This window comes from Paenibacillus sp. GCM10028914 (assembly GCF_042666275.1).
Lineage (GTDB): Bacteria > Bacillota > Bacilli > Paenibacillales > Paenibacillaceae > Paenibacillus_AQ.
Genome location: NZ_JBHTFO010000019.1, coordinates 1 through 57,671, shown reverse-complemented (window position 1 = coordinate 57,671; position 57,671 = coordinate 1). Strand labels below are relative to the sequence as shown.

Annotated in this window: 56 protein-coding genes, 1 tRNA gene, 1 other RNA gene and 2 riboswitches (1 of these 60 running past the window's edge); of the genes, 41 read left to right on the top strand and 17 right to left on the bottom strand. The window is 44.6% G+C overall.

Going from position 1 to position 57,671, the window contains the following annotated elements:
* From pdxT to ACFQV5_RS25185, 6 genes are all read left to right on the top strand, one after another.
* Positions 1-425, top strand: the 3' portion of a protein-coding gene (gene pdxT, locus ACFQV5_RS25210; protein ID WP_379251281.1) for a pyridoxal 5'-phosphate synthase glutaminase subunit PdxT. 163 nt of this gene lie to the left of the window's left edge; 425 of the gene's 588 nt are visible here — the last part of the coding sequence; the start codon falls outside the window, past its left edge; it ends in the stop codon at positions 423-425.
* A 134-nt stretch (positions 426-559) separates the two neighbouring features.
* Positions 560-1,840, top strand: a complete 1,281-nt coding sequence (gene serS / locus ACFQV5_RS25205) for a serine--tRNA ligase (RefSeq protein WP_379251279.1) — start codon at positions 560-562, stop codon at positions 1,838-1,840.
* A gap of 69 nt (positions 1,841-1,909) precedes the next feature.
* Positions 1,910-1,998, top strand: a tRNA-Ser gene (locus tag ACFQV5_RS25200).
* A gap of 148 nt (positions 1,999-2,146) precedes the next feature.
* Positions 2,147-2,488, top strand: coding sequence for a hypothetical protein (locus ACFQV5_RS25195; RefSeq protein ID WP_379251278.1), 342 nt, complete (start codon positions 2,147-2,149; stop codon positions 2,486-2,488).
* A gap of 81 nt (positions 2,489-2,569) precedes the next feature.
* Positions 2,570-2,722, top strand: coding sequence for a small acid-soluble spore protein P (locus ACFQV5_RS25190; protein WP_379251276.1), 153 nt, complete (start codon positions 2,570-2,572; stop codon positions 2,720-2,722).
* 331 nt (positions 2,723-3,053) lie between these two features.
* Positions 3,054-4,142 carry a DUF6612 family protein gene (locus ACFQV5_RS25185; RefSeq protein ID WP_379251274.1) on the top strand — a complete coding sequence of 363 codons (1,089 nt, stop codon included), beginning with the start codon at positions 3,054-3,056 and terminating at the stop codon, positions 4,140-4,142.
* Between the two features lie 107 nt (positions 4,143-4,249).
* On the opposite strand, the gene tadA is transcribed toward ACFQV5_RS25185, so the two are convergent.
* Entirely contained in the window at positions 4,250-4,735 is a 486-nt protein-coding gene (gene tadA / locus ACFQV5_RS25180) for a tRNA adenosine(34) deaminase TadA (protein ID WP_379251294.1), read from the bottom strand.
* Between the two features lie 364 nt (positions 4,736-5,099).
* Here tadA and ACFQV5_RS25175 point away from each other — a divergent pair, with 364 nt between their 5' ends.
* Positions 5,100-7,388, top strand: coding sequence for an ATP-binding protein (locus ACFQV5_RS25175; protein WP_379251272.1), 2,289 nt, complete (start codon positions 5,100-5,102; stop codon positions 7,386-7,388).
* A 46-nt stretch (positions 7,389-7,434) separates the two neighbouring features.
* Entirely contained in the window at positions 7,435-8,139 is a 705-nt protein-coding gene (gene rluF, locus ACFQV5_RS25170) for a 23S rRNA pseudouridine(2604) synthase RluF (protein ID WP_379251270.1), read from the top strand.
* Between the two features lie 60 nt (positions 8,140-8,199).
* Here rluF and motB read toward each other — a convergent pair whose 3' ends face one another.
* Positions 8,200-9,018 (bottom strand): flagellar motor protein MotB, encoded by an 819-nt coding sequence (gene motB / locus ACFQV5_RS25165; RefSeq protein WP_379251268.1) that lies wholly within the window; start codon positions 9,016-9,018, stop codon positions 8,200-8,202.
* Positions 9,002-9,802: a flagellar motor stator protein MotA gene (motA, locus tag ACFQV5_RS25160; protein ID WP_379251266.1), complete on the bottom strand. Its 801-nt coding sequence runs from the start codon at positions 9,800-9,802 to the stop codon at positions 9,002-9,004. Before motA ends, motB begins: the two co-directional genes overlap by 17 nt.
* A 191-nt stretch (positions 9,803-9,993) precedes the next feature.
* Here motA and ACFQV5_RS25155 point away from each other — a divergent pair, with 191 nt between their 5' ends.
* Both ACFQV5_RS25155 and ACFQV5_RS25150 read left to right on the top strand, forming a co-directional pair.
* Entirely contained in the window at positions 9,994-10,287 is a 294-nt protein-coding gene (locus ACFQV5_RS25155; RefSeq protein ID WP_379251264.1) for a hypothetical protein, read from the top strand.
* Positions 10,288-10,368: 81 nt separating this feature from the next.
* On the top strand, positions 10,369-10,677 hold the full coding sequence (locus tag ACFQV5_RS25150; RefSeq protein WP_379251262.1) for a 4a-hydroxytetrahydrobiopterin dehydratase: 309 nt from the start codon (positions 10,369-10,371) through the stop codon (positions 10,675-10,677).
* A 73-nt stretch (positions 10,678-10,750) separates the two neighbouring features.
* Here the strand turns inward: ACFQV5_RS25150 and ACFQV5_RS25145 are convergent, their stop codons facing one another.
* From ACFQV5_RS25145 to ACFQV5_RS25135, 3 genes are all read right to left on the bottom strand, one after another.
* A complete protein-coding gene (locus ACFQV5_RS25145) occupies positions 10,751-11,110 on the bottom strand; it encodes a c-type cytochrome (RefSeq protein ID WP_379251292.1) in 360 nt (119 codons plus the stop codon).
* A 159-nt stretch (positions 11,111-11,269) separates the two neighbouring features.
* A complete protein-coding gene (locus ACFQV5_RS25140) occupies positions 11,270-11,773 on the bottom strand; it encodes a GNAT family N-acetyltransferase (protein ID WP_379251260.1) in 504 nt (167 codons plus the stop codon).
* 34 nt (positions 11,774-11,807) lie between these two features.
* Entirely contained in the window at positions 11,808-13,388 is a 1,581-nt protein-coding gene (locus tag ACFQV5_RS25135) for a bifunctional metallophosphatase/5'-nucleotidase (protein ID WP_379251258.1), read from the bottom strand.
* A gap of 175 nt (positions 13,389-13,563) precedes the next feature.
* Between ACFQV5_RS25135 and ACFQV5_RS25130 the strand changes: the two genes are divergently transcribed.
* The 4 genes from ACFQV5_RS25130 (at position 13,564) to phnE (ACFQV5_RS25115) (ending at position 17,050) form a co-directional block, all read left to right on the top strand.
* Positions 13,564-14,538 (top strand): phosphate/phosphite/phosphonate ABC transporter substrate-binding protein, encoded by a 975-nt coding sequence (locus ACFQV5_RS25130; RefSeq protein WP_379251256.1) that lies wholly within the window; start codon positions 13,564-13,566, stop codon positions 14,536-14,538.
* A 120-nt stretch (positions 14,539-14,658) separates the two neighbouring features.
* On the top strand, positions 14,659-15,447 hold the full coding sequence (gene phnC / locus ACFQV5_RS25125) for a phosphonate ABC transporter ATP-binding protein (RefSeq protein WP_379251254.1): 789 nt from the start codon (positions 14,659-14,661) through the stop codon (positions 15,445-15,447).
* Complete coding sequence (phnE, locus tag ACFQV5_RS25120; protein WP_379251252.1) at positions 15,444-16,247, top strand: phosphonate ABC transporter, permease protein PhnE; 804 nt, start codon at positions 15,444-15,446, stop codon at positions 16,245-16,247. The genes phnC and phnE (ACFQV5_RS25120) overlap by 4 nt, the downstream gene beginning before the upstream one ends.
* Positions 16,244-17,050 (top strand): phosphonate ABC transporter, permease protein PhnE, encoded by an 807-nt coding sequence (gene phnE, locus ACFQV5_RS25115; RefSeq protein WP_379251250.1) that lies wholly within the window; start codon positions 16,244-16,246, stop codon positions 17,048-17,050. The genes phnE (ACFQV5_RS25120) and phnE (ACFQV5_RS25115) overlap by 4 nt, the downstream gene beginning before the upstream one ends.
* Before the next feature lie 98 nt (positions 17,051-17,148).
* On the opposite strand, the gene ACFQV5_RS25110 is transcribed toward phnE (ACFQV5_RS25115), so the two are convergent.
* The 4 genes from ACFQV5_RS25110 to ACFQV5_RS25095 form a co-directional block, all read right to left on the bottom strand.
* Positions 17,149-17,619 carry a C40 family peptidase gene (locus ACFQV5_RS25110; RefSeq protein WP_379251248.1) on the bottom strand — a complete coding sequence of 157 codons (471 nt, stop codon included), beginning with the start codon at positions 17,617-17,619 and terminating at the stop codon, positions 17,149-17,151.
* Position 17,620: 1 nt separating this feature from the next.
* Positions 17,621-17,758, bottom strand: a riboswitch (cyclic di-AMP (ydaO/yuaA leader).
* A 338-nt stretch (positions 17,759-18,096) separates the two neighbouring features.
* Positions 18,097-18,570 (bottom strand): C40 family peptidase, encoded by a 474-nt coding sequence (locus tag ACFQV5_RS25105; RefSeq protein WP_379251246.1) that lies wholly within the window; start codon positions 18,568-18,570, stop codon positions 18,097-18,099.
* A 3-nt stretch (positions 18,571-18,573) separates the two neighbouring features.
* Positions 18,574-18,711, bottom strand: a riboswitch (cyclic di-AMP (ydaO/yuaA leader).
* Positions 18,712-18,947: 236 nt separating this feature from the next.
* On the bottom strand, positions 18,948-19,772 hold the full coding sequence (locus tag ACFQV5_RS25100; RefSeq protein WP_379251245.1) for a hypothetical protein: 825 nt from the start codon (positions 19,770-19,772) through the stop codon (positions 18,948-18,950).
* A gap of 11 nt (positions 19,773-19,783) precedes the next feature.
* Entirely contained in the window at positions 19,784-21,772 is a 1,989-nt protein-coding gene (locus ACFQV5_RS25095; protein ID WP_379251243.1) for a M1 family metallopeptidase, read from the bottom strand.
* 148 nt (positions 21,773-21,920) lie between these two features.
* Between ACFQV5_RS25095 and ACFQV5_RS25090 the strand changes: the two genes are divergently transcribed.
* Entirely contained in the window at positions 21,921-22,430 is a 510-nt protein-coding gene (locus tag ACFQV5_RS25090; RefSeq protein ID WP_379251241.1) for a YwhD family protein, read from the top strand.
* A gap of 105 nt (positions 22,431-22,535) precedes the next feature.
* Here ACFQV5_RS25090 and ACFQV5_RS25085 read toward each other — a convergent pair whose 3' ends face one another.
* Positions 22,536-23,720 carry a stalk domain-containing protein gene (locus ACFQV5_RS25085; protein ID WP_379251239.1) on the bottom strand — a complete coding sequence of 395 codons (1,185 nt, stop codon included), beginning with the start codon at positions 23,718-23,720 and terminating at the stop codon, positions 22,536-22,538.
* 246 nt (positions 23,721-23,966) lie between these two features.
* Between ACFQV5_RS25085 and ACFQV5_RS25080 the strand changes: the two genes are divergently transcribed.
* The gene (locus tag ACFQV5_RS25080; protein ID WP_379251237.1) at positions 23,967-24,629 is read left to right on the top strand and encodes a SurA N-terminal domain-containing protein; all 663 of its coding nucleotides are present in this window, start codon (positions 23,967-23,969) and stop codon (positions 24,627-24,629) included.
* A gap of 89 nt (positions 24,630-24,718) precedes the next feature.
* Positions 24,719-25,456: an endonuclease/exonuclease/phosphatase family protein gene (locus ACFQV5_RS25075; protein ID WP_379251235.1), complete on the top strand. Its 738-nt coding sequence runs from the start codon at positions 24,719-24,721 to the stop codon at positions 25,454-25,456.
* 56 nt (positions 25,457-25,512) lie between these two features.
* Here the strand turns inward: ACFQV5_RS25075 and ACFQV5_RS25070 are convergent, their stop codons facing one another.
* The 3 genes from ACFQV5_RS25070 to ACFQV5_RS25060 form a co-directional block, all read right to left on the bottom strand.
* Positions 25,513-27,669, bottom strand: coding sequence for a heavy metal translocating P-type ATPase (locus ACFQV5_RS25070; RefSeq protein WP_379251291.1), 2,157 nt, complete (start codon positions 27,667-27,669; stop codon positions 25,513-25,515).
* A 104-nt stretch (positions 27,670-27,773) separates the two neighbouring features.
* Positions 27,774-28,169, bottom strand: a complete 396-nt coding sequence (locus ACFQV5_RS25065) for an ArsR/SmtB family transcription factor (RefSeq protein ID WP_379251233.1) — start codon at positions 28,167-28,169, stop codon at positions 27,774-27,776.
* A 194-nt stretch (positions 28,170-28,363) separates the two neighbouring features.
* Positions 28,364-29,038 (bottom strand): DNA-3-methyladenine glycosylase, encoded by a 675-nt coding sequence (locus ACFQV5_RS25060; RefSeq protein ID WP_379251231.1) that lies wholly within the window; start codon positions 29,036-29,038, stop codon positions 28,364-28,366.
* Between the two features lie 285 nt (positions 29,039-29,323).
* Between ACFQV5_RS25060 and ACFQV5_RS25055 the strand changes: the two genes are divergently transcribed.
* Positions 29,324-30,232 (top strand): hypothetical protein, encoded by a 909-nt coding sequence (locus ACFQV5_RS25055; protein ID WP_379251229.1) that lies wholly within the window; start codon positions 29,324-29,326, stop codon positions 30,230-30,232.
* Between the two features lie 45 nt (positions 30,233-30,277).
* A complete protein-coding gene (locus ACFQV5_RS25050; protein ID WP_379251227.1) occupies positions 30,278-31,936 on the top strand; it encodes a zinc ribbon domain-containing protein in 1,659 nt (552 codons plus the stop codon).
* 81 nt (positions 31,937-32,017) lie between these two features.
* Here ACFQV5_RS25050 and ACFQV5_RS25045 read toward each other — a convergent pair whose 3' ends face one another.
* Positions 32,018-34,072, bottom strand: a complete 2,055-nt coding sequence (locus ACFQV5_RS25045; RefSeq protein WP_379251225.1) for a transglycosylase domain-containing protein — start codon at positions 34,070-34,072, stop codon at positions 32,018-32,020.
* Between the two features lie 254 nt (positions 34,073-34,326).
* Between ACFQV5_RS25045 and speE the strand changes: the two genes are divergently transcribed.
* Both speE and speB read left to right on the top strand, forming a co-directional pair.
* Positions 34,327-35,154, top strand: a complete 828-nt coding sequence (gene speE, locus ACFQV5_RS25040; RefSeq protein ID WP_054955406.1) for a polyamine aminopropyltransferase — start codon at positions 34,327-34,329, stop codon at positions 35,152-35,154.
* Between the two features lie 16 nt (positions 35,155-35,170).
* Entirely contained in the window at positions 35,171-36,043 is an 873-nt protein-coding gene (gene speB / locus ACFQV5_RS25035; RefSeq protein ID WP_379251223.1) for an agmatinase, read from the top strand.
* Between the two features lie 425 nt (positions 36,044-36,468).
* Here the strand turns inward: speB and ACFQV5_RS25030 are convergent, their stop codons facing one another.
* The gene (locus tag ACFQV5_RS25030; RefSeq protein ID WP_379251221.1) at positions 36,469-36,945 is read right to left on the bottom strand and encodes a YiaA/YiaB family inner membrane protein; all 477 of its coding nucleotides are present in this window, start codon (positions 36,943-36,945) and stop codon (positions 36,469-36,471) included.
* Positions 36,946-37,204: 259 nt separating this feature from the next.
* Between ACFQV5_RS25030 and ACFQV5_RS25025 the strand changes: the two genes are divergently transcribed.
* The 6 genes from ACFQV5_RS25025 (at position 37,205) to argS (ending at position 42,453) form a co-directional block, all read left to right on the top strand.
* Positions 37,205-38,062 (top strand): carbon-nitrogen hydrolase family protein, encoded by an 858-nt coding sequence (locus ACFQV5_RS25025; RefSeq protein ID WP_379251219.1) that lies wholly within the window; start codon positions 37,205-37,207, stop codon positions 38,060-38,062.
* A gap of 47 nt (positions 38,063-38,109) precedes the next feature.
* Positions 38,110-38,781 carry a GNAT family N-acetyltransferase gene (locus ACFQV5_RS25020; RefSeq protein ID WP_379251217.1) on the top strand — a complete coding sequence of 224 codons (672 nt, stop codon included), beginning with the start codon at positions 38,110-38,112 and terminating at the stop codon, positions 38,779-38,781.
* A gap of 38 nt (positions 38,782-38,819) precedes the next feature.
* On the top strand, positions 38,820-39,491 hold the full coding sequence (locus ACFQV5_RS25015) for a GNAT family N-acetyltransferase (RefSeq protein WP_379251215.1): 672 nt from the start codon (positions 38,820-38,822) through the stop codon (positions 39,489-39,491).
* A gap of 152 nt (positions 39,492-39,643) precedes the next feature.
* Complete coding sequence (locus tag ACFQV5_RS25010) at positions 39,644-40,177, top strand: hypothetical protein (protein ID WP_379251213.1); 534 nt, start codon at positions 39,644-39,646, stop codon at positions 40,175-40,177.
* Between the two features lie 174 nt (positions 40,178-40,351).
* Positions 40,352-40,777 carry a YwiB family protein gene (locus tag ACFQV5_RS25005; RefSeq protein WP_379251211.1) on the top strand — a complete coding sequence of 142 codons (426 nt, stop codon included), beginning with the start codon at positions 40,352-40,354 and terminating at the stop codon, positions 40,775-40,777.
* Positions 40,774-42,453 carry an arginine--tRNA ligase gene (gene argS, locus ACFQV5_RS25000; protein ID WP_379251209.1) on the top strand — a complete coding sequence of 560 codons (1,680 nt, stop codon included), beginning with the start codon at positions 40,774-40,776 and terminating at the stop codon, positions 42,451-42,453. The genes ACFQV5_RS25005 and argS overlap by 4 nt, the downstream gene beginning before the upstream one ends.
* 187 nt (positions 42,454-42,640) lie before the next feature.
* Here argS and ACFQV5_RS24995 read toward each other — a convergent pair whose 3' ends face one another.
* Entirely contained in the window at positions 42,641-43,789 is a 1,149-nt protein-coding gene (locus tag ACFQV5_RS24995) for a S8 family peptidase (RefSeq protein WP_379251207.1), read from the bottom strand.
* Positions 43,790-44,153: 364 nt separating this feature from the next.
* On the opposite strand from ACFQV5_RS24995, the gene rpoE reads away from it, so the two are divergent.
* The 14 genes from rpoE to ACFQV5_RS24925 all read left to right on the top strand — a co-directional run bounded on the left by rpoE (position 44,154) and on the right by ACFQV5_RS24925 (position 57,412).
* A complete protein-coding gene (rpoE, locus tag ACFQV5_RS24990; protein ID WP_379251205.1) occupies positions 44,154-44,714 on the top strand; it encodes a DNA-directed RNA polymerase subunit delta in 561 nt (186 codons plus the stop codon).
* A 458-nt stretch (positions 44,715-45,172) separates the two neighbouring features.
* Positions 45,173-46,774 carry a CTP synthase gene (locus ACFQV5_RS24985; protein WP_379251203.1) on the top strand — a complete coding sequence of 534 codons (1,602 nt, stop codon included), beginning with the start codon at positions 45,173-45,175 and terminating at the stop codon, positions 46,772-46,774.
* 275 nt (positions 46,775-47,049) lie between these two features.
* Positions 47,050-47,433 carry a response regulator gene (locus ACFQV5_RS24980; RefSeq protein ID WP_379251201.1) on the top strand — a complete coding sequence of 128 codons (384 nt, stop codon included), beginning with the start codon at positions 47,050-47,052 and terminating at the stop codon, positions 47,431-47,433.
* Between the two features lie 167 nt (positions 47,434-47,600).
* Positions 47,601-48,455 (top strand): class II fructose-1,6-bisphosphate aldolase, encoded by an 855-nt coding sequence (gene fba / locus ACFQV5_RS24975; protein ID WP_379251199.1) that lies wholly within the window; start codon positions 47,601-47,603, stop codon positions 48,453-48,455.
* A 294-nt stretch (positions 48,456-48,749) separates the two neighbouring features.
* Complete coding sequence (locus ACFQV5_RS24970; RefSeq protein ID WP_379251197.1) at positions 48,750-50,009, top strand: UDP-N-acetylglucosamine 1-carboxyvinyltransferase; 1,260 nt, start codon at positions 48,750-48,752, stop codon at positions 50,007-50,009.
* A gap of 175 nt (positions 50,010-50,184) precedes the next feature.
* Positions 50,185-51,504: a transcription termination factor Rho gene (gene rho / locus ACFQV5_RS24965; protein ID WP_379251195.1), complete on the top strand. Its 1,320-nt coding sequence runs from the start codon at positions 50,185-50,187 to the stop codon at positions 51,502-51,504.
* Between the two features lie 39 nt (positions 51,505-51,543).
* Positions 51,544-52,821 carry a radical SAM family protein gene (locus tag ACFQV5_RS24960; RefSeq protein WP_379251193.1) on the top strand — a complete coding sequence of 426 codons (1,278 nt, stop codon included), beginning with the start codon at positions 51,544-51,546 and terminating at the stop codon, positions 52,819-52,821.
* 207 nt (positions 52,822-53,028) lie between these two features.
* Positions 53,029-53,226 (top strand): 50S ribosomal protein L31, encoded by a 198-nt coding sequence (gene rpmE / locus ACFQV5_RS24955; RefSeq protein ID WP_054957827.1) that lies wholly within the window; start codon positions 53,029-53,031, stop codon positions 53,224-53,226.
* Between the two features lie 128 nt (positions 53,227-53,354).
* Positions 53,355-53,621, top strand: an RNA gene (ffs, locus tag ACFQV5_RS24950) — signal recognition particle sRNA large type.
* A gap of 357 nt (positions 53,622-53,978) precedes the next feature.
* On the top strand, positions 53,979-55,694 hold the full coding sequence (dnaX, locus tag ACFQV5_RS24945; protein ID WP_379251191.1) for a DNA polymerase III subunit gamma/tau: 1,716 nt from the start codon (positions 53,979-53,981) through the stop codon (positions 55,692-55,694).
* Positions 55,695-55,732: 38 nt separating this feature from the next.
* On the top strand, positions 55,733-56,044 hold the full coding sequence (locus ACFQV5_RS24940) for a YbaB/EbfC family nucleoid-associated protein (protein ID WP_379251189.1): 312 nt from the start codon (positions 55,733-55,735) through the stop codon (positions 56,042-56,044).
* Between the two features lie 27 nt (positions 56,045-56,071).
* Positions 56,072-56,668, top strand: coding sequence for a recombination mediator RecR (gene recR, locus ACFQV5_RS24935; RefSeq protein WP_379251187.1), 597 nt, complete (start codon positions 56,072-56,074; stop codon positions 56,666-56,668).
* 147 nt (positions 56,669-56,815) lie between these two features.
* Positions 56,816-57,100, top strand: a complete 285-nt coding sequence (locus ACFQV5_RS24930; RefSeq protein WP_379251289.1) for a DUF2508 family protein — start codon at positions 56,816-56,818, stop codon at positions 57,098-57,100.
* 48 nt (positions 57,101-57,148) lie between these two features.
* Complete coding sequence (locus ACFQV5_RS24925) at positions 57,149-57,412, top strand: pro-sigmaK processing inhibitor BofA family protein (RefSeq protein WP_379251185.1); 264 nt, start codon at positions 57,149-57,151, stop codon at positions 57,410-57,412.
* Positions 57,413-57,671: the final 259 nt, after the last annotated feature.

The window sequence follows — 57,671 nt, the reverse complement described above, 5'->3', positions numbered from 1 at the left end:
TGCGCAAGTATGGCTTTATTGATGCTATTCGTGAATTCGCAGCGAGCGGCAAACCTTTATTCGGTACATGCGCCGGTCTCATCGTTATGGCGAAAGAAATAAATACCGGGGAAGAAGCACACTTGGGGCTGATGGATATCAGGGTTGCACGTAACGCCTTTGGACGTCAGCGTGAGAGCTTCGAGACCGAGCTTAGGGTTAAGGGCATTGAGGAGCCGATTAGAGCAGTATTTATCCGGGCTCCGCTGATCTTGGAAGTCGGTGAAGGTGTAGACGTTCTATCGACTTATAATGAAGAGATCGTAACTGCACGGCAGGGGAACTTGCTTGCTGCATCATATCATCCAGAGCTGACCGATGATTACCAGCTTCATCAGTATTTTGTTGAGATGGTGAAAGAAGCAGCTTTGGCGAGAAAACTGTAAATTCAGTTTGAGAAAAAGCATCTTGACTCTTTTTTAAGGGTCAAGTTTGTTTTTTTCTCGATTTTTCAATAAAATATAAAGAATGAAGATGGATCTAGTCACACCGATGGATGTTTTACTTAGGAGGGTTTCCTGTGTTAGACGTAAAAATATTGCGCAGTGAGTACGGTCGTGTTGAAGAAGCATTGAAAAACCGTGGAAAATCGCTTGATTTAATTGCGGACTTTCCCAAGCTTGATGCACGTCGGCGTGAGCTGCTGCAGGAGAGCGAAAGCCTAAAGAACCGACGCAATACAGTGTCGGCCGAAGTGGCTAAGCTGAAAAAAAATCGTGAGAATGCCGATGATCTGATCTTGGAAATGAGAGAAGTTTCAGACAAGATTAAAGGTATGGATGAAGAAGTGAGAGAGCTGGAGAGTCAGATTTCCGAGCTCACTTTGGCGATTCCGAATATTCCTCACGAGAGTGTACCCGTTGGGGCTTCAGAAGAAGAAAACGTGGAGCTTCGCCGCTGGTCAGAACCAAGAAAGTTTGATTTCGAGCCAAAAGCACACTGGGATATTGCACAATCTCTCGATATTCTAGATTTTGAAGCTGGTGCTAAAGTAACGGGATCACGGTTTACTTTCTATAAAGGGCTTGGTGCTCGTCTTGAGCGTGCGCTGATTAACTTTATGATGGATCTTCACAGTGAGCACGGTTATGAGGAAATGCTGCCTCCTTACATCGTTAACCGGGACAGCCTGTATGGTACAGGTCAGCTTCCTAAGTTTGAAGAGGACCTCTTTAAACTGAGCGATTCTGATTATTATCTGATCCCTACAGCAGAGGTTCCAGTGACGAACTATCACCGGGAGGAAATTTTGAATTCAGAGGATCTTCCGAAGAACTATGTAGCTTACAGCTCATGCTTCCGTTCAGAGGCTGGTGCTGCAGGACGCGACACACGTGGTCTTATTCGTCAGCATCAGTTCAATAAGGTAGAAATGGTGAAGATTGTTCACCCAGACTCCTCGTTTGATGAATTGGAGAAAATGACTGCTGATGCTGAGCGCGTACTTCAGCTCTTAAATCTCCCTTATCGTGTTCTTGTGCTGTGCACAGGTGATATGGGCTTTGGTTCCACGAAAACATACGATCTGGAAGTTTGGCTTCCTGAGAGCGGTGTATATCGTGAAATATCCTCATGTTCAAATATAGGTGATTTCCAAGCTCGCCGCGCTAATATCCGCTATCGTCCTGAACCGAAAGCGAAGCCAGAGTTTGTTCACACCTTGAATGGTTCTGGGCTTGCTGTAGGCAGAACTGTAGCAGCGATTCTGGAGAACTATCAGCAGGCTGATGGCAGTGTTATCATTCCTGAAGTACTCCGCCCTTACATGAGAAATGTAAGTGTAATCGAACCTAAAAAATAACTTGCTAATACAGTTTGTCTTGTGGTACAATAACTAATGCACGCGATGATTGTTATTGTTTTACCACCTGGAGAGGTACCGAAGCGGTCATAACGGGGCGGTCTTGAAAACCGTTAGGGGGCAACTCCACATGGGTTCGAATCCCATCCTCTCCGCCATACATAAACACACAAACCGTTTTCCGATAAGGAAGACGGTTTTTTTGTTGTAGTAATGCTCGTTTTTTTATGCGATTTCAATGCATTTATTGTAAAGAATAAAAAGAAACACATCTCCACATTTTAAAGACAAGGGGAGGTGTGATACATGAACTCAGAGCTAAATATTGACCAGGAAACGCTGGTTAACGCGTGGCAGGAGCGTTTACCGGAAGTGCTTAAACCTGGTGATCATGCCGAAGTAGCTGCTGATATGGCAAATCCTCAAGCGGTTCGAATCCACATCGATGCTGCAGGAAGACAGGAATATTCCTTCGACTTTCAATGTCGTTACGTGGATTCAAGGGAAGTTGAGGTAAAGCTTGTAGACGTGGAACGAGCAGGTGTTGTTATTGATGAACGCAATGAGAATATACAAGGTATGGCTGGGGACTATACCCGCCATATTCATGAATGTGCTCAGGCGCTTCAGCAAATAACGAATCCTTAGTCTATCCTGTGGATTGACCCAAGTACTTCTAGTACTGAGCGTAGGGTGATGATTGGATGATGAAATGGAGGGGTGGAAGTTATGAGTAAGCCAAAATCGATTCCGGTCCCAGAGGCTCAAGAACCGCAAAGAAGGCGAAAAAATAACGGAAACGGCGGAGTGCAAGAGCCAATGACCGGCTCGCACCGTGCGAAGATTCATAAGCAATCGGGGAATTATAACCCTGAGGGATAGTGGTCTTATTTGTACAGAGGTTTATTTTGATGATAGGCTTCCCGACTTTATGCTCGGGAGCCTTTTTGCTGTTTTTTGAGAGGGTTTATAGACTGTTTGCAAATAAATGAAACATAAGCTTCATGATTGGCGTATTAAAGAACCATAAAACGCTTAAAGGGCCCTAGCGTTTTATGTTCAATAACTAATCATATACGAGCTTTGAAAAGAAAAGGAAAATAAAGAAAAAAATATTGAAAATATTCCAAAAAGTGTTTCTCATTTGGTGGAAATGGTATATGATTAGGAGGTCTTGTTATTTTTTATGGTAATTGAGGGGAGAGAAATTGTAATGAACAAGAAGTTTGCGGCTGTCATGCTTTCACTGATGTTGGTGTTGACAGTAGTATTATCAGGATGCGCAAAGAAGCAAGAACCTAAAGAGGCTATGAGCACTGCTGCTAAGAACGCTATGACTATGTCATCTTATGAAATGAAGAGCAGCATCGTAATTGAAGATCTCCAGGTTAAAATGGCAGCTGCTGAGGGCGATCCTACCGTTGATCAAGCGCTCACGATGTTAAAAAACGCTGAGTTTACCGTGACTGGTATCCACCAAGCAGAGCCAGAGCAGCAAACAGAAATGCAAATGGGTATCAATCTGAAGGGCGACATGGCAATGACCCTCAATATTGATATGGTCATGACTAAAGAGAAAATTTATGTGAAGATTCCAAGTATCCCAATGTTCCCATTGCCTGACAACATTGTAGGTAAGTATCTGGTGTTGGATATGAAAGAACTGGCTGAACAAGCTGGCGAAACATTCAATCCAGAAAGCCTTGATACTGAGAAATCTCAAAAGTTCGTAACTGAAGTAACGGATGCTTTGCTTGCTGAGTATGATCAAGCGAAATACTTCAAGCAAGTTGAAACCAAGGATGCTAAGCTTCCTGAAGGTGTAGATGCGAAACAAGTGGTACAATTTTATGTAACTAATGATACTCTTAAAGAAGCATTAGAGATTTTGGTAAATAAAGTAGCTCCGAAAATCGTCGATATCGCAGGTAAGGATGAATACCGTGATATGCTCGGTCTGACGAAAGAAGATATTGAAGAAGCTAAGAGTATGATGAGCAGCCAAGATCAAGAAGAATTTAAGGCAGATCTGGATGAAGTTCAGAAGAACCTGAAGATTAACACATTCAACATTAACACTGCAATCAATAAAAATGATTTCCCGGTTTACCAGGATGTCGTTATGAATCTTGACTTTAACTATCCAGAGACACAGGAATCCGTAAAACTTGCTGTAAAAGGAAGCACTCAGTACAGCAAAATTAATGAGAAGCAAACATTTAAAATTGGAATTCCTAGCGATGCTGACGTGATTACATTGGAGGAAGCTGGCGAAGCTTTCGGTCAAATGGGCATTGAGTAATCCAATTTAATAGGTAATAACAATAAACCCAGCCATATTTCTTGGCTGGGTTTATTGTTATTGCAGTGAAGTTAACATTCGTTTGCTATGAAGTTGCGTCGGAATCATTATTTTCCACGTAGCCGCCGAAAGAACTGAGTTAGTAGAGCTGCGCACTCTTCCTGGAGAATACCTTCGACGACATCCGTGCGATGGTTAAAACGGGATTCCTGTAGGAGATTCATGAGTGTCCCTGCGCAGCCTGCCTTGGGGTCTAACGTGCCGTAAATGAGCTGAGGCACTCTCGATTGGACAATGGCTCCTGCACACATAGGGCACGGCTCCAGGGTCACATACAGACGGCAGTCCAATAGGCGCCATGCACCAAGGTGACGACTAGCCTCACGGATCGCGACCATCTCAGCATGTGCGGTAGCATCAAAGGTTGTTTCACGTAGATTATGGCCTCTGCCGATAATTTCATTATTGTGGACAACGACAGCACCAATGGGAACTTCTCCGAGCTCCTCAGCTTTTTGTGCCTCAGCAATAGCTTCGCGCATCCAATATTCATGTTCGCGATTATGATTATCCACAACTTGCGGTTCGTTCATATCCAAACTCAAACCATAATCTCCTTTCAAATGGGACTAAAGTAGCGGTTATACAACGAACGTCCATTCGTTTGTTAACATGATGTGTACATTTATGTGGATAAATAAAAAGTTATACACAGACTTATGCACATAATCCACAGAAAACATGTGTATTTGTTAGCAAGCTGTGGACATTTCTGTGAAAAACGGACTACTTTTTCTTTTATTGTAGAGAAAGAACGGATCAATATCAACGATCGTACTCGTATAAGTGTCCTGGTTAAAAGAAAGAGTCAAGTACCTTTTCAATTCATCTGCCGCACGTTATCATAAAATATGACAGGCTATGCCAAATTGTTGCCTGAAGTGTCGAAAGGTGTAGATGCCTTTGTCTATAAAAACAAAATTATCATTGATCATGTCCATATCGGTACTCTTTATCTTACTTCTGAATATTGCACTTAACTTTTATACAACGCAGGAAAACTTAAGGCAGGATAGTGAGACCAAGATGACCGTGGCTGCAACTCAGATTGCAATTACCGTAGAGCAAACGGAATACAGTTTTAAATATGTGGATACGATTTTCAGTGATTTATTGTGGGTTGCTGCGGTAAATGCCGCTAAATCCCTTGATTCAGATTATAGAAATATCACCAATGAAGAACTTGTGGGGCTCAGCCAAGAGCTTGGCGTTGACCATATATCTTTGTTAATTGAGTTGGATGATGATATTGTTGTTGCTCGCTCTACAGAGGCTGAGGAAATTGGTTTATCTACACGAACTTGGGGATATTGGTATACGGCTTTTCAGGAACTGTTCAAATATAAAGAGGTTCGTTCGGTTCGTGAAGGGCAGAGAGAGGAGAATTTTTGGTCAGGACCCTTCGATTCCTCTACGGCTAGGCCGGAGTTTATTGATAAATGGGGATATTATTATGACGGTAAACGAAATTATATTATTGATCCCTATATTCGTAGTACTAGCATCAAGGATTTTGTTAAAATTACGAGTCCCGATGTCGTTGTCGAAAAGACCATTCAATCGAATCCTCACATTTTAGAAGTTACAGGCATTAATCCCGTCACATTCGGCAACATTTATATGAGACAGGATGGATCGGATCTCATTCATAGTAAATTGGGGAATCGACCCATTAGATTCGGTTCTTATAACTATGGAAGCTTGAAAGAAGATAAGCAGGCAGTCCAAAAGTCGATTTCTACAGGTGAGAATGTAGTTTTTGTTAGTACGATCAATGGAAAAAAAGTAATGAAAAGTTTTATACCTATTGTCATTGAAAATAAGCCTCCTTATGCCATCAGTGTTGTTATGGATTATGAGGGTGTATCTTCTGTATTGCGCGAGCAGATGATTAGCTTAGTGGCTATTTCACTTGTATTGTTGGAAATTGTCATATTAGGTAGTTATATTGTTGCAGGCTATTTTACTAGGCCAATTCAGGCTATACTGAGAACGGTAAATGATGTAGCTGATGGAAACTTCCAACCCCGGTTGGAAATAACGAGCCGTGATGAACTGGGACAATTGTCTGGCAGGATTAATGCAATGACTCGGAACTTGGGGCATTATACAAGTCAACTGAAACAAATGGTGGATGAAAATCAGTCCGTCAAAGAGTATCTGGAATCTATTATTAATCAGACAGCAGATGCTATTCATACAACGGATATGGATGGTACCGTTACTAGTGTGAACAAGGCGTTTGAACAGTTATACGGATGGAAAAGTCACGAGGTATTGGGGCGAAAGCTTGATATGATCCCTCTTGAGATTCAGCAAGAAGAGAATGAAAGACGTAAACGCCTATTGGCAGGAGAGCGGCTTGCATCTGTTGAGACGATCCGGCTATGTAAAGATGGCAATTTGATTGAGGTTAGTATTAGCACCTCTCCGATTCTAGATGAGGAGGGTAACATTACCTCAATGGTGAGTGTTTCCCGTGATGTGACGGAACGAAATCGGATGGAAGAACTGCTGCGGCGATCGGAGAAGCTAACGACGGTTGGGCAGCTCGCTGCTGGAGTAGCTCATGAGATTCGTAATCCCTTAACCACACTTAGAGGTTTTCTGCAGCTACAGCAACAGACTCACAAAGTGAAACCGGACCATATCAGCTTGATGCTGTCGGAACTGGATCGGATTAACCTTATTGTGAGTGAATTTCTCATCTTAGCCAAGCCACAGGCTGTACAATTTCTGAATAGGGATCTGCGACTCATTATGAATGATGTCATCTCACTGCTGGATAGCCAGGCGCATTTATATGGTATCGAGTTCAGGTTGTATGATAAAACAGAGAATAAGGCATGGGTTCATTGTGAAGAAAACCAGCTGAAACAGGTATTTATCAATGTACTTAAAAATGCGGTGGAGGCGATGCCGGATGGCGGATATGTTACGATTGAGATTAGTAGGCCGCAACCGGATCAGATTGCTGTAAAAATTATTGATAAGGGAAAAGGAATTCCTGAAGAGTTAATGGCGCATGTTGGAGAACCTTTTATTACGAATAAAGAAGCAGGAACAGGGTTAGGATTAATGGTCAGTCAGCGTATTATACAAGGTCATCAAGGCATATTTGAGATTGAAAGTGAAGAGGGCAAAGGCACGACAGTGACTATTTTGCTGCCATCAGCTGAAAAGTAGTCGAGTATAAAACCTAAATATGAGTATAAATGGAGAGGATGTCATCTTGAGAATTAATAAGTTCATCAGTGAGACAGGCTTTTGTTCCCGTAGGGAGGCTGACAAGCTTGTAGAGAGCGGCCAAGTAACGATTAATGGGGTAAAAGCTGTTCTGGGAAGTCAAGCAGAAGAAGGTGATGACGTTCGTGTAAATGGACGTCAGCTCGGCGAGAAGAAGAGCAAGCATGTATATATCGCTCTGAACAAACCAGTCGGGATCACTAGCACAACCGAAAGCCATATCAAGGGAAACATTGTAGATTTTGTTGGTCATCAAGAGCGTATTTTCCCCATTGGGCGATTGGATAAAGACTCCGAAGGATTGATTTTGCTCACGAATGATGGGGATATTGTCAATAAAATACTCCGTTCTGAGGGCAGACATGAAAAAGAGTATATTGTTACAGTAGATCGACCGATTACAGAAGCTTTTATTAGAGGCATGTCTAGTGGAGTGAAGATACTTGGTGAAATGACACTTCCGTGTACAATCACACGGATGTCGGAGCGGGTGTTCCGTATTATACTAACAGAGGGGAAAAATCGCCAGATCCGGCGTATGTGCAGTGCCTTTGGCTATGAGGTGCGTAAACTGCAGCGCATTAGAATTATGAACATACGCTTAGGGAGCCAGAAAATTGGAGCCTGGCGAGACCTTACAGATCAGGAGAAGCAGGAATTAGGCAAGCTATTAAATTACACATTGACCTAAAATGATAAACAACCGGATCTCAGGATGTTTGCCTGAGGGCCGGTTGTTTTTGAGTGAGCATTATTCATCATTTTTACTATTGGTTACACTAGTATACGTATTACTATCCTGATATTTGCGAATAATAGATACTTCAACACGTCTGTTCTTGGCTTTACCGGCTGTTGTATCGTTGGTTGCAATCGGGCGATACTCTCCATAGCCGGTTGACATAAACCGTTTGGGATCAAGCGATTCATTAAGCAGAAGAATTTTCATGAACTGGAGCGCTCGATCTGAGCTTAGATCCCAGTTGGAAGGGTACTTAGTGCTGTTCATCGGAACATCATCTGTATGACCGGATACAATAACATCGTAGTCTGGAAATTGATGAAGCAGATTCGATATTTCTTTGGCCAGCATGCGTGCTTCTGGCTTCACAACAGCCTCACCTGGTGCAAACAAGGCGTTATCTCGAATTGTAATCATGAGCTGGGAATGATTGAGTTTGGTGCTTAATTCCGTGGTTAAGCCGTTCTTTTTAATATAAGTGTCCAGCTGTTTTTTTAGTTTTTCTAAATCTTCTTGTTCCTGTTTCATAAGCTGTTCGCGCTTCTTATCGGCTTTCGGAGCAGGAATGCTGTTGGGGGCTTTGTTATCCCCTTTATCAGCCGGATCATCACTCGGTTCAGTCTTGCTGTAATCAAGAACTCCGACTCCGCCGTTTAAGACAACGTTAAAAGCTTCGCTCATCTCTTGAAATTTCTTAGCATCCGTGGCGCTCATCGCGTAGAGAACCAGGAATAATGCTAGCAAAAGCGTAAGTAGATCTGCGTATGGAAGGAGCCAAGATTCGTCAGCATGCTCCTCATGGGGCTCGTGTCTAGTCTTTTTGCTCACTAGAACCAGCCTCCCTCTCGTTCATTTTGAGACGCTCAGATGGAGTTAGGAAAACGGATAACTTCTGGCTGATGGCGATCGTTGAAACACCGGATTGAATGGACAGAAGCCCTTCAACCATCATCAGACGAATCTCCATTTCACGTTTAGACAAACGTTTAAGCTTATTAGCAATCGGGTGACAGATAACATAACCAGTAAAAATACCAAGCAGCGTTGCAATAAAGGCTGCACCTATGGCATGAGCAAGTACTGTCATGTCCGACATATCAGCCAAGGCTGCAATCAAACCGATAACCGCGCCTAATACCCCTAGAGAAGGTGCATACATACCGGCTTGGGCAAAGATAAGGGCACCGCCGCGATGACGTTCTTCTGTAGCATTAATGTCTTCCATTAGCACATCGCTCACAAATTCCTGCTCATTACCGTCAATGATCATACGCATTCCGTTGCGTAGAAAGGCATCATCGATTTCCTCGACTTTTGACTCGAGTGCTAACAATCCTTCACGGCGGGTTATGGAAGCATACTCCATGAAGAGGGTGATCAGATCGGTTTTATCCAATAACTTTTGCTTCACGAAGATCATCTTGACGAGTTTGGGAATCTTTTTAAGTTCCGCCATTGGAAACCCAATAAACAGTGTAGCTGTGGTGCCGCCGAGTATAATAAGATAAGCAGCGGGATTAACTAAAGCAGTAATGGACGCACCCTTTAAAACCATTCCGACCAGTACTGACACAAGACCGAGCACTAAACCTATAATCGTTGAAATTTCCATAATACACCTCATCCATGAGAAATAATAACGAATCCATTCGTTTTGCCGCCCCTTTGGAAGGTAAGCATTGTGCAAATGAGCGCATTAACCTATTTATCGTCAGGTTAACCTTTTTTTTTTAGCTGTAATTTCCGGTATAATAAGAGTAAGCGAATCAAGAAGGTATGAAGTAACAGAAAGGAGTGAGATCGATGGGTGTGAAGCACGGGCGTGATTACGGGGATATTTTGAATGATTTAACGAAGGCGGTCGGACGAATTCCGGACAGTTATGTTTTTTTTGAGATGGATTCTGAAGATTGGATTAACCTTAACGACAAGGATAAAAATGAGGTTCACGAGGCTTTGGCAGAAGATTTATTCTACGCGCTGGGGACCGAACCTGTCATTTCGGTAGGTAGTGGCGTTGTCATGCATGATCATGCCAATTATCGAATACATATTCTTATTGGAGAAGAAGAGCTGGCATTTGTAGCTCTCGTTTAGGTCTGTTATGAGCCCGAGTTAAGAATAGATGAATAATAAGACCCGCATTAGTGTGGGCAGTTTGCTGGGGAGGAAGATAAGATGCTGTATACGCAGCAGGAAGTTGAAACACATCTTGAACAGCTTGAGGGTTGGGAACTGGAACAAGGACGCTGGATTATACGGAAGTATACTTTTCCTGCATTTATGAAAGGTATTGCTTTCGTTGATGAAGTAGCGGCAATATCGGAAGCGTTTGGACACCATCCTTATATCACGATTGATTACAAAACCGTGACACTGCGCCTGACTTCTTGGGATGATGGCGGGATTACGGCTGTTGATATTAAAGAAGCCCAGCAGTTTAACGAGGTATACGAGAAGAGTCGTTCCAAGGACAACCAAGAGTAATAATTGTATAAAAAAGACGCTTGGACAGGATCGGCCTGTTCAAGCGTCTTTTGGTTGAGGGTTATAAAGATTATTATTTCTTCTCAGCTAAGTAAAGAGCAAGGTTTGCAATTTCTTCGGGCTTTAATTGATCTTTAAAAGCAGGCATACCGCCGCTACGACCCTTCGTGATTACGCTAAATAATCCTTCTGCGTCCATATGGTCGCCTACTTGATTGAGAGCTGGCCCTGCTCCGCCTTGGAGCTGGTCACCGTGACAAGTAATACAGCTGGCTTTCAAAGTAGCTTCAGCCGCCGCAGCGTCTAATGTAACTTCAGGCATCGTTGGTTTAGCTTCTTCTGCTACTTGTTCTTTGCCTGGAAGCGTAAACATTAGCACGAGGGCCAACGTACATGCGACGAAGAACAATCCGCTCATAATCCATTTTTGCATCGTCATATCGTCCCTTCTTATGTATACTGCTATTGCTACTATTATAAACGAACATATAAGCACATCATAGCAGTTGTGACAAAAAAAGCAACAAAACTACCGATTTAATATGGAAAATTACACAAAATTGTGCTATTTTTCATAGTCGAATTCTTGTTGTTAGATGATTATTTGATCCGTTGCAGGTGTATAGACCATACAGTGAAATAAAGCCATCCCCTCCGGCGTCATCCGTTCATACGTATCTGTAATGTGGAATCCGGCTCGTTGATAGGTGCGGATAGCCCGTTCATTCCAGGTTAAGACCTCTAGGTCGATCTCATCCATTGGCCGTCTAAGCCTTGCCTCATCAACTATACATTTTACGAACCGTTTACCCATTCCAAGTCCGCACCAATCCGGACGCATGCCAAGACCAATCCTCGTAACGCCCTCGATCGGAAACAGCTGGGCAAAGCCCCACATTCGCTGCTCTTCATCTAATATAGATATATATTGCTGCTCGCGAATCTCTGGATCGCCAAATTCGATACCTAGGCCCTTCATCTGCTCCCAAGGCAGCCAGCCATAAATATTATATGGGGCTGGGTAGTTCCAGGTACAAATGTCTGCTGCCTGATCTACTGTCAGGGGAGCAGCGTATAAACGTTCTGGTTGATTCATATTTAATCTCCTTCTTAATTCGGATAAAGCGGGATTATACAACTCTCCAATTATGATCACAAGTAGCTTCAATTACGCTGCGCTGATCAATATACTCGGTTACGATGTCAGCCATGTCGATATTAATCTGCTTCACAACAGGCTTACCCTTGTACATCTCATAATCGCCTCCACCACTGGCACGGTAATTATTCATCACAACATCATATTCCTGATTATCCTCTATAGGCTGGCCGTGATAAGAAAGATGGCGGACTCTGTCACCTGCGGGTCTAGCGATATGAAGCTCGTATTGTATGCCCTCCCACATATCGTAATTATAATGCTGTGGTTTGGGCTTAATGTAGGCTGGATTTACGACTAACTCCCCATCTGTATCATATTGAAAGTAGTTGGAAGTTTGTTCTAGCGCTTGTCGAATATCTTGTCCTGTCAGCCTTAGGACCGTTAATGTATTAGGATAAATGAAGCTCGAAAGAATATCTCTGCGTGTGATCACAGATCCGAAACCTGTACATTCATTGCTAAGCAATGCTGCTGTTGAGATATCTACCCCAGCTGCTGCCATCTGCACTTTATTCATGAATTCTATAAAGGGGTGATCAGCCTTGCGGCATTCAGCCGCGCTTGCGATCGATAAGTCTCCGTTTGTCGTTCCTACGGGTTCGTCCAGCCAAGCCTGTGTCTCTGATTCGATGGTGCTGCTTAACTCGATTATTTTTGCATCATTAGCTATTTCTTTGTGAGTTGAAATTAGCTCGGCTTCCTTTCTATGAATCCTCCAACGTTCATTTTCTTTTTTGAATGTAATGGTTAGTTTGCCAAGTGCTTGGCCATTACAACCGGGTTGAATAATTGTAACGCCGTTTAACTCGCCAGTTATGGAGCGATGCTGGTGTCCGGTAATCAGCACATCTAGACCCTCCACCTCAGTGCACATGGCATAGGCCTGATTTTCCCCCGTTAATCTCTCTACAGCTTCACCGCTTATCAGATCGCGCTCGAACCCGCCGTGATAACTAACAACAAGCAGATCGGGCTGCTCTTCAGCCTGTATATAGCTGCACCAATTCTTCACAGACTCCAGTGCATCAATAAATTCAAGCCCTTGAATATGGGCGGGATTTTCCCAGTGGGGAATATAGTGTGTTGTCACACCTAGAATAGCAATTTTAATCTCATTTTGAATCCATTTTATAATATAGGGCTTACCAAAGGCAGGTTTTTTTAACGTACTATCCATGATCCCAGCAGATAGCCAGGGAAAATTTGAATCCTTGATAGCATTCATTAGGAATTCCCGACCGAAGTTAAACTCATGATTCCCGATTACTGCAGCGTCGTATTTCAATTCATTCAGTGCAGCAATACCCGGATTGATATGATGACGATGATGGGCAGCAGCGTAATAGGCCAGAGGTGTGCCTTGAATTAAATCACCATTATCGATAAGAAGCAGATCAGGAGAATGCTGTCTTTCCTGTTTAATAAGGCTGGCAATTGCAGCTAAACTTTCGTGCTTGGCTTCACCCGTACGGTAATCAACCGGGTTGAGATGACCATGCAGATCACTTGTCGTTAAAATGCTGCAGGTGATTATATCGTTATGATTCATAGTTAAACCCCTCCTGAAAGATACGCTCGGATTTCATTCTATCAAATAAATTGGAATATATTAGACGAAAGTAAAAATTTTACACATGGTTGACGATTCCATAACATTCCATTAATAAAAGAAAATTATAGTTTAGAAGTATCAAAAATAGATAATCAAAGTGGAGGTCTTTAGGGTGGGGAAAATGAGTAGATTTATATTTCCGTTATTGATGACAATTACATTGCTGAGTGGCTGTGGTTCGAGTAACGCTAACAGTGCAGATCCGGGATCGACGGATACTCCAAAGGAACCGAAGGAAACATCTGCTCCCGTAGCAGAGGGTTATGTGCCAGAGAAGTTGACTGTTCAATTTGTACCTTCCCAAAATGCAGATACGCTCGAAGCCAAAGCAAAGCCGCTTGAAAAATTGCTAGGTGATAAATTAGGCATCCCTGTAGAAGTAAGTGTCTCCACTGATTACAATACCGTGATTGAGGCTATGGCATCCAAAAAAGTAGATATAGGCTTTCTTCCTCCAACTGCTTATGTGCTAGCAAAAGAAAAGGGAGCGGCCGAAGTTATTCTCCAAGCTCAGCGTTTTGGAGTGGATGATGAAACGGGTGCACCGACAGATGAACTAGCTGATTTTTATAAATCTTTGATCATTGTCAAGAAAGACGCGGACATCAAAACCGTTGCAGATTTGAAAGGGAAAAGAATTGCTTATCAGAACGTAACGTCCTCTGCAGGCTTTGTATGGCCGGCGGCAACACTGATGGCTGAGGGGCTTGATCCACTGAAGGATGTTCAGGCCATCACAGTTAAAGGGCATGATCAAGGCGTGCTCGCAGTATTGAATGGGGATGTCGATGCAGCAGCAATTTTCCAAGATGCACGTAATACGGTAATCAAGGATTATCCGAAGGTATTTGAGGAGACTCGTGTGCTGGCATTCACAGATAAAATTCCTAACGATACGATCGCAGCCCGCTCTGACATGAATAAGGAGTGGACAGAGAAAATTCAACAAGCGTTCATTGATATTGCTGCGGATGCAGAAGGACATGAAATTATTAAAGATATTTACTCCCATGAAGGTTATGTGAAATCGCAGGATAGTAACTTTGATGTTGTTCGTGAATATAACGAGACTGTAAAAACGGAGTAGTTTGGGCCGCCTTCAGGATGCAGCCTTTAATGATGTAAAGAAGGTTTGAGGATAGCCAGCTTCGGGCCCGCCCCGGACTGGCTTTCTCTTTTATACGAAAACACATAAAGGAATGATTTCATGATAGAGATTCATGGTGTATCCAAAATGTATGCGAATGGGACAAAAGGGTTGAATGGTATCAATCTAACGATTCCTGCTGGAGAATTTGTAGCTATCGTTGGACTATCCGGAGCTGGGAAATCGACTTTGCTCCGTTCGATCAACCGTCTTCATGATATTTCAGAGGGAGATATCCTTATTGGTGGGCAGTCGATTACAAAAGCTAAGGGAAGGAATCTGCGGATGATCCGAAGGGATATCGGGATGATCTTTCAGAGCTTTAATCTGGTCAAGCGAACAACGGTGCTTCGGAATGTCCTTGCTGGGAGGGTTGGTTATCATTCTACACTGCGGACGATGATGGGACGATTCCCTCAAAGGGACATCGAGTTAGCTTTCGAATCACTAGACCGGGTTAATATTGTCGAGAAAGCATACACGCGTGCGGATCAATTATCAGGAGGACAGCAGCAGCGGGTGGCTATTGCCCGTGTACTTGCACAGGAGGCACGGGTCATTCTTGCAGATGAACCTGTTGCTTCACTCGATCCGTTAACGACTAAGCAGGTGATGGATGATTTGAAGAAGATCAATGTGGATCTCGGCATAACAACTATTGTAAATTTGCATTTTATCGATCTGGCTCGGGAGTATGCAACACGAATTATTGGGCTTCGGGCTGGTGAAGTTGTATTTGATGGCCCTGTATCAGAAGCAACGGATGAGAAATTCGCAGAAATTTACGGGAGGCCCATTCATCAAGATGAGCTGCTCGGTGATCCTGTTTCCGGAGAGCTATCCGTATGAATATCAATGTGAATGTGAATGCAGAGAAGGCCTATCCGAAACCACCGAAGAAGATAAAGCACTATTTTACAGTGTTGATTGTAGGCGTACTATTGTGGCGAAGTGCTGTAATAACGGATTCGTCCTTAGGAGAATTGTTCTCAGGTATGCCCAATATGGTGGACTTGCTTAAAGAAATGGTTCCTCCGAACTGGAGCTATGTAGACAATATTATGGATGCCATGCTGGAGACGATCCGGATGGCCCTTGTTGGTACAACTTTAGGGGCGATTCTTGCAGTGCCGGTTGCGCTACTGTGTGCCAATAATATTACGCAAAGCCGATGGCTGCACTATCCTGTCCGGATGGTCTTAAACTTGATTCGAACGATTCCTGATCTGTTGCTTGCTTCAATATTTGTAGCAATCTTTGGTCTCGGGGCGCTTCCTGGTATTTTTGCGTTAACTGTATTTTCACTTGGGCTCATAGCCAAGCTTACCTATGAGTCGGTGGAGACTATAGAGAAGGGGCCGCTCGAAGCAATGACCTCGGTTGGTGCGAGTAAAGTTCAGAGGATTTTTTTTGGAGTGGTTCCGCAGGTGCAATCTCACTTCATGTCATATGTGCTGTATGCGTTTGAAATTAATGTTCGTGCAGCGGCAGTGCTGGGGCTCGTAGGTGCGGGCGGGATAGGCCATTATTATGAAGTGACGCTTGGTTTTCTGGAATATGATAAGACTTGTACGATTATTTTGTTCACATTAGTTGTGGTGTTGATTATTGATTATGTGAGCACTAAGCTTCGGGAGAAATTAATATGATTAGATCATCATGGAGTACGATTGTTCCTAAGCCAAGGAAAAACCCTTTTAGATGGCTGATTTATGCGGCGCTCGTAGTGCTCTACATTTGGGCATTCTCAGGAGTACCATTCAACGGATTCAAAGAAACTGCAGGAATTATTACGAAAGCGATCTTTGCCGGAATTTTCTCTCCTGATTGGGACTTTGTATATTTACCGGAGGGGGAAGATTTACTGCGGGGGCTGCTAGAAACATTAGCGATTTCGATCTTGGGTACGTTTATCTCGACCTTTCTCTGTATTCCCTTTGCTTTCTGGGCTGCGGTTAACATGAGCAAGGGAACAATCACCTCTGGTTCAGGCAAGCTGATACTCAGTTTTATTCGGACTTTTCCTGAAATCATTATGGCGCTACTATTCATCAAAGCTGTGGGACCAGGCTCTTTTGCAGGAGTGTTAGCGCTTGGACTGCATTCTGTGGGTATGCTCGGTAAATTGTTTGCTGATGAGATTGAGAGTATCGACAAGGGCCCACTTGAAGCTCTTGTTTCTTCAGGGGCTAGCCGGATGCAGGTATTATGGTTTGCTGTATTGCCTCAAGTGTTGCCAGGCTTTCTATCTTACACCTTGTACAGGTTCGAAATAAATGTCCGGTCGGCAACGATCTTGGGGGTTATCGGTGCGGGAGGTATTGGTACACCACTCATCTTTGCCTTAACATCACGGAACTGGGATCGCGTAGGCATTATATTACTTGGCATCATTGTTATGATTACCATTATAGATCTCATTTCAAGTACAATACGTAAAAAGCTGGTTTAATTCAAAAAGCGCCCCATAGAATGACACTGGATTTGCCCTGAGCTCATCCAGTGTTTATTCTATGGGGCGCTTATATTTTACAGATATATTATAGGCTATTATTCATCTGCCGCATGTGTTTCGTAAGCGGAGTCGCTCATAATTCGTTTGGCACCAACATAACGTTCGGCATAATAGCTGTCACTCAGGCGATTAGTAACGACACCTCGGGAAGTGGAAGAGTGAGCAAATTTTCCATCACCAATGTAGATGCCTACATGAGATACACCACGACCAGAAGTATTAAAAAAGACGAGATCCCCCGAACGAAGGTTATCGCGGGTTACGACAGTTCCCATCTCAAATTGAGATCCTGATTGATGGGGGAGCTTAATTCCTAAAGCGGAGAATACATACATGGTAAATCCAGAGCAATCGAAGCCGCTCGTTGTTGTTCCACCATAGCTGTACTTCGTCCCGAGAACCTGATCAATCTCCTGATCCAGTTTACTGTCAGCAAAAACACTGCCCAGACCTGCTGTTAGGAAGATTGTAAGTCCTAAAAAGGATGTACTTAACTTCTTTAGCATTAATAACTCCTTCCATTGCCTGCGAGGTTAGCTTTAGGGTTCGGTTGAAGGCTCCCTATGATCCTTAAGTGCAAGATCAATTCACCCATAAAATTGGTTCCCCCGCTTCCTATTGATCGGAATTCGGCACATATTCTATGTATAAAAGCCCTTACAAAAATGACAAAGTGATTACACTGATTATTCTATCAGAGGGCTTGTCCCGTTGGCAATTGTTTCTTGCTGTCTTTTGTACAACTTTGGTGGTTATCTTTGTCGATGTGGTGTCGGTAACTTAAATAAAATTCATATAGGTGTTTAACCGTTCAAAAAAAGGGGTAATTTACCAGTAGGAGTGGTTTTAAATTAAATAAATAAAATTTTTTTTATAAACTTAAGAACTTTTTCAACGCTTCATACGTTATAGAAGTATAAAGAAAAAGCCGCGATGGAGATGTGGTGATCTCAATCGGGCTTTATATAGACGTAATAATATGATTAGTTATAGTTCACAGCGACAGCTTTGTATTTGCTAGAGCTCATGACTCGCTTAGCACCTACATAACGCTTGGCGAAGTAGCTGGAATTAAGCGCAGTGATGGTAACACCACGGGATGTCGAAGAGTGTGCAAACTTACCTCCGCCTATATAAATTCCTACATGAGAGACGCCTCTACCGGACGTATTAAAGAATACAAGATCGCCTGCCTTTAATTTACTCTTGGCTACAGCGGTTCCTACTTTATACTGGGAAGTTGATGTACGAGGCAAAGTAAGCCCGATCTTCTTAAACACATAGCTTGTGAATCCAGAGCAATCGAATCCTTTGGTCGTGGTTCCACCCATTTTATAAGAGACACCAATGACTGGTTTGATTGCGTTATTAAGCTTGGAATCCGCGAAAGCGCTTCCGGCACTTAATGTAAGAGCGAGAGTTAGGCCGATTGAAATGGCAGTTAACTTTTTTTTCAAGAGATGAGCTCCTTCCAATGCCTGCGAGGTTAGCTTAAGGGTTCAGCTGAAGGTTAGCCTATGACCACTCTGTTGCGAGATCAATGCACCCAAGACGGATCCCCCGCTTCCCGTTAACCGGGAATTCGGCTTCTTTTGGTGTTACAAATTATAAATAATAATGTTCGATTGTTAATCCATATGAAAAAGTTACAGTAAAGATGACAAAGTTGTTACTATCACATTCGTTATTTTAGCAGAGTATTAACAATTTGGCAAACGAGGAAATAAAATTTATGAACAAAAAATCCCATTCCTAGTTAAGGAGCGGGATTTTTTGTGGGAAGAATGGGGAAAGCACACTATATATGCCGATTTCATCGATATGTGAACATTTTTCAACGGTTCTCTCTATGTGTATGCCATACGTGAAATTGAGAGGTAACAGACCATAGCTGGAACAAACTGTTTACGAAATAGCTTGCTTGCTGTATGACTAGTCCAGCCAGACCAGACCAGAAGAAAGATAAACCACTGAACAGTAGAAGCAGTGCCATTGCTATTCCACCAATTGTTATCGAGATTAGTACAGCTTTGCGGATATGACGCAGACAGACCATTATAGCAGGTACCATACCTGTGCCAGATGTTTTGCCAAACTGTATATAGAGAAGGAATAGATGAATTAGATACGCGTATATGAGCCAGCCAACGATGTAGGGAGCTAGCTTAAGCAAGGTAGAAGGGTCCCGAATGACGGCCGGCAGAGCTGGAAGCATTTTGGGTACCAGCCAGTACGCCGGTGCAAAGGTTAGAAAGGTCTCTATGACATAAAATAAGGTTACAGGTTTCCATAACTGACGCATGCCCTGGAAGAAGAAAAGTCCGCGCTCACCTCTTGCCTCTTGATGGAGATTATAAAATATACCTGCATGAATGAGGGGAGTCAGTATCATCCGAATAAGAAGCATGCCGATGAGAATCCAGGCATAGGTATGAACGTCATTGCTCTGTGATAATGCCATTTCCCCTTCATAAAAATAAAGCAGTTTACTAAGCTCACTGGGAGCAGGGTCCGGATATCGCATTAGAAGTGGGACAACGGCTGATTTCACAATCCGGTAAAGGCAATATCCCCACAGCAGTCTGTACAGAAATAGAAGAATAATAACATAGAATTGATCTTTAACACTGACCCAGCCTTTGCCTGTATAGCTTTTCATGTTCTCCCCCCTTACCATGACAGGCTGCCGAACAGTGTCTCTACCAGCTTGGTGATGCTCAGGTTCCAGCGCGTGACAGCTTTCGGTTCCATTCCCGCCTTCATATAGTTATTGATATGTTTGTTCTCCAGCACGATCGTGTATTTCGGATCTACCATGGCCCAGAGTAGCGGGGAGCGGTGCTCGATTTTATACTCCGTTTTACCGTTCTTGCCATCCCAAACCTTATCTACGGTTTTACCGTCCTCAAATGCGAAGGAGATCGGAATGTTAGTGACGAAACCACCCTTGCTCACGATCGTTACTATGGTTTCATATGCAGGATCGTCTTGTGTGCCTGTATTTTTGGTCTTGATTTGCTCTATTGCGACATCAGCCATTTTGTTTCCGTATACGTATTCGTCAAAGTATGGCTTCCATGATTGTTTAGTCAATTGCTCCACAACTTGTTGAAAATCTTGGGTGGTTGGGTGTTTGAAATGGTATTTTTTTGCATAGGTCATCATGATTTTGTCCATGGTCTGCGAGCCGACAAGACGTTCAATATCCTGTAGCACGAGCTTGCCGCGGGTGTAGACATTTAAAGCATATTTCTCGTGAGAACCATATTTCCAAGATTCTAGTTGAAGTGATTCCGGCGAAGTAATGGCTGCTGCTTGGGCCGCGGTGTTGGAGGTTACTCCATACTCCTGCTCCATAACCCGTTCCTCTGCATAGGAGGTAAATGCTTCGTCAAGCCAGGCCTCCTCAAACTCATTACTCGCAATCATGCCGTAAAAATATTGATGACCGATTTCATGGATAACGGTGCGCTCCAGTTCATACCCTGGTGAATCGTCTTTGGCCCCAAAAGCCGTTACAAGCGTAGGATACTCCATACCGCCGGCGCCGTTCCCGGCATGAGGGGGCACGACGATGGATAATGTCGAATACGGATAAGATCCATACCATTTACTATAGGAGGATAAGGCTGCCTTCGCGGCGTCAAAATACCGATCCTTCAAATCCTTATGTACCGGGTCTAGATAAAGCTTGATTCGGACGCCAGGTACACCTGGAGCAGAGAAAGCTTCCTCAGCTACGACAAAATCTGGTGAGGCTGACCAGGCGAAGTCATGTACATCATCTGCGTAGAATTGATACATCTTTTCACCATTTGCTTTAACAGCTGGCTTCGTTGGAAAACCAGTCGCGGCAACAATATAATTGTCCGGTACTCGAATGCGGACACTGTAAATGCCGAAATCCGAATAAAATTCTGAGTTTCCGTGGTATTGGTGAAGGTTCCAGCCTTCATCCTGACGTCCTCGTACCCCTGCAGGCTCGTATACACTGATCTTGGGAAACCATTGTCCCGCCATCACAAAGTCACCCGCCGTACCCATACGAGCGAAGATTTTAGGCATTTCTACTTCAAACTCCATGGTCAGCGTAATTTTTTCGCCACCTTTAACTGGCTTGGGCAGACGCAGTTTCACTAAACTTCGGTCTTTGGTGTTACCATCGTCAGGCTGCACATATTGAAGCCGGTGAAGCAATGACAATCCCTCCGCCGTCTTGATTCCAGAAATCTTCATCGAGCCAAATCCATCCTCAGGCATGGGGTCTGTTCGGAGTCTGCCACCCGATTCTTTCATAAAGGTTGTCTCTTTGGAGGCAAAAGCGTTGGGATAAAGATGAAAGTACAGCTCGGTTACGGCTTTTTTTCCGGGGTGAGTCCAGGTAAGGGTTTGTTTGCCCTTTAATTTGTTCTCGTCTGGTTCTAACCTGACATCCATGTGGTATTCAACCAGTCTGTTGCTTAATGCTGGAGCAGGCATATCGTACTGAGCTTTAGGTGGAGAGAGGGGGGCCTTCTCCGTTGCTACAGGCTTGCCCGATTCCGGGGCGAAAATAGGTGCAGAAACACGAGTACCCTGCAGGAATAAAATCATGGATCCGCCTAGGAGACCGAGGGCGAGCAGGGATGAAAGAAAGACTTTAGCACGTGGTGGGACCATATCGAACAACCTCCCGTTGACAAGCATCTACAGCATGTATATGTTTGCTTTTGGAGGATTATTAGTTAAAATAAAATATATTGGACTGGTTATCTAAATCAGCGAAACGGAGGGTCTCTTCCGTTCATATATTAGGAGGCGTGCCTTAATGGAGAATCAGGAACAGAACGGGAAGAAGCAAATTGCCCTTAACATTATAAACAGCAAAAGCAAGCATAAAGGGTTCGGAGCGGGCTCTATTGATCTGAATAGTGTATCTCCGGTCATTATTGATCGTGGGGAAGCCAAGATTGAAATTGGAGCAATGCACGCGAAGAGCAAAGTTGAACGTGGTATTAAATTCTCGACCAACCGCGAGGATGTGCCTAATGGCCGCCAAGTATGGATCGTGTGGGTTGCAGTAGACCGTACAGCTGAAGGTCAACACTACGGCGGTATGACTGCTTGCGAAATGTGGATTGATGAGGAAGCGAAGCGGGGCTGGAAGATCCTTGCGGACCATGTAAACAAGCTCGATGCAGCACTTAAGCGTAAAATCATTCTTGATGGTTTGGGAGATGTGGAGAAAAAGGCACTGAAAGATCTACTAATCTCCAAGAACGAGGAATGGTGGAATGACTCCCCAGAGGAGTTTAAGCAGGCTTTGGCAACGGAATAATATAGATGGAGAAAGCCCGGTGCGGATAAGATCCGACCGGGCTTTTTGTATTGTGCACATTTGAAGGGCGAAAACAGGGGATGACAATATGAGATCATCCACTGGTTAAAAGGGAAGTTTGTACGTGAACGTCGAATTGCTGCTAAGGATAGGGTGATTGAATGTAAAAGTCAGCTCTTGATTTTTATATCCTGCGTAGGACAAGGCGTCGCCAACATATCCCATCTCGTTAGGAGGATATTCCTCAATTAACTTCTTGGCGTTCTCATCCAGCAGCTCTGGGTAGATCAGAACGGACTTCTTAGCTGTCGGATGAACGATGAATAATGTGGATTTTATATAAGGACGGACCAACAGAAAGTCATTTTCGATGGCTTCCACAACGAAATCGTCTTCCACGCCAGTAATAGCTTCAAGATCATAGGTCTTAACAACTTTACCAGTCGGGTGAACAAGCTGCAGAGTGCTGCCATCCATAATCGCAACGTTTCCTTTAAAGCCGTTTACATTTGAATTGGTACGTATGCCGGAAAAATTCGAGAAATGAGTAGTTCCCTGTTTTACGATTTTACCTTTGTTCAGAAGTACGCGGACATCCGTTTCATGGATATGCGGCTCACCATGCGAATTCCAGATATCTACGACATAGCTTGATGCATTAATTTTACGAGGTTTCATGCCAATCCAGTCGATATTCTCGATCTCAACCTTCCCGGTACTTCTCGGTACACTACCTGCTTGCCCTGTAAGTAATGTGGCGTTATCACGGTTTAACCAGAAAACCATGCCATTAATAGAGCTGGAAACGTATTGTTTGCTTCCTTGGAGAGAAATCGTCTTCTTTCCATTCCACTTTATTGGGATTCCAAAGCTCTTAGTGAGCAGTGAGGCCGGGACATATGTGACCCCCTTTTTCACAACTGGGGCTGCTCCTAAAGAAATGGTTGTTCCTTGGGCATTGACTGCTTTGGACTGACCAGGGGCAATACGGACAGACTCCAGGGGACTGTTAATATAAACATATTTCTTGTTAGATGTTAGTGTGATGTGAAGATCCAGATACTCCGATAACTCTTTGACTGGAACGAATAGGACTCCGTTTTTCTTGAAAGGGGCGTTTTGCAATTCCAGATCCCAGGATGTTTTTGTGTTATCTTTCTGGGATTCAGCCGCAAAAGCTGATGGAGTCGATCCAGGAAAAAGACCAGATATAGGTGTTAGACCAAGCGTTAGAGCGAGTGCCGCAGCTCCGGCGATTTTATATGATTTCAGTGATTTCAACTTCTCCACCTCCATAAGGGATATTTATTAGACGTTTATAAAATGGAAAAAGTTTCATGATTGTTGCAAAAATAAATGATCCTTAGTGTATAAGTTGCCTATCATTTTGTTGGATGAACCTTCGTTTAATTTCGCATTAATGCAACTTTTGGGGTGGAAATGCGTTATTTACTTATAGATGCACAACATTTAACAGTAACGATGGATATTATCTTTTTTTACTCGTTTTGGAGGCATATAAGGAGGAATTATCTGATGAAAAAAAACAAAAAAATGATGGTCGTTTTAGGCATTGTGCTGACGGGAGCCCTTACAGTAGGCGTAATATCATCCTTTGCAAATGACTCATTAACATCCCAGCTTAATAAGATTAAAGTGAATACAGAAATCAATAATCAAGGTGAGGAAGAAGAAGTATTAGTTAAGGTTGGGTCAAATAAAATTACAAATATTGAATTTTTAAACTATAAAGAATACAACAGTGTCTCCCCTTCAAAATTAACTGATTCAGAAATTCTTGAACACATGATTAAGGAAGAGTTATTTCTGCAATTAGCTGAAAAAGAAGGTGTATCAGCAACATTAGAAGAAGGAAGACAGGAAGCACAAAAAAACAGGGAAATTTTAAGAGATCAGCCTAAGGATGTGCAGGATACCCATAAAAAATTTATGGATGCATCAGGCGTTACTGAAGAAGAGCACTGGGAGAAGATTGCTCCGCCAATGTATCAAGATATGTTATCCAAGCAAAATATAGCTGATAAGATCTTGAAGGGAGAGGCCTCTTCTCAAAAAGATACTTCAGTTGATGACAAAGATGTCGTGTTAAATCTAAAAGAATTTAAACAGCAGTTGTTTGAAAAGTCTCTTTCAGACGGTACAGTCAAAGTTGTTGCAAACAATATTAGTTTAGACTAGCGGCTAGACAGGGAATGCCCTTCTAGGAATAAATATGACGGTTCAATAACGGTATCGTTGAACTGTTATCAGCAGGAGGCAAAGTGTTCATGAGTAAACAAATGATGCATACGACGGTCATGTCGTACAACATTCAGCATGGCGCCGGCATGGATGGTCAGCTGAGTCTGCAGAGAATTGCTAAGGTCATATTTGACTCCGGTGCCGAGATTGCCTGTCTCCAGGAAGTCGATCGATTCTTTGGGGAGCGGAGCGACTTCAAAGACCAGGCTAAGGAGTTGGCTCGGATGCTAGGCTATCATTATGCTTACGGTCCTAATCTGGAGCTAATCCCGGTAGAGGGACAGGCTGATATCAGTCAGTACGGCAACGCTATTATAAGTAAGCACCCGATTCTCAGGTCGAAGAATACTTTGCTTAGTAGCTTTGGGGATGAGCAGCGGGGTGTGCTGCATGTGGTTATAGATTTAGAAGATATTCAACTGAATGTATATAATACCCATCTTGGATTGGATGCAGCAAGCAGAATGACACAGATCGAAGAGCTCCTAGATCTTATTTCTCGCTCCAAAGCACCGAGTATTTTGATGGGAGATTTTAATACGGAGCCTACCAGTGCTGAAATTCAGTTTCTGTTAGACAGCGGTTTACTCATAAACAGCTTTCACAACATCCAAAATATCAACACGTGGCCGGCTAACGCTCCAACAGAAATAATCGATTATATATTTACATCGCCTGTTGTGCAGCATGATAACCAGCGAGTGATACATACGCAGGCTTCCGATCATCTTCCCATCGTGGTGGATGTGATGGTTAAATCGTAGACAAAAAATCCCCTTCTCTCGGTAAGCCGAGGTGAAGGGGATTTATTAGTTACAGCTCAGGTTGAGGACGGAGACGAAGTCTTATCCTTACCTAACAATATCGTTAATCCCAGAAGCGTCACGAGAATGGTGGCACCCATATCGGAGATGATGGCGATCCATAAGGTCAGTAGACCTGGAATTGTCAGTAGAAGAGCAACAGCTTTCAGTGATAATGAGATGGCAATATTCCAACGAATGATGCGGTTTACCTTTCTGGCTGTACGAATTGCACTCGGAAGCTTACCAAGGTGATCCTGCATGAGCACGACATCTGCAGTTTCAATGGCACTATCCGTTCCTTTCCCCATAGCAATACCGAGATCTGCTGCCACTAGCGCAGGAGCATCATTGATACCATCTCCCACCATACCGGTCTTCTGCTTGCGAGCCAGTTCTTTAATCTTGGATACTTTCTCCTCAGGCAGCAGACTTGCGAAAAAGCTGGTTACTCCCGACTGCTTGGCAATGGACTGTGCAGACTGTTCGTGGTCACCCGTTAGCATGACGGTGTTCGTAATGCCTGCTTGATGCAATTGACGGATGACATCCGATGTTTCCGGTCGAATTTCATCAGCTAAACCGAACAGTCCGAGCACGGAGTGTTGATCCGCTGCCACAATAATGGTGTATCCTTGTTCTTTAAAGCGATTAATATCATGACGGACCGCATTCATTGCGGCTTCCTGTTCACCTTGGACGTGACGAAGAACTTCTTCGCTGCCAACCCAATACAGCTTGCCGTCAACCTCAGCACGAACGCCTTCGCCTGGTAATACGGTAGGCTGTAGCGGTTCCGAAAAGGTCTTATTTGGCTGTTTGGCAGCCAAGTGTTTCATGACTGCTTTAGCGAGCGGGTGCAAGGAGGACTGTTCTACAGCGCCGGCAATGGCATAAAATTTGTCTTCATCATAAACAGTTTCAGCATATACAGCGGGCTCGCCGCGTGTAAGTGTACCGGTTTTATCGAATGCGATAGCCTGAAGTCGTCCAAGCTGCTCCATGTGAATGCCGCCTTTGACCAAAATTCCGTTTCGGGCGGCCCTTGTCATACCACTGACCAGCGCAATCGGGGAGGACAGAACGAGTGAGCAGGGACAACCGACAATAAGAATGGAGAGGCCTTGATACACCCATGTCATCCACGGCTGTCCGAACAGCAGCGGCGGGATGATGGCGACGAATAGAGCGATAATCATAATTGCAGGTGTATAATACTTAGCAAATTTATCGATAAATAGCTCTGTTGGCGTCTTGCTGTCTTGCGCTTCTTGGACAAGGTGCATGATTTTGGCCAAGGATGAATCTTCATAGGCTTTGGTTACTTCTACATTCAATAGACCGTCAGTACTGACACTACCTCCAAACACGGTATCGCCTTCCCGTTTTGTCACAGGAACCGATTCACCTGTGATGGCCGCTTCATTGACCGCTCCGGTACCCTGCGAGATGATTCCGTCTGAGGGGATCTTCTCTCCTGGACGAACACGAACAATGTCTCCTGGGGAAAGACTCGTAATCGGCACCCGTATGGTTTCCCCATCACGGAGCAATTCCGCCTCTTTAGGAGCAGCGGCAAGCAATGCTTCCATGGACTGACGGGCGCGGTTCATACCGTACCCCTCAAGCATTTCGTTCAAACCGAATAATATAGCTACGAGCGTCGCTTCCCGCCATTCGCCAATGATCACGGCACCAATTAATGCAACCGTCATGAGTGTGTCCATATTGAATTTGAACTTGGCCAGATTATTAAGTCCCCGCCAGAACGTCGTATAGCCGCTTAGAATCATAGCTGCAGCATATAGCGTAATAATGACAGGTGTTGCTACCTGATCTTCAAGAACAAACGTAAGCAAATAGAAGATAGCTGATATAGAGAGCAGCCATTTCATCTTCTGTCCTTCGCTGTGACTGTGATCATGTCCATGACTGTCACTATGATCATGACTATGACCGTGCGAGCCGTGATCGTGTGGATGTTCATGGGAATGCATGGTACCTGCAGAGGTTGCAGCAGTATAGTCAGCCGGTTGAACAATGCGGGCTCCGTCGCTTTTTAAAATTCCTTCCACACGCTTTAGGTCCACTTTTGGAGATAGGGTCAGTTTACCGCTGTTATAGCTAAGCTTTGCATTCTGGCCGTGCTCTAGTTTTTGAATTTCTTCTTGCATTTCACGGGTGCAATTGGGACAGGAAAGACCTTGTACCCGGTACTCCGTAATGTCTAAGTTCTTATTGTTATTTCTACCTTCAGGTACAGATTCGTTATGAGTGCTCATGCTTCCACCTTCTCTTTCTGATGTTCCAGTGTCATATGAAGCAGGGTACGGATATGATCGTCCTTCAAGGAATAAAACACATTTTTGCCTTCCTTACGTGAAATAGCGATAGATTTATTCTTCAATGTCCTAAGATGGTGGGAGGCCGTTGCTGTGGAGCTCCCGAGCACTTCAGCTACATCACATACGCATAACTCACCACCTTGATCGAGCATGTAGGCAACTTTAACGCGGGTAGGGTCGGCGAGAGCTTTGAAGATTTCACTCATTCCGATCATGTCATCTTCGGATATGGTCTGTTTCAGCCTTGATACCTTCTCTGTTGTTGGGCAGAAGGCTTCACATATATCCAAGTTGTTAGTAGAGGATACGGGTTCTTTGTTTATTTTCATAATGTATAACCTCCTCACTCGTTCCATGGAACAATCGCTCGATGAGACCCACAGAACACTATATTCAAACGATAGTTTGATTGTTAATTCCAATATACGACAACACGATATAATATTCAAACGTTCATTTGATTGTTATGTGCAAAAATAGGGCTCCATAGAACAGCCCCGTCCATTTCGCATCCAAGATGGAGTTAGCTTAAGTAAGCAACGGCTTCTTTATCCACTATGGATACATACGGATTTTCCTTGATATAAAAACGCCAAGGTTTAGCCGCATATTCTTCCGCATAAGGAATATTAATTCGTGGTGCTTGTACGATGGGAAGAGACGAAACATCTTCACCTCGTTCAAGATAAAGTGGTCCGTCCAGCTGATTAAGCTTGCAACCGTTAAAGCTTTTATCAATACGGAGAGCACGACACAGCTTACCGGGGCCGTTACTGAGGTTGGCTATTCTTCCAGAAGGAAGCTTGCCACGATAAAGCTGCATCAGTTCTGCATCCCTGCTCGTCAAAGGCTCAACGGCGCGAATTAATATAGCCTGTGGATCGTCTTCCCTCGCCGTGACAACATTGACGCAGTGATACATGCCGTAGATGAGATATACATAGCATGTACCGCCTGCCTGAAACATCATTTCCGTTCGGGCTGTTCGTCTGGCTCCATAGGCGTGTGAACCTTTATCCTCTATACCACCATAACTTTCTGTCTCCACGATTTTGCAACGGATTTCTCCGTCTTCAGTGCATCGTACCAGGGTTTGTCCGAGAAGCCTAGGTGCGGATTCCAGTGCAGTGCCCGTATATATCGAAGCGGGGAGGGGCTGGCCATAGTGATATGAAATATCATTACTCTTACGAATCATGGAAAGCACCTTCTTTTAATCATGAGTATTCTTTATGTAATGTCTACACATATAGTATAAACCAATTTGGACAGTCCTCTTCGCGAGGTATGAATACAAGAACAAGAAAATGCTTCCAATAGAATGACCCCACATTTATACTATTATTTAAAATAGTGCCAGAATCACAACAAGTGGCAATGAATTAGATCTGATACATAAACCATGATTTGGGTAACACTGTATATCTTCATTTGTACAGAGTTCCAAGAATATTTGTGTCACTAACAAGGAGGTAAAGTATTGATGAATTGCAAGATTTGTGGACATGAAAATGGGGATGGGAATTTTTGCGAGAGATGTGGGGCTAAGATTGGCCCAGAGGTAGAGGAGAGCACTTCAAACCAGCCCATTAATACTCCTCAAGAGGATGCAGGGCTGAAACCCAGTCCCTCATTTGCAGAGCAAGCGCAGACTTTTCATCAGGAACCTGCAGCAGGTCATTCCAAGTATGTATTTTCCGGGCCACCACAACAGTCTCAAGGTCCTCAAGCATCATCTACAGAGGGAGCCTCGGGTGAAGCTATTCAGCCTAATCCGTATTTGGAAAGTGCAAAGCAGAACTCCAAGATTTATTTCGATTATTTTTTAAAGGGGCTGAAAAGTCCGCTTGCGGTGACTCAAAGAACAGGTAAAGAGCAACTATTGAACGGGATCATATCCATGGCTATTTTCGTAATTTTGATTCCATTAATGTTCTATCTGTCTTTAGGTTCTGTTCGAAATTATATGTTCGAGAGTCCCTTTGTTGACCTCGTCTTGAAACCTGTATTCTGGTTAGCGTTGTTTATGTTTTTGGTCGCTGTCTATACGTTTGGAGCAGTGAAGCTGTCAACCAATCCAAAGGCTGATTTGAAAGAGGTTATCGCTCGGTTCGGAACGTTGCTCATTCCGTTCATCGTCATTGCTCTCGTCGCTTTTCTCATGTTGTTTATGGAAAGCAGAATTGGTGGTGTGTTCCTGATCATCTCATTAGTCGGTGGGATTTTTACGATTCCTGTGCTCGTTACGATGAGTTACAAGCGTGAGGGAATCGGAGGTCTCGATACGCTGTATGCCATTCTGCTGATATATGTAGCTATATTCCTGACTACGCTCATCTTAGGTGACTCGCTAGGGTCTATTTTAAGACCTACTAATATTTTTGATTTTTAAATATAGCATTTAGCCAAATGCTCAAAACAAAGGGGAACATATCACATGAAATTTTGTATGGAGTGTGGTACGCGAGGATCTGAGCAAGCGGAATTCTGTAAAAAGTGCGGAATGTCGCTGAAGCGGGCTGATAGAGAAGTAGACACCAGAGATGGGCATACAGAAGATGATCCCGCTGTTATTCATGCTAATCTTGAATTGGAACATGAGTCTGTTTCGCCGTCAGTCGATTCCTCTTTGTCTGATGCTCAGTCAGAGATTGCGGCAACTGCTACAGCCCTAACGAATCAGGGTTCGAATCAGGTTGGCAGTTCCATGACTACCTCTGTAGCAATGAGTCGCAGACAGAAGCTATTCATCCTGTTGGGGATGGTCTTACTTGCTGCTCTTTTTGCAGGTTATAAAGTAGGAGAATATTTCACGTCAGAGGATCGACTGATCGGACAGTTCGAGAACGCATTGGAATCGAGTGATTACAAGGCTGCTGCTCAACTGTTGTCTTCTAAGGATGAGAGATTGGTCATCGATGAGAAGACGATTACAGGTTTTATGAATTATTTGGATCAGAATCAGGCAGCGAAGAAAGAGATTATCGATATGCTGAGGGAACAGGCTAGAGCCGGAGGGCAAGCGGGCAAGGAACTGCTTCGTGGTTATGGCTTGAGCGGGATTGTTAATCTTGAGAAAAACGGCAAGATGCTTTTATATGATAAATACAAACTTACGATGGCTCCTGTTTATGTCCGCGTAGAAACGAATTATGCTGGTACGGTCTTGTCGGTGAACGGCCAACAGGCCGCGGTGGCTGATGTCCCAGACTTTAAGATGGAGCTCGGTCCGTACGTACCTGGATTATACCGAGTGGAAGCTAAGTATAAGAATGAGTTTGTTAATCTTCATCGTTCTGAGGAGCTGCAGCTTTTAGAACCTGAAAGGTTATATAACACTGATCTGAAACTTGCGGGTGAGGTTATAAGATGGGACACACGCTTTTCAGAACAAGCAGATCTCCAAGGGCGGTTGTATATTAACGGCAAGAAGCTAGAGATTAACCCTTTTGATAATCACGAATTCGGTCCAGTTACTACAGATGGCTCCATGACGCTGGTGGTTGAAGCCGATTTACCATGGGGGACGGTAAAAAGTGCTGAGGTAAAAATCGAAGATCATGAAATATTTCTTGATTTTACACGGCAGGACAGTTTTCAGAAATCGATTAAGGACACTATCGTTAGGCATGCAAAAGAAAATCTAGAAGCTTTTGCATCCGGAGATACAGACAAGCTCACCTTATCAACAGATAAGTACAAAGATGTGCTTCAAAATGTTGTCACTCAGTTTAAAGAGAGTGGTTATGCATACAAGTCGAATTACATAGGCACTGTCTTTGATATGGGGTCAATCGATCTCGATTATCGTAACGACGTTTGGCAGATGACACTGATCACACAACCTCTGATTGAAGCGGCCACTTATACTGAAGGAGAAACGCCGTCTTTAGAAATGCAGGAGGCATACAGTAAAACAGGACTTATCTATGATGACGAACAGGGCATCTGGAAAGTGGACTTCATCTCGAACACCTGGGGATTTAAGACGGATGAACTTGAGCAATTTAAGGAAGAGAAGCCGATAACTTTCGAGTCTGCTTGGCAAGAGACTGCACAAGAAAGTGCGGAAGCAGAAATATCAACTACGAAGTAGTGAATAGCTAATGAGTTTTGGATAGGAAAGCCCTGCATGGATGTTGAGTCCAGGTGCAGGGCTTGTTTGTATACTGCAGAATTATTCGATCCACCAACGCTTGAAGTCAGACCACCAAGAGCGTTCACCTTGCTGTACAGCATCCGCAGGCGGAGCTGTTATTTGTTCACCACCGTGGGCATCACAGTATTCGGTTGGTTCTGTCCCTTTAATGAATACTTCGAGTGATTTGTCTGGGCAGTCCGCGTCGGCCAGTTTGCCAGTCTTGGGATCGATATAAGCGCTAGCGATATTTTCGGGAATAGGGAAAATTTTTGGAGGTACATTCTCCAATGCCTTTTCCGTATATTGCGCGAAAATAGGTGCTGCTCGCCGTCCATCTAGCAGGCTAATCTCTCTTCCTTTGTCATATCCAACCCAGACGGCTGTTGACAACTCTGGTGTATAACCGACTAACCAAGCATCGGTATCGGTTGTACCTGTCTTACCAGCTACCGGACGTTTCAGTAGGGTGGAGACCCGTCTTCCGGTGCCTCCTGTCTCGAACACGCCCTCCATCATTCGGGTTATGACATAAGCTGCCGCAGGCTCCACGACCTGTTCACCTTTCTCCTCCGGTGCAGTATAAAGATTTCGTCCGGTAGCATCGGTAATACGAAGCACAGCTACAGGGGGGATGCGCTGGCCGTTGCTTGCGAGAACCGCGAATGCAGATGCCATTTCAAGTGGACTGATAGGTGAAGTACCCAGAGCAAGGGATGGGACCGGGTCAAGGGGACTGGCAACCCCCATTTTCTTAGCCATATCTGCGACTTGCTCTGGTCCGATCTGCATGATGGTGTTTACTGCATAAACATTGTCAGAAGCAGCAATCGCTTGCCGCATATTGATTTCACCGAGGTATTTATCCCCAAAGTTGCTTGGTTGATACGTTTTACGATTGTTATCGTAATGGAATAACGTCGGTTTACTGTCGAACATCGAGATTCCTGTCATTTGGCGAGAGGCGATCGCTGTTAGATACATGATCGGCTTGAATGTTGAGCCTGGCTGTCGTGTCTTGGCAAGAGCGTGATTGTACTGATTCTCGCGGTAGTTCTTTCCCCCGACCATAGCTTTAATGTGACCGTTTCTCGGATCAATGGATACGAGTGCAGTCTCTAGTTCGCTGCTACTGTTCATTTCTTTAGCCACCGCTTCTTCCGCAGCTTTTTGGTTTTGAGGGTCAAGCGTGGTATAGATGTTTAATCCGCCTTGCTCCAGCTGCTCTTCTGTAATATCAAGCTTGTTAATGACAAGCCCGCGTATATAATCCCGAAAAAAAGAAGCAACCACCGTGTTCTGCTGCCGATCCTGAGGCAATAACGCCAACTTGAAGGAAGCTGCCTTATCCGCTTCTGCTTGTGTAATAGCTCCCGTTTCCACCATAGAATTCAGCACAATTTTTTGCCGATTCTGTGCATTTTCAAGATTGTTGTAAGGGGAGTAGTATGTAGGTCCTTTCGGCACGCCGGCCAGTATGGCACTCTCAGCCAGGTTCAGATCTTTTGCTGGTTTACCAAAATACATTCGCGATGCCGATTCAATGCCGTAGGCTCCGTGTCCGTAATAAATTTCATTTAAATACATTTCCAGAATCTCATCTTTGTTATATTTCATCTCAATTTGAGCTGTGAATTTGGCCTCTTTGAGTTTTCTTGTTAATGTCTTTTCGTGTGATAAGTATAAATTTCGTGCAAGTTGCTGGGTTAACGTGCTTGCTCCCTGTTTACTATTCATGTGTTCCAGATTGACAAGCACTGCTCTGGCCATTCCTTTCAGATCAAATCCAGGATGGTCGTAAAATTTACGGTCTTCCACAGCTAAAGTGGCCTTTACGAGCAGCGGAGAGATATCTCCTAAAGATACTCTTTCTGGTGCACGCCCTGATGAGGAGAAGGTGGCGATGACTTCGCCATCGTTATCCAGAAGCCTGGAATAACGCTGCGTTTCTGCTACAGGCAGAGGTGTAATGTACAAATAGGCTAACAGGACGCCCCCTGCTATGAGTGAAAGCCCAAGAAGTCCAAATAAGAAAAGGGCGAGTCGAAACAGTGTTTTTTTTCGCTTATACGGTTTATGGTCGTGTCTCGCCATTTTAATACTCCTCTCGATCCTTTTGTTATACATTATGGTGCTGGATGTGAAAGGATATTCATAGATTGGGCAAAGCATTTAACCATTATGAACAGTTGCTATATAATTTGGTTGCAATTTGGGCTTGATTTAATATAATACAATTTGTTTAGTACAATAGAAAAAGATGTGAAACTCGGCATCTGCCCGAATAAAGTTTTACGGCTTGGATCTGGACGGCTGAACATTATTCTAGCGGAAAGAAGGTAGTGGCGATGGAATTATGGTTTACTGAGAAACAAACGCCGACTTTCGGCATCACGGCGAAAATACGGGAAACGTTTGTGCATGAGAAGACGGAGTTTCAGCAACTGGATATGATCGATACCGAAGAATTTGGACGCATGCTCGTCCTTGATGGAATGGTCATGACAACGATTAAAGACGAATTCGTCTATCATGAGATGGTCGCTCACCCCGCACTGAACACGCATCCGAATCCAAAGAAAGTGCTCGTAGTGGGCGGTGGAGACGGTGGCGTGATACGTGAAGTCATCAAGCATCCAGGAGTAGAAAAAGCAGTTCTCGTTGAAATCGATGGGAAAGTCATTGAATACTCGAAGCAGTACCTGCCTGAGATTGCCGGTAAATTGGACGATCCAAAGGTAGAAGTGCTGGTTAACGATGGATATATGCATATTCTTGAACATAAGAATGAATACGATGTTATTATGGTAGATTCCACCGAGCCTGTGGGCCCGGCTGCTCCTTTGTTCGAGCGCGGCTTCTATCAAGGTATTTATGAAGCTTTGAAAGAGGACGGTATCTTCGTAGCACAGACCGATAATCCTTGGTTCAAAGCAGATCTCATTCAGCAGGTAAATAAAGATGTGAAGGAAATCTTCCCGATTGTACGTGTGTATGGGGCGAATATTCCAACATATCCAAGCGGACTGTGGACGTTCACGATGGGTAGCAAGAAGTATGATCCGCTTGAAGTGGACGAGTCTGCGATTGATGAGATGGATACGAAATATTATTCACCTCGTTTGCATAAAGCAGCCTTTGTGCTTCCTAAATTCGTAGAAGACCTAGTGAAATAAGGAGGGCGAATAATCTATGAAACTGGATCAAGCCTATTCTGGCAACGTGTTTATTTGCAGCTCCGACGATTATGAAAACTCCAAAGCAGTCATTTACGGAATGCCGATGGATTTTACAGTTAGTTTCCGTCCGGGATCACGTTTTGGCCCTTCCCGCATCCGCCAGGCATCGGTGGGGTTGGAAGAGTATAGTCCGTACCTGGATAAGAGCATTGACGATATAACTTACTTCGACGCTGGCGATCTGATGTTGCCTTTCGGCAACGCAGGGCGCAGCCTGGAGGTTATTGGGGATTATGTAGGCAAACTGCTGGATGATGGCAAGTTTCCGATCGGACTTGGCGGCGAGCATTTAGTTACTTGGCCGATCATTCAAAAGATGCATGAAAAATACCCTGACCTCTTGTTGATTCATATTGATGCGCATGCTGACTTGCGTGAGCACTACGAGGGAGAGCCGTTGTCCCACTCTACGCCGGTTCGCAAAGCTGCTGAAATCATGGGCGGGAAGAACATCTATCAGTTCGGTATCCGTTCTGGTTCTCGCGAGGAGTTTCAGTTCGGTAAGCAGAACATTAACTTCTATCCATTCGAGGTAGCTGCTCCGCTTAAAGAAGCACTTCCGAAAATGGGCAAACGTCCAGTTTACGTAACGATTGATATTGATGTGCTGGACCCTTCTGCTGCACCGGGTACCGGTACGGCAGAAGCGGGTGGTATTACTTCAAAGGAATTGTTGGAAGCCGTTCATTTGATCGCAAACTCTGATGTTAATGTTGTCGGGTGTGATCTGGTGGAAGTGGCTCCAGTGTATGATCCAACGGAGCAGACACAGATCGTGGCAGCGAAGCTGATCCGCGAGATGTTACTGGGGTGGGCACCCTCCTAAATCCTCCCTACGCCTATGCTTCCGATGAGAGTTTTCCTTCGGAAAACTTTTAGGAGGACCCCAGAGGGCTCTGCCCTCTGGACTCTCGGAACTGGCGTGAGAGTTGCGGGGTGGAGGGAAGCGGGGCTAGGCGTGTGAACGGCCACACGCCTCGGCTCCCCTTTGGGTTCGCCATCGGTGGCCTTTCGTGCGAATCTGCCGCTTTACCAGCTATCGCTGGGTTCGGCAAACTTAGGATCGTACACGACTCAGCGCCCTGCTTCTCCTGGGCGCAGAGCGTGAACCTTAAAACCACCAGTCAAAACAAATAACACTAACAAAAACAAGCATCCCCTTCCTAAGCCTTTGAACTGCACCTCCAACTGTTAGAGTGTGTCTAACTTTTGGGGGTCACTTCACTTTGGCTATCGGGGGATGCTTGTTTTTTATGACTTCAGATCAAATTTAGTATCTTCGGAGTGAGTTGGAGGGAAGAAATCTTTATCCTCCTCGTTATCCCGCACGACTTTTTGTAACACAATGGAGGCAGAGATCGCCCACAACGTGCAGCCGGCGTAGTAGCCTTTTTCAACTAAGGGCCAATCGGCGTTCCAGAGTGCCACTAGGATGAAGCCGAGTGCAAGGAGGAATGATGCCCAGGCCAAGCCCGTGAAGGCGAAGGTGTTTCTTTTTCTCGATCCTCCCTCGCCATACATATCCTTATCCTCCTCATTATCGCGTACGACCTTTTGCAGCACGATCGCTGCTGAAATAACCCACAGGGTGCACGCTGCGTAATACCCTTTCTCCACGAGTTCCCACTTTGCATTGAAAAGAGCGACCAACACAAAGCTGAGCGCAAGGACGAAGGATAACCAGGCTAAGGCTGTAAAAGCAAAGGTATTCCTCTTTCTTCTGTGCACAAAAATCCCCCTCTACAATTATTGAATGCGTAAAATCATGCTTATGAATTCCCATAACAATGAATTAACAACTATCAGGAGATCGGGGTCATGAGCTCGAATATAGTATAAGTAGTCGCTAGAAGGTTGTAAATATGTTCCTTTTTACCCATCGGTAGGATGAAACGGGTGGAAAGAGATGTATATTTTATCTATGTTTTCAAGGTCATGATCTTATATAATGAGAGCATCTCATTCTTACAAACCAAGGAGGCTAAGCATGAAATTTCGCGTTTCCGCCGTGCAGTACCATCTGCACACGATTGAATCCTTTGACGAGTTTGCACGTCAGTGCGAGCATTACATTCGAACTGCCGATGAGTTTGAAACTGATTTCGTGTTGTTTCCGGAGTTTTTTACAACTCAGTTGATGTCTATTGGAGACGATCAGGGAAAAGCGCTGACCATTAATGATCTTCCAGACTTTACGGATCGCTACCAAGAGCTGTTTCAGGGGTTTGCGAAGCAATATAACATACATATCATTGGTGGAACGCATGTGATCCGCCGGGAAGGAAAATTGTATAACGTAGCACATCTCTTTTATCCAGATGGCCGGATCGCAGAGCAGGCGAAAATCCATATCACACCCTCGGAGATTACAGGTTGGAATATGGGCGCTGGTGAAGGCCTACAGGTTTTTGAAACGGAAAAAGGGACCATTGCGATGCTGACCTGCTACGATATTGAATTCCCTGAAATTGTTCGAATGGCGAAAGCCAAAGGAGCTGACGTCATCTTCTGTCCTTCTTGTACCGATGATCGTCATGGCTTCCACCGGGTGCGCTACACCAGCCATGCGCGCGCGATTGAGAACCAGGTGTACGTCGTTCTTACGGGAACGGTTGGTTCATTGCCGACAGTGGATCTGATGCGTGCGAATTTTGGGCAAGCGGCGATCATTACACCGAATGATATCCCATTCCCGCCTCAAGGCCTGCTTGCCGAAGGGGAGCTTAACAACGATATGATCATCACTGCTGATCTGGATCTTGATTTGTTGTATCAAGTCCGAGACAAAGGATCTGTCACCACCTGGCGCGACCGCCGGACCGATCTTTACCCCGATTGGAGTTAAAACAAGCTGGTCCTAAATTAAAGAAGTACAGGGAGGCGATCGAAGGAGTGGCGACGTTTCAACAACAATTTTTTGTATTTGATGGGAATCGACCGGTATCAGCTATCATCCGAAACTACACACCAGCTGATTTTGAAGAATTAATCATCATTCAGTCGGAGACCTTCCCGCCACCGTATCCGCCAGAACAGTGGTGGAATCACGAACAGCTCGGCAATCATGTGAGCTTGTTCCCTGAAGGAGCGCTCTGTGTTGAAGTGGACGGTGTTCTCGCCGGTTCGATCACCTCCCTTATTATCAATTACGATCCAGACGAACCTGCCCACTCTTGGGCAAAGGCGACGGACAATGGTTATATCCGAAGCCATAATCCGCAAGGAGACACACTCTATATTGCTGATATTTGCGTTCGTCCTCAATTCCGTAAGCTGGGGCTCGGTAAATGGCTCATCCAAGCGCTGTATCACGTCACGGTGCAGCTAGGGCTGGAACGATTATTAGGAGGCGGCCGTATGCCCGGATATCATAAAGTTTCCGCTGATATGACGGCGTTGGAGTACCTGAATGCCGTTATTCACGGGGAGTTGAAGGACCCGGTTATCACATTCTTGCTTCGAAGCGGGCGTACACCGATTGGTGTTGCTTCGGATTATCTGGAGGACGAGGAATCCTGCAACTATGCGGCTTTAATGGAATGGAGAAACCCGTTTAAAGGGTGACATCTTACCACTCTTAACTAATGAGGAGGTTATTTACAATGGAATATATTCGTATTACAAATATTGAAGACCCATTGTTCCGTAAAATGCACAATCTGATGAAAGAAGTATTTCCACCGGAAGAGGTGCTGGAGTTCAGTTTGTGGAAAGAGCCGTTAGAGGATCCAGGTATCCGAGTGTTTGTTGCCATCCATGAGGATGAAGTAGTCGGTACGACGGAATATCGCTATTATGAGGACTGGAACGTGGCGATGACCGATTTTACGATCATCGGACGTGAGGGACTAGGCATCGGCCGCTTTTTGGCACAGCATCGGCTGAAGGATTTGAATGCTTTGGCTGCAGCTAATGGAACAGAGCTATTTGGCATGTTCGCTGAAATATACGATCCGTATCGGGTACAAGAGTATGAATTCGGCGGTGTGAAGCCGATGGATCCATTCGTACGCCGTGAGGTACTATCCCATTTGGGTTATAAGCGTACCGAGATTAACTATGTACATCCGTCATGGAACAATGATGGCGAAGCAGTAAGCGGGTTAGATTTGTGCTTTATGCCTGGCGATGATGAGGTTCATGAGCTTTCAGCAGAACTGATCGTGAGCTTCTTGAAACGTTACTATTCGGTGCTGCCGGAGAAGCCTCAGGCTTGGAACGATATGGTCGCTAAACTTGAGCAGCAAGAAATGGTGGCGCTTCTGCCGTTATAACCTGATCAAAAGCTTGGTCCTGCCTCGGATCAGGCTTTTTTAAACTTCTGTAACCCATGCAGGAGGAGTTGCTATGTACAAGCGCAACATTATTCTCAATTGTATGTAAGATGGTGTGTAGTAGGGGGAAGACGGTGCGAGGAGGAGAAGTGATGTGGAAGAAATTCTTGCCGATCGTGTGTTTTATCATTCTGCTATTATTACTGTTAAGCCGATTTGATGTTTTTCCAAAGCCGCCGATGTCAGAGGATGAGAAAACAGCTGCAGCTTATGTCGAGTCACACGGTTATAAGATTGAAGGGCGTGAGGGTAAGGCTTTTACTTATATATTAGATAAGTCACGTCTGAATTCCGAAGCCGCTTCCGCTTCTGGTAATTTGCCGTATATTCAAATATGGGGTTTGCAGGAGAACGATCCTGAGAATTATTTTGGTAAAGAGATATCTACGTATGCTTTTACGGTTTCCGGCCACCCTTTGGATAAACAGTATAACACCCATACAAGAGTAACGATTATGATGGTAGATGGTGAAGTTGTTGGAGGCACATCATTTCCCGAAGCTAAGGAAGAAGGATTGCTGCTGACCGGTTGGCCATATGGCCTAGATGGCCGAACACTCGAAGAAATAACCGGGTTATCTTATGCTGAATGGAGCGTGGAGTGGGCTCGGAAGTATAATGACTAAATGATTGTACAACGACAACCACTATTTCTTGATGTATGTAGATATTCATGTCATTTTTTGATCCATATATGGTGAATACGAAGTAATTCTATGAAATTTGCAAAAATCCTCATTTGAATTGCCGTGCCATACTGGATATAGTAATACAATAGGTAAGGAAAAGAGGAGCGTATCATGTCAGACCGAAAACAAGCGACCATCCGTCTTCAAAGCCTCCATGAAGGAGAGAATACGGTACAGCAGCTTCCGGCCGAGATTATTGCCAAGGGAAGTGCTTTATATGTTCGCTATGAAGAACCAAAGATGGGGCCGTATCAAGGAGAGACCCGCACGACCGTGAAGCTGACCAAGGACGAGCTGAAGATTATCCGTCACGGTGAAGTGCAGTCGGAGCAGGCTTTCAAGCTTGGACACAAGCTGCCGGGCTATTACCGGTCCCCGTTCACCTCATTTAATCTTTCTACGCACACCCAGCGCCTGAGCATTGATCTAAGCGGCATGACTGGCACCGCTTCGTGGGCGTATGATTTATATGTGTTCGATGAGTTTTCGGGACACTTTTCCATTAGTTTGACTATTCAGGAGGCCCATGAATCATGACTTTGAATCCACTCGATCAGATTAATCAACTTGTTGCCGAAGCGGTGGCAGATGCAGCTGTAGCGGCAGGGCTAGTGTCCCGCGAAGAGCTGCCTGCAATTACGCTGGAAGTTCCTAAAGACAAATCGCATGGAGATTTGGCCACGAACGCAGCAATGCAGCTGACCCGAATTGCGAAGAAGAACCCGCGTCAAATCGCGGAATCCATTCTGGAACATTTGGACACCGCTAAAGCTTCCATTGAAAAAGCGGAAATTGCAGGCCCTGGTTTTATCAACTTTACGCTGAACAAAAATTATCTTTATCCAATCGTTAGCATGATTCAGCAGGAGGGAGCAGACTACGGCCGTGTAAACGTAGGACAAGGACAGCAGATCCAGATGGAGTTCGTCAGCGCGAACCCTACGGGAAGCTTGCATCTTGGACATGCTCGCGGCGCTGCTGTCGGTGATGCACTTTGCAACGTTCTTGATTTCGCAGGGTATGAAGTTACACGCGAATACTATATCAATGATGCTGGTAATCAGGTTGTGAATCTGTGCAAATCGATAGAAGCACGTTATCTTCAAGAACTGGGTCAAGATGTTGAGATGCCGGAAGACGGTTATCACGGAGAAGACATTAAAGGGTTCGCGAAGGAATTGGTTGCTGAGAAAGGCGATTCCTTGCTGTCCCTATCCCCAGAAGAGCGGACTGCATTTTTCCGTGAATACGGCCTGGAGAAAGAACTTGGCAAAATCAAGCGTGATTTAAGCCGTTTCCGGGTTCGTTTTGATGAATGGTTTAGCGAAACTTCTCTGTATGAGAACGGTCTTGTTGTTAAGTCACTTGAAGAGTTGAAGGCAAAAGGCGAAGCTTACGATCAGGACGGCGCGACTTGGCTTCGTACAACTGATTATGGTGACGACAAGGACCGTGTACTTGTGAAAAATGATGGCACATACACATACCTGACACCGGATATTGCCTACCACCGCAATAAATACGAGCGTGGTTACGATCGTATGATCAACATTTGGGGAGCTGACCATCATGGTTATATCCCGCGGATGAAGGCAGCTATGGAAGCTCTGGGTAACGACCCAGCTAAACTGACGGTATTGATCGCCCAGATGGTAAGTCTGTTCCAGAACGGCGAAAAAGTGAAAATGTCCAAGCGTACTGGTAAAGCTGTAACGATGGAAGATCTGATGGATGAAGTCGGTGTAGATGCGATCCGTTACTTCTTCACAATGCGCAGTATGGATTCACATCTTGATTTTGATATGGACCTGGCTGTTTCCACGTCCAATGAAAATCCAGTGTTCTATGTACAGTACGCTCATGCACGGATCTGCAGCGTATTCCGTCAAGCTGAAGAACAAGGCATTGAGCTGCTTCCGCTAGACAAGGTGAATCTTGGTCTTCTTACTGCTGAGCATGAATACGACATTTTGCGCAAAATCGGCGAGCTTCCTCAGGAAGTGTCGCTTGCTGCCGAGAACTATGCACCGCATCGTCTGATCCGTTATGTATATGAACTAGCTTCGATGTTCCATAGCTACTACCGAGCTGAACGTGTCATTACGGAAGATGCTGAGCAGACCCAAGCTAGATTTGCTCTTCTTGGAGCTATTCGCACTGTAATCGCGAACGTGCTTGGTCTTGTGGGTGTATCTGCTCCTGAACGCATGTAACAATAAACTGTTTCATAGATAATGCGGGAATTTTGATTTTGATATCATTATTCAAATTCCCTTTCAACGACACGAACAGCCGCTCATCCTTAAGAGGAGCGGCTGTTTTTTTATGACAATAAACGTTATGAATTTACATTCTTGAGCCGTGGATCTTACTTGGCGAATCTCTTCGTTGAATGAGGTCTCAAAGTTTTAACCCTTCTCGTAGAAACTTTAACGTGTGCACTTCGCCACTATCGGACAGTGTTCGTCCTTTACGAAGACGTACTGGAACCGAGGTTCGTTTCAATAATGATTTAATCGTGGCGGGTTTGATGCCCGGCTTTTGGGCCAGCAGGAGGGCGATCGTTCCACTAACGTGGGAGGTAGCCATGGAGGTGCCACTCATCTCATGATACTTGCCATGTATCCAGGCAGACACAATACGGTCGCCAGGAGCATAAATATCAACATATTGTCCCCGATTGCTGAAAGAAGGGATCTTACGATATCGATCTGTTGCACCTACGGAGATAGTTTGCGAATATTTAGCAGGATAATCTACGGAGCGACGTTTACCGTCATTGCCTGAGGAAGCTACAATGATGACTCCAGATTGATAGGCCTTAATGACGACTTCAAGCAGCGTACGGCTGCGGGTCTGCATGCCGAAACTCATATTGATAATGTCAACGCCCGTACGTACACACCAGTCAATTCCCATGACAATATCTGACACATATGCGGAACCGTTATGGTCGAATGCTTTTACTGGATAAACCGTTGATCTAGGCGCAACACCGATCATCCCCTGAGTACTATTGGCTGCTGCAATGGTACCTGATATATGTGTACCGTGGCCGTTGTCATCATAAGGCAGCATGTTGCGGTTGATCAGATTGATTCCTCTAGTCACGGAATACTGAAGATCAGGATGGTGAAAATCCACCCCGGTATCGATAACCCCGATTTTGACACGGTGGCCAGTGGAGAGAGACCAGGCTTGGGGTGCCTTAATCTGCTTAATTCCCCAAGGGACTCCAGGGCCTGTATCCATGGTGCCCTGAACGGCATGAATGCAAACTTGACTGTCTTCCTCTACCGTGATGTCTTGCCTGAATTCAGCTTCTATAGGAGCTGTGAGGGAGGATGGTGCGATAATGGATTGTGTGAGAGGAGAATAATGTACGTGTTGCGAACCGGGGGCCGAACCGGAAAGCTCATTCCACTGATGCACACATTCGAGATAGAGCTTGGGATCATGAAACGTAAGGATCCTTCGGTCTTTTTCTTGTGAGCATTGCTGAGGGCCCGTCTCTATTAGCAGTGATTGCATGATCCGGGTATAGTTCATGCCTGGCAATCCCCCTTCGATGAACCGTTGCTGCAGTATTGTATGAACGAAGGTGGTTGCCCGAATGGGATGTTGCCCTTTTTTCAAGGAAATAGGCCTTGTTCGGCGTGTCAAAGTGTTGCGTTGAACATAATATAAACAGAGAGAACATAGGGGTTCTTTCATCTATCCCGTGAGGAGTCGATCCTTGGGGCGGATACAGTCAGAAGACGGAGAGTGACTCTCCGTCTTTTTCTTATGATTGAGGGAAGATATAAAAACTTGATTTTTACTTCTAAATAGGTTTTACTTAGTTTTGATAATGGATATGTTGAGATAATGATGATATGCAAGGTGAAGATTGCGTGAGAGGAAGTGTACGTTAGTGAGTAATCCGCTCAATTTAAAAATCGATCCAGAGAAGATTCAGGAAATCCCAATGGTGGACCTGGCTTTTATGGTACTCAAAGCGGCTAATACGCCGTATTACTACCGTGACCTGATGAATGAGGTAGCTAAGCTTCGTGGTTTTTCAGAACAAGAAATTAACGAAACGATTGCCCAGTTATATACAGAGATCAACATAGACGGACGTTTTGCGTGCGTGGGCACAAATTTGTGGGGCTTGAAGCGTTGGTATCCTCTTGAGCGTTCCGATGATCCTGTTGCGAATGCGAAGCGTCCGCGGATCATTAATGATGAGGACGACGATGATGATGATTTCGTAGATGAGGAAGAGACGTACAGCGTTGACGATGCGGATGAAGATTACGATAGCGTCGATGAAGATACAGACGATGATATCTTTGCCGATAGCGATGATGCAGATGAAGAGGTAGACGAAGAAGTTGTCCTCGATGATGATGACTTGGACGACGAGGATTCCGATGATGAGGAAGAAGACATCGGGGAAGAAGACCTCGACGATGATGATCTAGATCGATAAATATTAGGTTTTTCATGTTGTAGATTTTTACCCAGTCATTGGGGTGATTTGGGGCTCGTTCTTCTCTTGACAAGGGGACGAGGCTCAGAGTAAACTATTGCTTGGGCTTATGATTTGAAGACAAATATGATTAATTATAAAAGTGCCCCGTTTTCTTTCGGGGTCACTTTTTTTGTTTTTAGGGAATAGTTGTAATAAATTTACACAGCATTATTTCCGGATTGTCAAGGATCCCCGTGGGTTTATGGCGCTTGGATTGTGATTTGCGCTGTTAACTGACAGGCTGACTTGTTACACCGGAAAAGCTTGTCATATGTTAACAGGTTGGCTCGCTTTAATTTATGAAGCGGGCACCGTTCATTTTTATCGCTGTTTGATGATGAATTAGAAGTAAAAGGGTTACCATAATCATCATATGTCGCCTGATTTTTTCGAATTTATTTAGGAGGGTTTTTACTGTGACAAAGTATATTTTCGTAACAGGTGGGGTTGTGTCTTCCTTGGGAAAAGGGATTACTGCGGCTTCGCTCGGCAGATTGCTGAAGAACAGAGGGCTAAAGGTAACGATCCAGAAATTCGATCCTTACATTAATATAGACCCGGGTACAATGAGTCCTTACCAACATGGTGAAGTGTTTGTAACAGATGATGGTGCGGAGACGGACCTGGACCTTGGACACTATGAACGTTTTATTGATATCAATCTGTCGAAGAACAGCAACGTCACGACTGGTAAAATATACTCCTCCGTTATCAGCAAGGAGCGCCGTGGTGAGTATTTGGGCGGTACAGTTCAAGTTATCCCGCATATTACTAATGAAATCAAAGAGCGTGTGTTCCGTGCTGGACGCGAGGCAGGTTCTGATGTTGTAATTACGGAAATTGGCGGAACCGTTGGTGACATCGAGAGTCTTCCTTTCCTTGAAGCGATTCGTCAGATCAAGAGTGAGGTTGGACGTGATAACGTAATGTATATTCACGTAACGCTTATCCCTTACATTAAGGCTGCTGGTGAAGTGAAGACGAAACCGACACAGCACAGTGTAAAAGAACTGCGTAGTATCGGAATTCAACCTAACGTTATCGTGTGCCGTACAGAGTATGAGCTTTCTACTGAAATGAAAGCTAAAATTGCTTTGTTCTGCGATATCGACCCGAATGCCGTTGTGGAATGCCGTGACGCATCCTCCTTGTATGAAGTTCCTTTGAACTTGCGTGAAGAAGGACTTGATGAGATTGTTGTCAATCACTTGAAACTGGACACGCCAGAACCGGATATGTCCGAATGGGAAGCGCTGGTTAATCGTGTATCCAAACTAGAGAAGACTGTTGAGATTGCAATTGTAGGTAAATATGTTGCGCTTCATGATGCTTATCTCAGTGTAGTTGAATCTTTATCTCATGCTGGATTTGATGCTAACGCAGAAGTGAAAATTCGCTGGGTTGATGCTGAAGAAATCACAGAGAGTAATGTAGAAGAAATGCTCGGAAATCTCGGTGGTATTCTTGTGCCTGGTGGTTTCGGTGACCGTGGTATTGAAGGTAAAATCACAGCTATTCGTTATGCTCGTGAAAACAATATTCCGTTCTTCGGTATCTGCCTCGGCATGCAGGTTTCAGTTATTGAGTATGCTCGCGCTATGGTTGGTTTGGAAGGTGCTAACAGCTCCGAGATCAACCCAGCTACAGAATATCCGGTCATCGACCTTCTGCCTGAACAGAAGGATATCGAAGATCTGGGTGGTACCATGCGTCTTGGTCTGTATCCATGTAAGCTTCAACCGGGCTCTCTGGCTATGGCTTGCTACGATGATGAATTGGTATATGAGAGACATCGTCACCGGTATGAGTTCAATAACCAATACCGTGAAGATATTGAAAAAGCAGGTCTGCGCATTTCCGGTACGTCACCGGATGGAAGATTGGTTGAAATCGTCGAACTTCCTGGACACCCGTGGTTCTTGGCAGTTCAATTCCACCCGGAATTTACATCTCGTCCAAATCGTCCGCAGCCGTTGTTCCGTGAATTTGTAAAAGCTTCAATTCAACATCAATCTTAAGTTGTAGCTTTTTGTTTAATACTTGTTAAATCCTCCCCTAAAAGGGGAGGGTTTTTTTGTTTGTTCTCCCATTCTTTTGATTTCTTGTAACAATGCATCTGGTACGGTTTATAACGAAGTGCGAAGAAGAAGATCTTTATTTTTTAAGTACTTTACAGATTTAAGGGAGGAATTTGCTAGTGACAGGCGAATACAAATAATGGTCAGTCAAGGGAAAGTTAGGAATTACGGCTTCGTTTGATATATAAAACTGATCAACGATGGGAGGTTGTTAAATGGACAAACACAAAGTATTAATTGTAGACGATCAGAATGGAATTCGTATCCTGTTAATGGAAGTTTTTAGTAGTGAAGGTTATGAGACATATCAGGCAGCTAACGGCAAGATTGCACTCGACATTGTGAAGAAGAATGAGCCTGATTTGGTGCTGCTTGATATGAAGATACCGGGGATGGACGGGCTTGAGATCTTGAAGCATATTAAACAGATGAACCCCAATATAAAAGTGATCATGATGACTGCATATGGTGAGCTGGACATGATCAAGGAGGCGACGGACCTCGGGGCGCTTATGCATTTTACGAAACCTTTTGATATTGATGAAATGCGCCTAGCCGTAAACATGCAACTCAAAAATAAAATCAATACATGCAGCTAAGCATAGAATTCTGCGTAAAGGCAGAGTTCTTTTTTTTGAAGGTGTGAGAAAGGCCGTAGATTTTTGTTAAATGCTTGTTTAGTATTTATAAGGCGATGTGGTATAATACTAACGTATTAGAACGTCGGCTATATACTTAGACATAAACGACAATAGGAGGATGGACCATGCCATTAGTATCTATGAAGGACATGTTGAACAAAGCTCTTGAAGGAAAGTATGCAGTAGGTCAATACAACATCAACAACCTTGAGTGGACGCATGCGATTCTTGAAGCGGCAGAACAAGAAAAGTCGCCAGTAATTCTTGGTGTATCTGAGGGTGCAGCACGTTACATGGGCGGTTTTAATACGGTTGTAAAAATGGTACAAGGCCTGATTGAAGACCTGAAAATTACAGTACCTGTAGCTATTCACCTCGACCATGGTTCAAGCGTTGAGAAATGTAAGGAAGCTATCGATGCAGGATTTACTTCTGTTATGATCGATGATTCCCACAGCCCAATCGACAAGAACATTGAAACGACTAAGCAAGTTGTTGAGTATGCACATGCTAGAGGCGTTTCCGTTGAAGCAGAAGTTGGAATGGTTGGCGGTCAAGAAGATGACGTAGTAGGCGATGTTATGTATGCGAAGCTTGATGACTGCGTACGTATCGTTAACGAGACTGGCATCGATACATTGGCTCCTGCACTTGGTTCCGTTCATGGACCATACAAAGGTGAACCAAACCTTGGTTTCAAAGAAATGGAAGAGATCTGCAATGCAGTTAGCCTTCCGCTCGTTCTTCATGGTGGTACAGGTATCCCAACTCATGATATTAAGAAAGCTATCTCCCTTGGTACTTCCAAGATCAATGTAAACACAGAGAACCAAATTGAATTCACTAAAGCAGTTCGTGAAGTTCTGGCTGAGAAGACAGAAGCTTACGATCCGCGTGTATTCTTGAAACCAGGCCGTGAAGCTATCAAACAAACAGTTATCGGTAAAATCCGCGAGTTCGGATCCAACAACCAAGCTTAATATTGCTTGTTATGTGCCTTCTTTGGCATGAACGTTGATTAATCCTAAATAAGGACAGCCCTAAGGGCTGTCCACTTCCATAAGTTTGGAATGGAAAGCACACACCGCTAAGCCGGTGTTTTTCCATTTTTAAATGAAAGGAAGTACAGTTCCGCTTTTCTTATGAATTCTTGCATAGACGGAGCCGATCCGAAAGGACGGCATCAACCGTTTATCACTTGTTTAACACCCAGTACGCTGCCAAGGAGAGAATTGTTTTTGGCTTGCGAATGATGTAGGGGGACCCTTAGGCTTATGGAAAAATTAATGATCAGCGGTGGACGCCCACTGCAGGGTACCGTGACGATCAGTGGTGCCAAAAACAGTGCGATCGCATTAATACCTGCCGCAATACTTGCGGAAACGGAAGTCGTATTAGACAACTTGCCGCTTTTGAGTGATGTGGCTGTATATGCAGAAATACTGGAAGAGCTGGGCGGAGAAGTTTCATGGGAAGATTCTCAGATGAGAATAAACCCTTCCAATATCAAACCTATTCCGATGCCGAACGGACCTGTCAAGAAGCTGCGTGCTTCGTATTATATGATGGGTGCTATGCTCGGGAGATTTAAAGAAGCCGTGATCGGCCTGCCGGGCGGCTGTAACTTTGAACCTCGTCCTATCGACCAACATATTAAGGGTTTCGAAGCGCTAGGAGCGACTGTAACGAATGAGCATGGTGCTATCCATCTTCATGCGAAAGAGCTGCGTGGCGCGAAGATCTATCTTGATGTAAGCAGTGTAGGGGCGACGATTAACATTATGCTTGCGGCTGCCAAAGCCAAAGGCTCCACAATTATTGAAAATGCGGCGAAAGAGCCTGAAATCATAGATGTTGCTACTTTGTTAAACTCCATGGGCGCAGTCATTAAGGGTGCTGGTACGGAAACCATTCGTATTGAAGGTGTCACCCAAATGCATGGCTGTCGTCATTCAATTATTCCCGACCGGATTCAGGCGGGGACATATATGATCGCCGCTGCGGCTACTCGCGGTGATGTTGTCATCGATAATGTCATTCCAAAGCACCTGGAAGCTCTCACAGCCAAACTGATTGAAATGGGTGTTGGTATTGAGGAGTTGGATGAAAGCATCCGTGTTATCGGTAAAGAACGATACGAACATGTTGATGTGAAAGCGCTCGTGTATCCTGGATTTGCAACGGATCTCCAGTCACCGATGACGAGTCTGCTTACACAGGCAGAAGGTGTTAGTGTTCTTAGCGACTTCGTATACAGTAACCGATTCAAGCATGTGCCAGAATTGGTACGGATGGGTGCTAAAATCCGTGTCGAAGGAAGATCGGCCATTATCGAAGGTGGCAAGCTTAATGCTGCCAAAGTAAAGGCGACAGATCTCCGTGCTGGTGCAGCTCTGGTTATAGCCGGGTTGACAGTTGCAGATGGTGTTACCGAAGTTAGCGGTGTAGAGTTCATTGACCGTGGTTATGATCATCTAGTGACTAATTTGCGCCTGCTCGGTGCTGATGTTTGGCGGGAGACGGTAGAAGAATAATGCAGGATTTTACGTAGTGAAGGAGCCTTTTTTCGAATTCGGTTAAAAAAAAGGTTCCTTACCCTGCATATCTCCCTCTGAATTGGGTAATCCTTAGTGACGTAATCATAGACTTATAGACTTTAATGACTGAAAAGATTTACTCCGAATTAAAAATTGAATAGGTGGTTATTGAATGGATTTACAAATTTCCGATTTAGAAGGTATGAAACTGACAGACCTGTATAAATTGGCTAAAAAGTATCAGATACCTTACTATGGTCAGCTGAAGAAGAAGGAACTGATTTTTGCTATACTCAGGGCTCAAGCTGAACAGAGCGGCTTGATGTTTATGGAAGGTGTGCTTGAAGTTTTATCCGAGGGATATGGTTTCTTGAGGCCAATCAATTACCTTCCGAGTACAGAAGATATTTACATTTCTGCGTCTCAAATTCGTAAGTTTGATTTGAGAACAGGAGATTTAGTTTCCGGTAAATGTAGAACACCTAAAGAAAATGAGCGCTATTTTGGACTATTGCAGGTAAATGCCGTTAACGGTGAGAATCCTGCTGTCGCAGCGGAACGCTTACACTTTCCGGCCCTAACTCCTCTTTATCCGCAAGATAAACTAGTGTTAGAAACATCCCCTAATCAGTTGTCTACTCGTATTATGGACCTTTTGGCTCCTGTAGGTTTAGGACAACGCGGTTTGATCGTAGCTCCGCCAAAAGCGGGCAAGACGCTCCTCTTAAAAGAAATTGCCAACAGTATCTCAACAAACCATCCCGAAATCGAACTGTTTGTTCTACTTATTGACGAACGACCAGAAGAAGTAACCGACATGCAGCGGTCTGTGAAGGGCGAAGTAGTTGCCTCGACATTCGATGAGCTGCCTGAGAATCACATTAAGGTTGCGGAACTGGTTCTGGAACGCGCACTGCGATTGGTGGAGCACAAGAAGGATGTCGTTATTTTGCTGGATAGCATTACGCGGTTGGCGCGGGCATATAACCTTGTTATTCCTCCATCTGGTAGAACGCTCAGCGGCGGTATCGACCCAGCGGCATTCCACCGTCCAAAACGGTTCTTTGGTGCGGCGCGTAACGTGGAAGAAGGCGGTAGCTTGACGATTTTAGCGACTGCATTGGTTGACACGGGTTCGCGGATGGATGATATCATCTATGAAGAGTTTAAGGGAACGGGTAACATGGAACTGCATCTGGACCGCAGATTTGCAGAGCGTCGTATTTTCCCGGCGATCGACATTCGTCGTTCGGGTACACGGCGTGAAGAGGTACTGCTTAGCAAGGAAGAACTGGATACCATTTGGGCAATCCGTAAAAATATGAATGATTCTGCTGACTTTGTCGAAGGTTTCCTCAAAAAAATGCGGGAGAGCAAGACCAATGCCGAATTCCTCGCATCTTTTGATGTCAATGGAAACACTGCTTCATCAGCACCGAGTCAACCGACCAGACGCACATCCCGTCCTTCAGCCTCGGCTACACAAGCCTGAACATAAGGACCCGAATCAAGCTTAGAATAGGAGAACGACATGTATTTGGTTTACGCAGATGAGCAAGGAAATGTATATGATCATCCGGAATTGTTCGGGCTTGCCCGCAGTGGTGATATGATTGTAGAAATATTGGAAGATGAGTTGATTCCGCTGCCAGAAGGAGCTACTCTTGTAGGATTGCCGAATACTAGGGCAATCGGAATGGATCCCGAAACCGGTGAGATGAAGGCACTGCCTGGGAACGAGACGGCTGTCGGTGCTCTTTTGCCCCAAGGATATACACGTCTATGTCTTCCTGGATACGTAAAAACAGATAAGGAATACAAGCTTCCGCTGTTCGGTTATTCTGCTGTTGTATGGAAAGATGGTGTCTTTTATACAGCTGCACGTTTGACTGATGATCCAGAGAAGTGGAATCCTGTGAATTGTGATTTAAGCGAACTGGAATTGGGCGTTAAGAAATTAACCGAGAAATACCCGGAGAACCGGCTTTATGAACACCTTTCTAACTGTGCTCTTGGATATGAGTGCCTGACTGCATCCAATACGTTTTTGAATCGATGGGAAGGTGCGGTACCTGTATCCTATTCTTGTAATGCTGGTTGTTTCGGATGTATTTCTGAACAGCCGGATGATAGTGGCTTTGTAGCGCCACAGACTCGGATGAACTTTCGCCCGCGTACGGATGAGTTGGTACAGATTATGCTCGAACATTTGAAGACACCGGAGTCCATCATTAGTTTCGGACAGGGTTGTGAAGGTGAGCCTTCTACTCAAGCGAAGATCATTATTGAGGCCATACGTGAGGTTCGATCGATTACAGATATGGGTTACATCAATATCAATACCAACGCCGGTCTAACAGATCATATCCGCGGAATTGTAGATGCCGGTCTTGATTTGATGCGTGTAAGTACAATTAGTGCGCTGGATGATCACTATAATGCATATTATAAGCCTCGAGGATACAATCTATCTAATGTAGAGAAGTCTCTTCGGTATGCAACGGATCAAGGGGTATACACCTCCATTAACTATCTGATCTTCCCAGGGGTAACTGACCGTGAAGAAGAACTTGAGGCTATGATTGAGTTTGCGCGCCGTACGGGTCTTCGCCTGATTCAGCTACGTAATCTGAATATTGATCCGGAAAGTTATTTTGAACTTATACCTCCAGCACGAGGAGAAATCCTTGGTATGAAGCAAGCCATCGAAATTATGCAGGAAGAGTTACCTGATGTGGTTATTGGTTCTTATACGCATGTACCCCCGCCAGGAATGGCACGTCCGAAGAAGAAGATCCCTATCTTGTAAAAGATAATCAGGAATAACGGTATGATCGTTGTTTCGTTATCGACATATCTATTAGGGGATAGTTACAATTTCTGACAGATCATTGCACTTCAGTCGTTGTTTTGAGATGGGCTATTGCACAAATAAAATGCTCGTGATATACTTTTTTTATGTGTCCAATTACTCTGAGTCCGCATGAGGCTCAGGGCGGAAAGAGGTGAAAGTCTAATGAGACAAGATATTCAACCGAAATATCACGTTACTACGGTAACTTGCGCTTGCGGTAACACGTTTGAAACTGGTTCTGTAAAGCCAGACCTTCGCGTGGAGATCTGCTCCAACTGCCATCCGTTCTTCACTGGTAAGCAGAAGTTCTTGGATGCTGGTGGTCGTGTCGATAGATTTAAGAAGAAATACGGTATCTAATAATCAGACCCTTCGCCTTGTGCGGAGGGTTTTTGATTATTCTGACGTCTGCAATAGGCTGTTGGTATGCTCGCCAACTTCTTCCCTTAGGTTGCATTTTAGGTATGCATACGATATACTTAAGTTCGCCGTGCTAGATGGGGAGGTAGCGGTGCCCTGTAACTCGCAATCCGCTGTAGCGAGGTTGAATTCCTGTTAGAGGTATTGTCGATGTGAGGCTGGTCCCTGCGCTCGATGTTGACGGTTGGGTCTTCCGCAATGAGCACTTGTGAACCTGGTCAGGTCCGGAAGGAAGCAGCCATAAGCAAGTTCGCTTTTGTGCCGGAAGGTAGCCTAGCCCGAGTTGTTGCTCAGGATTGCCGCTCGGATCGCAATTATCAATAACAGGTGCACGGTAACATATACCGAACACACAAGCATCTCTGTCGTATTGACAGGGGTGCTTTTTTCTTTTGAAATTTCAGGTGAGTAAAGGATAAATGTGAGATCGGTGTAGAATTCTTACAGAAGTAAATAGTATTTTATAGAGAAAGATGTAGTGAGTGGTTCTCGAAAATATACATCAGATTTTTTCCCGGTAAACGTTTTGCTGGGCTGGGGAAATTAGTATAGAATGTAGTATAATGAGTAAGTCTTTAATTGATGTAGTTGTGTCCCTTGTTACGAGTAAGCAGAGATACAAACCGTTTGTAATATCTTAAAAAATACGGCATCAAGCCGTGGAAGTGGAAGTTGAAAGAGGGTAAAGCAGAGTGGAACATATTGCGTTATATCGTGCCTGGAGGCCCCAGTCGTTCCGAGACATGGTGGGCCAGCAGCATATTATCCAGACCCTGCAGAACGCGATCCGCGAGCAGCGGGTCTCACATGCCTACCTGTTCAACGGTCCGCGGGGTACAGGTAAGACCAGTGCCGCTAAAATTTTGGCCAAAGCTGTGAACTGTGAAAATGGACCGACAGAGGAACCCTGCAACGAATGTGAAGCGTGCCGGCGGATTACATCCGGTGCTGTCATGGACGTTCAGGAGATCGATGCGGCATCCAACCGCGGCGTTGAGGAAATTCGGGATCTGCGGGAGAAAGTGAAGTACGCACCTACTGAGGTTCGACGTAAGGTTTACATTATTGATGAAGTACACATGCTGACAACGGAGGCCTTCAATGCACTGCTGAAGACGCTTGAGGAACCGCCGGCGCATGTCATGTTTATATTGGCAACTACCGAGCCGCATAAGTTACCGGCAACTATCATATCACGCTGTCAACGTTTCGATTTCCGCAGAGTTTCCTTGGAAGAGCAGACCGAACGCCTAGAGCGTATATGTTCGGAAGAGGGAATTAGCGCTGAGCAGGAAGCCCTGCAGTATATCGCGCGGTTATCGGACGGCGGAATGCGTGATGCGCTTAGCATCTTAGATCAGATTTCTTCCTTTACTGGAGGTAAGGTGTCCTACGAACAGGTTATGGACATGACGGGAGGCATACCTTCTGAACAGTTTAGCCGTTTGGCTGTCGCCATAAAGCAAGGTGATGCAGGACTTGTACTGCAGATGGTGGAACAGTTTATGCAGGAAGGTAAAAGCGCCGACAAATGTATGGAGAACCTTCTGTATTATTTCCGAGACCTGCTTATGATCAAAATGGTACCTGATGCAGACAAGCTGACGGAACGCGTGTTAAACTCAGCTGATTTCAAGGAGATGGCGGAAGCCTTCTCTCGTGAAGATTTGTTTAAGATGATTGACACGCTCAATCGTTATCAGAGTGAGATGAAATACGCTTCGCAACCACAGACGCTATTTGAAGTGGCGCTGCTAAAATTGTGCGGAATACCCCAAGGTGGTAGCGATGCTGGGGCAGGGAGTGCGGCGGATGCCGGAGAACTGTCTCGCTTGAAGCAGCAGGTAGCAACACTTGAGAAAAAGCTCGAGCGGATCATGCAAAAGGGTGTGCCGGCAACTGAAGGCCGAGACGCTTCCAAACCAGCAACCCGAACTCCAGCTCCAAAAATGGCATCAACCGCTAAAAAACCGCAGAATATGGAACAATACGTAGCTGCAAGAACAGCGGAGCCATTTTTGAATGTACAGCGTAAGTGGGCTCAAATTCTTCAGGGTGTTAAGGAAGAGAAGGTTACTGTTCATGCTTGGTTTATGGATGGTGAACCTGTATCCGTCTGGGAAGACAATGTCCTTGTTGCGTTCAAAAATAATATTCACCGGGAAACGACCGAGAAGCCTGCCAATAAGCAGGTGATCGAGGGCGTGCTAGAGTCAGAGCTCGGCAGTCCGCATCGACTGGTGACGATGATGCTGCGCGATTGGAGTGACGCTGTAGAAGGTGTCGGCAAACCTCCGGCAGAGGAATTGAAACTGGAGCATGAGGAAGCCGCCCCTGGCGGAGAGAAGCCATGGATTGATGAGGCGATCCAACTATTTGGTGAAGACCTTGTTGTCATAAAAGATTAGCACGTATTTCGTGCATTCCACAAAGGAGAGATAAACCCATGAATAATATGAACCAAATGATGAAACAAGTTAAAAAAATGCAGGAGCAAATGCTGAAAGCACAGGAAGAGCTTGCTACAAAAACAGTAGAAGGTACTTCCGGTGGTGGAGTAGTTACTGTAACGGTTAGCGGTCATAAGCAAGTTATGTCCATTAACATCAAACCAGAAGCAGTTGACCCAGATGATGTAGAAATGCTGCAAGATCTTGTTTTGACAGCAGTGAATGATGCGCTTGCCAAAGCGGAAGAACTGGCTAACTCCGATATGGGTAAATTTACGGGCGGTATGAAAATTCCGGGCTTGTTCTAATATATAGGCAGAAGGAGTAGTTTACATTTGTACTATCCCGAACCGATCGCGAAGCTGATCGATGCATTTACAAGGCTGCCGGGTGTGGGGCCAAAGACGGCCGCCCGCCTGGCTTTTCATGTCCTGAACATGAAAGAAGATGACGTTATTGATTTTGCCAAGGCCCTAGTCAGTGTCAAACGGAATATACACTTTTGTTCCATCTGCTGTAATATTACTGACACCGATCCTTGCCGTGTTTGCCAAGATAAAACCCGTGACCCTTCCGTCATTTGTGTTGTTCAAGACGCTAAGGATTTGGTAGCTATGGAGCGTACCAAGGAGTTTGACGGGTACTATCATGTGCTGCATGGGGCAATATCTCCTATGGAGGGGATTGGACCGGAGGAGATTAGGCTGAAGGAGCTGCTTACACGACTCAGTGATGAACGGGTAAAAGAGCTTATTTTGGCTACGAATCCGAATATCGAGGGGGAAGCAACGGCGATGTATATTTCGCGTCTCGTTCGCCCTTTCGAAATCAAGGTGACACGTATAGCGCATGGTCTGCCGGTAGGTGGAGATTTGGAATATGCGGATGAAGTGACGCTGTCCAAAGCGCTTGAAGGTCGCAGAGAGCTCTAATGGAATATTTTTTATTAATAAGTAAGCATGAGGGAGTCCGAAGGGGCTCCTTTTTTTGTTGTTCTAAGTTTGTCCTTCTCTTGATATGTATGGTACAGGCAGTAATTTGCTTGTAATAAAAGCATGTTAGGGAGGTTGATGAATGTGATGTGGTGGAATAGATCTTCGAAAGCTAACCAGGAAAAAGTGATTACAGCTGATGAACAAGAAAGAATGTGGAGTGTATTTATGGATGTGCGTAAATCACAAATGGAGTGGGAGAGAGCGCATATGATGTTTCAAGAGGCTACAGGTCAAGACCAGATTGATTACGCTATATATATGCTCGAGGCAGCAGAACGTAAATATCAAATGAATTTAAAGCAGGCCAAACAATTGAATCTAAATAGTGTACATATGCATGGGGAGAGTCTTAAGCGCGAGAATGGATAAGTTAAATGTTCTATATCTCCATTATTTTGAACCAGGAGGGATAACAAAATGAAATTAATCGTTGCAGGTATTTTGTGCATTTCACTTGTGCTTCTAATCTTTGTTGTATTTAAAAAGAGGCTGGGACTCGGATGGCTAACTATATTTGGGTCCCACCTCGCTCTTTCAGCAATCGCTATTTATGTAATCAATTTCTCGGGGTTATTAGCTGAAGTGTATATTCCACTTAACCCAATGACAGTAGGGACAGTAATGGTTCTTGGTTTACCAGGAGTAGCTCTTTTACTTGGTTTAAAAATAACTTTAATATAATAGTTGACGTCATCTATAAATCTATGGTATATTAATTTTCGCCCGTTTGATTGGGTGATTGAGAAAGTTGAGGTCAAGAAAAATTGATCGAAAAAAAGATTAAAAAAAGTTCTTGACTAAAAACGACACAGTATGATATATTATAAAAGTCGCCGCTGACAATGAGATGCGGACGACGAAAAGAAACATTGACCTTTGAAAACTGAACAACGAGTGAGTTAAACCGATCTTACTTCGGTAAGATCAAAAATGAGAATTT

Bases quoted from the DNA above. Each gene is read 5' to 3' on its own strand.
- ACFQV5_RS25195 (WP_379251278.1), top strand. From the start codon at position 2,147: ATGAACTCAGAGCTAAATATTGACCAGGAAACGCTGGTTAACGCGTGG.
- ACFQV5_RS25190 (WP_379251276.1), top strand. From the start codon at position 2,570: ATGAGTAAGCCAAAATCGATTCCGGTCCCAGAGGCTCAAGAACCGCAA.
- ACFQV5_RS25185 (WP_379251274.1), top strand. From the start codon at position 3,054: ATGAACAAGAAGTTTGCGGCTGTCATGCTTTCACTGATGTTGGTGTTG.
- tadA (WP_379251294.1), bottom strand. From the start codon at position 4,735: ATGAACGAACCGCAAGTTGTGGATAATCATAATCGCGAACATGAATAT.
- ACFQV5_RS25175 (WP_379251272.1), top strand. From the start codon at position 5,100: ATGCCTTTGTCTATAAAAACAAAATTATCATTGATCATGTCCATATCG.
- motA (WP_379251266.1), bottom strand. From the start codon at position 9,802: ATGGAAATTTCAACGATTATAGGTTTAGTGCTCGGTCTTGTGTCAGTA.
- ACFQV5_RS25155 (WP_379251264.1), top strand. From the start codon at position 9,994: ATGGGTGTGAAGCACGGGCGTGATTACGGGGATATTTTGAATGATTTA.
- ACFQV5_RS25150 (WP_379251262.1), top strand. From the start codon at position 10,369: ATGCTGTATACGCAGCAGGAAGTTGAAACACATCTTGAACAGCTTGAG.
- ACFQV5_RS25145 (WP_379251292.1), bottom strand. From the start codon at position 11,110: ATGCAAAAATGGATTATGAGCGGATTGTTCTTCGTCGCATGTACGTTG.
- ACFQV5_RS25140 (WP_379251260.1), bottom strand. From the start codon at position 11,773: ATGAATCAACCAGAACGTTTATACGCTGCTCCCCTGACAGTAGATCAG.
- ACFQV5_RS25135 (WP_379251258.1), bottom strand. From the start codon at position 13,388: ATGAATCATAACGATATAATCACCTGCAGCATTTTAACGACAAGTGAT.
- phnC (WP_379251254.1), top strand. From the start codon at position 14,659: ATGATAGAGATTCATGGTGTATCCAAAATGTATGCGAATGGGACAAAA.
- phnE (WP_379251252.1), top strand. From the start codon at position 15,444: ATGAATATCAATGTGAATGTGAATGCAGAGAAGGCCTATCCGAAACCA.
- phnE (WP_379251250.1), top strand. From the start codon at position 16,244: ATGATTAGATCATCATGGAGTACGATTGTTCCTAAGCCAAGGAAAAAC.
- ACFQV5_RS25110 (WP_379251248.1), bottom strand. From the start codon at position 17,619: ATGCTAAAGAAGTTAAGTACATCCTTTTTAGGACTTACAATCTTCCTA.
- ACFQV5_RS25100 (WP_379251245.1), bottom strand. From the start codon at position 19,772: ATGAAAAGCTATACAGGCAAAGGCTGGGTCAGTGTTAAAGATCAATTC.
- ACFQV5_RS25095 (WP_379251243.1), bottom strand. From the start codon at position 21,772: ATGGTCCCACCACGTGCTAAAGTCTTTCTTTCATCCCTGCTCGCCCTC.
- ACFQV5_RS25090 (WP_379251241.1), top strand. From the start codon at position 21,921: ATGGAGAATCAGGAACAGAACGGGAAGAAGCAAATTGCCCTTAACATT.
- ACFQV5_RS25080 (WP_379251237.1), top strand. From the start codon at position 23,967: ATGAAAAAAAACAAAAAAATGATGGTCGTTTTAGGCATTGTGCTGACG.
- ACFQV5_RS25075 (WP_379251235.1), top strand. From the start codon at position 24,719: ATGAGTAAACAAATGATGCATACGACGGTCATGTCGTACAACATTCAG.
- ACFQV5_RS25070 (WP_379251291.1), bottom strand. From the start codon at position 27,669: ATGCAAGAAGAAATTCAAAAACTAGAGCACGGCCAGAATGCAAAGCTT.
- ACFQV5_RS25065 (WP_379251233.1), bottom strand. From the start codon at position 28,169: ATGAAAATAAACAAAGAACCCGTATCCTCTACTAACAACTTGGATATA.
- ACFQV5_RS25060 (WP_379251231.1), bottom strand. From the start codon at position 29,038: ATGATTCGTAAGAGTAATGATATTTCATATCACTATGGCCAGCCCCTC.
- ACFQV5_RS25055 (WP_379251229.1), top strand. From the start codon at position 29,324: ATGAATTGCAAGATTTGTGGACATGAAAATGGGGATGGGAATTTTTGC.
- ACFQV5_RS25050 (WP_379251227.1), top strand. From the start codon at position 30,278: ATGAAATTTTGTATGGAGTGTGGTACGCGAGGATCTGAGCAAGCGGAA.
- ACFQV5_RS25045 (WP_379251225.1), bottom strand. From the start codon at position 34,072: ATGGCGAGACACGACCATAAACCGTATAAGCGAAAAAAAACACTGTTT.
- speE (WP_054955406.1), top strand. From the start codon at position 34,327: ATGGAATTATGGTTTACTGAGAAACAAACGCCGACTTTCGGCATCACG.
- speB (WP_379251223.1), top strand. From the start codon at position 35,171: ATGAAACTGGATCAAGCCTATTCTGGCAACGTGTTTATTTGCAGCTCC.
- ACFQV5_RS25025 (WP_379251219.1), top strand. From the start codon at position 37,205: ATGAAATTTCGCGTTTCCGCCGTGCAGTACCATCTGCACACGATTGAA.
- ACFQV5_RS25015 (WP_379251215.1), top strand. From the start codon at position 38,820: ATGGAATATATTCGTATTACAAATATTGAAGACCCATTGTTCCGTAAA.
- ACFQV5_RS25010 (WP_379251213.1), top strand. From the start codon at position 39,644: ATGTGGAAGAAATTCTTGCCGATCGTGTGTTTTATCATTCTGCTATTA.
- ACFQV5_RS25005 (WP_379251211.1), top strand. From the start codon at position 40,352: ATGTCAGACCGAAAACAAGCGACCATCCGTCTTCAAAGCCTCCATGAA.
- argS (WP_379251209.1), top strand. From the start codon at position 40,774: ATGACTTTGAATCCACTCGATCAGATTAATCAACTTGTTGCCGAAGCG.
- ACFQV5_RS24995 (WP_379251207.1), bottom strand. From the start codon at position 43,789: ATGAACTATACCCGGATCATGCAATCACTGCTAATAGAGACGGGCCCT.
- ACFQV5_RS24980 (WP_379251201.1), top strand. From the start codon at position 47,050: ATGGACAAACACAAAGTATTAATTGTAGACGATCAGAATGGAATTCGT.
- fba (WP_379251199.1), top strand. From the start codon at position 47,601: ATGCCATTAGTATCTATGAAGGACATGTTGAACAAAGCTCTTGAAGGA.
- ACFQV5_RS24970 (WP_379251197.1), top strand. From the start codon at position 48,750: ATGGAAAAATTAATGATCAGCGGTGGACGCCCACTGCAGGGTACCGTG.
- rho (WP_379251195.1), top strand. From the start codon at position 50,185: ATGGATTTACAAATTTCCGATTTAGAAGGTATGAAACTGACAGACCTG.
- ACFQV5_RS24960 (WP_379251193.1), top strand. From the start codon at position 51,544: ATGTATTTGGTTTACGCAGATGAGCAAGGAAATGTATATGATCATCCG.
- rpmE (WP_054957827.1), top strand. From the start codon at position 53,029: ATGAGACAAGATATTCAACCGAAATATCACGTTACTACGGTAACTTGC.
- ACFQV5_RS24940 (WP_379251189.1), top strand. From the start codon at position 55,733: ATGAATAATATGAACCAAATGATGAAACAAGTTAAAAAAATGCAGGAG.
- ACFQV5_RS24930 (WP_379251289.1), top strand. From the start codon at position 56,816: ATGTGGTGGAATAGATCTTCGAAAGCTAACCAGGAAAAAGTGATTACA.
- ACFQV5_RS24925 (WP_379251185.1), top strand. From the start codon at position 57,149: ATGAAATTAATCGTTGCAGGTATTTTGTGCATTTCACTTGTGCTTCTA.